At 50.0% G+C, this 57,671-nt stretch carries 52 protein-coding genes and 1 riboswitch (1 of these 53 cut by a window edge); of the genes, 32 read left to right on the top strand and 20 right to left on the bottom strand.

Annotated features, from left to right (window positions below; genetic code table 11):
- The 4 genes from BTA35_RS07725 to BTA35_RS07710 all read right to left on the bottom strand — a co-directional run.
- On the bottom strand, positions 1-447 hold the beginning of the coding sequence (locus tag BTA35_RS07725; protein WP_202931209.1) for an Abi family protein. 567 nt of this gene lie to the left of the window's left edge; only the first 447 of its 1,014 coding nucleotides appear in the window; its start codon is at positions 445-447; its stop codon lies off the left edge, out of view.
- 190 nt (positions 448-637) lie between these two features.
- Positions 638-3,658: a GAF domain-containing hybrid sensor histidine kinase/response regulator gene (locus BTA35_RS07720; protein WP_139363637.1), complete on the bottom strand. Its 3,021-nt coding sequence runs from the start codon at positions 3,656-3,658 to the stop codon at positions 638-640.
- Positions 3,659-3,715: 57 nt separating this feature from the next.
- Positions 3,716-7,258, bottom strand: a complete 3,543-nt coding sequence (locus tag BTA35_RS07715; protein ID WP_078319226.1) for an ATP-binding protein — start codon at positions 7,256-7,258, stop codon at positions 3,716-3,718.
- 3 nt (positions 7,259-7,261) lie between these two features.
- Positions 7,262-8,014 (bottom strand): response regulator, encoded by a 753-nt coding sequence (locus BTA35_RS07710; protein WP_078319225.1) that lies wholly within the window; start codon positions 8,012-8,014, stop codon positions 7,262-7,264.
- 318 nt (positions 8,015-8,332) lie between these two features.
- Between BTA35_RS07710 and peaA the strand changes: the two genes are divergently transcribed.
- From peaA to qhpG, 8 genes are all read left to right on the top strand, one after another.
- Positions 8,333-9,922 carry a quinohemoprotein amine dehydrogenase subunit alpha gene (gene peaA, locus BTA35_RS07705; protein ID WP_238377520.1) on the top strand — a complete coding sequence of 530 codons (1,590 nt, stop codon included), beginning with the start codon at positions 8,333-8,335 and terminating at the stop codon, positions 9,920-9,922.
- An 83-nt stretch (positions 9,923-10,005) separates the two neighbouring features.
- Positions 10,006-11,439 carry a quinohemoprotein amine dehydrogenase maturation protein gene (gene peaB / locus BTA35_RS07700; RefSeq protein WP_078319223.1) on the top strand — a complete coding sequence of 478 codons (1,434 nt, stop codon included), beginning with the start codon at positions 10,006-10,008 and terminating at the stop codon, positions 11,437-11,439.
- On the top strand, positions 11,436-11,756 hold the full coding sequence (qhpC, locus tag BTA35_RS07695; RefSeq protein ID WP_078319222.1) for a quinohemoprotein amine dehydrogenase subunit gamma: 321 nt from the start codon (positions 11,436-11,438) through the stop codon (positions 11,754-11,756). Before peaB ends, qhpC begins: the two co-directional genes overlap by 4 nt.
- Positions 11,757-11,804: 48 nt before the next feature.
- Complete coding sequence (gene peaD, locus BTA35_RS07690; RefSeq protein WP_078319221.1) at positions 11,805-12,974, top strand: quinohemoprotein amine dehydrogenase subunit beta; 1,170 nt, start codon at positions 11,805-11,807, stop codon at positions 12,972-12,974.
- Between the two features lie 329 nt (positions 12,975-13,303).
- Positions 13,304-14,629, top strand: coding sequence for an alginate export family protein (locus tag BTA35_RS07685; protein ID WP_078319220.1), 1,326 nt, complete (start codon positions 13,304-13,306; stop codon positions 14,627-14,629).
- Between the two features lie 366 nt (positions 14,630-14,995).
- Positions 14,996-16,633 (top strand): ABC transporter ATP-binding protein, encoded by a 1,638-nt coding sequence (locus BTA35_RS07680; protein WP_238377519.1) that lies wholly within the window; start codon positions 14,996-14,998, stop codon positions 16,631-16,633.
- A gap of 2 nt (positions 16,634-16,635) precedes the next feature.
- On the top strand, positions 16,636-17,358 hold the full coding sequence (gene qhpE / locus BTA35_RS07675; RefSeq protein WP_078319218.1) for a subtilisin-like serine protease QhpE: 723 nt from the start codon (positions 16,636-16,638) through the stop codon (positions 17,356-17,358).
- A gap of 2 nt (positions 17,359-17,360) precedes the next feature.
- Complete coding sequence (gene qhpG / locus BTA35_RS07670) at positions 17,361-18,734, top strand: flavin-dependent monooxygenase QhpG (protein ID WP_078319217.1); 1,374 nt, start codon at positions 17,361-17,363, stop codon at positions 18,732-18,734.
- 93 nt (positions 18,735-18,827) lie between these two features.
- On the opposite strand, the gene BTA35_RS07665 is transcribed toward qhpG, so the two are convergent.
- From BTA35_RS07665 to BTA35_RS07655, 3 genes are all read right to left on the bottom strand, one after another.
- Positions 18,828-19,550 (bottom strand): hypothetical protein, encoded by a 723-nt coding sequence (locus BTA35_RS07665; protein ID WP_078319216.1) that lies wholly within the window; start codon positions 19,548-19,550, stop codon positions 18,828-18,830.
- Between the two features lie 281 nt (positions 19,551-19,831).
- On the bottom strand, positions 19,832-20,947 hold the full coding sequence (locus tag BTA35_RS07660; protein ID WP_202931208.1) for a polyamine ABC transporter substrate-binding protein: 1,116 nt from the start codon (positions 20,945-20,947) through the stop codon (positions 19,832-19,834).
- Positions 20,948-21,255: 308 nt separating this feature from the next.
- The gene (locus BTA35_RS07655) at positions 21,256-22,602 is read right to left on the bottom strand and encodes a glutamine synthetase family protein (RefSeq protein WP_078319215.1); all 1,347 of its coding nucleotides are present in this window, start codon (positions 22,600-22,602) and stop codon (positions 21,256-21,258) included.
- Positions 22,603-23,127: 525 nt separating this feature from the next.
- On the opposite strand from BTA35_RS07655, the gene BTA35_RS07650 reads away from it, so the two are divergent.
- The 7 genes from BTA35_RS07650 (at position 23,128) to BTA35_RS07620 (ending at position 28,208) form a co-directional block, all read left to right on the top strand.
- Complete coding sequence (locus tag BTA35_RS07650) at positions 23,128-24,423, top strand: NAD(P)/FAD-dependent oxidoreductase (protein WP_078319214.1); 1,296 nt, start codon at positions 23,128-23,130, stop codon at positions 24,421-24,423.
- A 258-nt stretch (positions 24,424-24,681) separates the two neighbouring features.
- Positions 24,682-25,374: a TetR/AcrR family transcriptional regulator gene (locus tag BTA35_RS07645; protein ID WP_078319213.1), complete on the top strand. Its 693-nt coding sequence runs from the start codon at positions 24,682-24,684 to the stop codon at positions 25,372-25,374.
- Positions 25,375-25,529: 155 nt separating this feature from the next.
- Positions 25,530-25,904, top strand: coding sequence for a cupin domain-containing protein (locus tag BTA35_RS07640; protein WP_078319212.1), 375 nt, complete (start codon positions 25,530-25,532; stop codon positions 25,902-25,904).
- 234 nt (positions 25,905-26,138) lie between these two features.
- The gene (locus BTA35_RS07635) at positions 26,139-26,555 is read left to right on the top strand and encodes a DUF6463 family protein (protein ID WP_078319211.1); all 417 of its coding nucleotides are present in this window, start codon (positions 26,139-26,141) and stop codon (positions 26,553-26,555) included.
- A complete protein-coding gene (locus tag BTA35_RS07630; protein WP_078319210.1) occupies positions 26,536-27,087 on the top strand; it encodes a TetR/AcrR family transcriptional regulator in 552 nt (183 codons plus the stop codon). The genes BTA35_RS07635 and BTA35_RS07630 overlap by 20 nt, the downstream gene beginning before the upstream one ends.
- A 55-nt stretch (positions 27,088-27,142) precedes the next feature.
- Positions 27,143-27,694 carry a DUF2867 domain-containing protein gene (locus BTA35_RS07625; protein ID WP_078319209.1) on the top strand — a complete coding sequence of 184 codons (552 nt, stop codon included), beginning with the start codon at positions 27,143-27,145 and terminating at the stop codon, positions 27,692-27,694.
- A 259-nt stretch (positions 27,695-27,953) separates the two neighbouring features.
- Positions 27,954-28,208: an FmdB family zinc ribbon protein gene (locus BTA35_RS07620; protein ID WP_078319208.1), complete on the top strand. Its 255-nt coding sequence runs from the start codon at positions 27,954-27,956 to the stop codon at positions 28,206-28,208.
- Positions 28,209-28,317: 109 nt separating this feature from the next.
- On the opposite strand, the gene BTA35_RS07615 is transcribed toward BTA35_RS07620, so the two are convergent.
- Positions 28,318-29,823: an aldehyde dehydrogenase gene (locus BTA35_RS07615; protein ID WP_078319207.1), complete on the bottom strand. Its 1,506-nt coding sequence runs from the start codon at positions 29,821-29,823 to the stop codon at positions 28,318-28,320.
- Between the two features lie 407 nt (positions 29,824-30,230).
- On the opposite strand from BTA35_RS07615, the gene BTA35_RS07610 reads away from it, so the two are divergent.
- Positions 30,231-32,174 carry a methyl-accepting chemotaxis protein gene (locus tag BTA35_RS07610; protein WP_078319206.1) on the top strand — a complete coding sequence of 648 codons (1,944 nt, stop codon included), beginning with the start codon at positions 30,231-30,233 and terminating at the stop codon, positions 32,172-32,174.
- A 75-nt stretch (positions 32,175-32,249) separates the two neighbouring features.
- Here the strand turns inward: BTA35_RS07610 and BTA35_RS07605 are convergent, their stop codons facing one another.
- The gene (locus tag BTA35_RS07605) at positions 32,250-33,179 is read right to left on the bottom strand and encodes a LysR family transcriptional regulator (RefSeq protein WP_078319205.1); all 930 of its coding nucleotides are present in this window, start codon (positions 33,177-33,179) and stop codon (positions 32,250-32,252) included.
- Positions 33,180-33,406: 227 nt separating this feature from the next.
- Here BTA35_RS07605 and aptA point away from each other — a divergent pair, with 227 nt between their 5' ends.
- The gene (gene aptA / locus BTA35_RS07600) at positions 33,407-34,771 is read left to right on the top strand and encodes an omega-aminotransferase AptA (protein ID WP_430522260.1); all 1,365 of its coding nucleotides are present in this window, start codon (positions 33,407-33,409) and stop codon (positions 34,769-34,771) included.
- A 45-nt stretch (positions 34,772-34,816) separates the two neighbouring features.
- On the top strand, positions 34,817-36,322 hold the full coding sequence (locus tag BTA35_RS07595) for a CoA-acylating methylmalonate-semialdehyde dehydrogenase (protein WP_078319204.1): 1,506 nt from the start codon (positions 34,817-34,819) through the stop codon (positions 36,320-36,322).
- Positions 36,323-36,533: 211 nt separating this feature from the next.
- Here the strand turns inward: BTA35_RS07595 and BTA35_RS07590 are convergent, their stop codons facing one another.
- Positions 36,534-36,713, bottom strand: coding sequence for a DUF6435 family protein (locus BTA35_RS07590; RefSeq protein WP_078319203.1), 180 nt, complete (start codon positions 36,711-36,713; stop codon positions 36,534-36,536).
- Between the two features lie 325 nt (positions 36,714-37,038).
- Here BTA35_RS07590 and BTA35_RS07585 point away from each other — a divergent pair, with 325 nt between their 5' ends.
- Genes BTA35_RS07585 through BTA35_RS07570 form a run of 4 tightly spaced genes read left to right on the top strand, consistent with a single transcriptional unit; the run spans position 37,039 to position 41,398 of the window.
- A complete protein-coding gene (locus BTA35_RS07585) occupies positions 37,039-38,127 on the top strand; it encodes a nucleotidyltransferase domain-containing protein (RefSeq protein ID WP_078319202.1) in 1,089 nt (362 codons plus the stop codon).
- On the top strand, positions 38,120-38,995 hold the full coding sequence (locus tag BTA35_RS07580; RefSeq protein WP_078319201.1) for a hypothetical protein: 876 nt from the start codon (positions 38,120-38,122) through the stop codon (positions 38,993-38,995). The genes BTA35_RS07585 and BTA35_RS07580 overlap by 8 nt, the downstream gene beginning before the upstream one ends.
- 49 nt (positions 38,996-39,044) lie before the next feature.
- Positions 39,045-40,340, top strand: coding sequence for a ThiF family adenylyltransferase (locus tag BTA35_RS07575; RefSeq protein ID WP_078319200.1), 1,296 nt, complete (start codon positions 39,045-39,047; stop codon positions 40,338-40,340).
- Positions 40,340-41,398: an SAVED domain-containing protein gene (locus tag BTA35_RS07570; protein ID WP_078319199.1), complete on the top strand. Its 1,059-nt coding sequence runs from the start codon at positions 40,340-40,342 to the stop codon at positions 41,396-41,398. The genes BTA35_RS07575 and BTA35_RS07570 overlap by 1 nt, the downstream gene beginning before the upstream one ends.
- Positions 41,399-41,608: 210 nt before the next feature.
- On the opposite strand, the gene brnA is transcribed toward BTA35_RS07570, so the two are convergent.
- The gene (brnA, locus tag BTA35_RS07565) at positions 41,609-41,851 is read right to left on the bottom strand and encodes a type II toxin-antitoxin system BrnA family antitoxin (protein ID WP_078319198.1); all 243 of its coding nucleotides are present in this window, start codon (positions 41,849-41,851) and stop codon (positions 41,609-41,611) included.
- Positions 41,838-42,104, bottom strand: a complete 267-nt coding sequence (locus BTA35_RS07560; protein WP_078319197.1) for a BrnT family toxin — start codon at positions 42,102-42,104, stop codon at positions 41,838-41,840. Before BTA35_RS07560 ends, brnA begins: the two co-directional genes overlap by 14 nt.
- A 255-nt stretch (positions 42,105-42,359) precedes the next feature.
- On the opposite strand from BTA35_RS07560, the gene BTA35_RS07555 reads away from it, so the two are divergent.
- The 5 genes from BTA35_RS07555 (at position 42,360) to BTA35_RS07530 (ending at position 44,427) form a co-directional block, all read left to right on the top strand.
- Positions 42,360-42,785: a GNAT family N-acetyltransferase gene (locus BTA35_RS07555; protein WP_078319196.1), complete on the top strand. Its 426-nt coding sequence runs from the start codon at positions 42,360-42,362 to the stop codon at positions 42,783-42,785.
- A gap of 210 nt (positions 42,786-42,995) precedes the next feature.
- Positions 42,996-43,265 (top strand): type II toxin-antitoxin system Phd/YefM family antitoxin, encoded by a 270-nt coding sequence (locus tag BTA35_RS07550; RefSeq protein ID WP_078319195.1) that lies wholly within the window; start codon positions 42,996-42,998, stop codon positions 43,263-43,265.
- Positions 43,266-43,565 carry a type II toxin-antitoxin system RelE/ParE family toxin gene (locus BTA35_RS07545; RefSeq protein WP_078319194.1) on the top strand — a complete coding sequence of 100 codons (300 nt, stop codon included), beginning with the start codon at positions 43,266-43,268 and terminating at the stop codon, positions 43,563-43,565. It begins immediately after the preceding gene.
- Between the two features lie 261 nt (positions 43,566-43,826).
- The gene (locus tag BTA35_RS07535; RefSeq protein WP_078319193.1) at positions 43,827-44,105 is read left to right on the top strand and encodes a type II toxin-antitoxin system RelE/ParE family toxin; all 279 of its coding nucleotides are present in this window, start codon (positions 43,827-43,829) and stop codon (positions 44,103-44,105) included.
- A gap of 10 nt (positions 44,106-44,115) precedes the next feature.
- Positions 44,116-44,427, top strand: a complete 312-nt coding sequence (locus BTA35_RS07530) for a HigA family addiction module antitoxin (RefSeq protein ID WP_078319192.1) — start codon at positions 44,116-44,118, stop codon at positions 44,425-44,427.
- Between the two features lie 151 nt (positions 44,428-44,578).
- Here the strand turns inward: BTA35_RS07530 and BTA35_RS07525 are convergent, their stop codons facing one another.
- Positions 44,579-45,121, bottom strand: coding sequence for a carboxymuconolactone decarboxylase family protein (locus BTA35_RS07525; RefSeq protein ID WP_078319191.1), 543 nt, complete (start codon positions 45,119-45,121; stop codon positions 44,579-44,581).
- Positions 45,122-45,233: 112 nt separating this feature from the next.
- Between BTA35_RS07525 and BTA35_RS07520 the strand changes: the two genes are divergently transcribed.
- Positions 45,234-45,821, top strand: coding sequence for a TetR/AcrR family transcriptional regulator (locus tag BTA35_RS07520; protein ID WP_078319304.1), 588 nt, complete (start codon positions 45,234-45,236; stop codon positions 45,819-45,821).
- Positions 45,822-45,989: 168 nt separating this feature from the next.
- On the opposite strand, the gene BTA35_RS07515 is transcribed toward BTA35_RS07520, so the two are convergent.
- The 3 genes from BTA35_RS07515 to BTA35_RS07505 form a co-directional block, all read right to left on the bottom strand.
- On the bottom strand, positions 45,990-46,646 hold the full coding sequence (locus tag BTA35_RS07515; protein WP_078319190.1) for a nitroreductase family protein: 657 nt from the start codon (positions 46,644-46,646) through the stop codon (positions 45,990-45,992).
- Positions 46,647-46,777: 131 nt separating this feature from the next.
- The gene (locus BTA35_RS07510; protein WP_078319189.1) at positions 46,778-47,068 is read right to left on the bottom strand and encodes a putative quinol monooxygenase; all 291 of its coding nucleotides are present in this window, start codon (positions 47,066-47,068) and stop codon (positions 46,778-46,780) included.
- 209 nt (positions 47,069-47,277) lie between these two features.
- Complete coding sequence (locus BTA35_RS07505) at positions 47,278-47,907, bottom strand: 3'-5' exonuclease (RefSeq protein ID WP_078319188.1); 630 nt, start codon at positions 47,905-47,907, stop codon at positions 47,278-47,280.
- Between the two features lie 287 nt (positions 47,908-48,194).
- On the opposite strand from BTA35_RS07505, the gene BTA35_RS07500 reads away from it, so the two are divergent.
- Positions 48,195-49,547 carry a class II 3-deoxy-7-phosphoheptulonate synthase gene (locus BTA35_RS07500; protein ID WP_078319187.1) on the top strand — a complete coding sequence of 451 codons (1,353 nt, stop codon included), beginning with the start codon at positions 48,195-48,197 and terminating at the stop codon, positions 49,545-49,547.
- A gap of 139 nt (positions 49,548-49,686) precedes the next feature.
- On the opposite strand, the gene cobO is transcribed toward BTA35_RS07500, so the two are convergent.
- Both cobO and BTA35_RS07490 read right to left on the bottom strand, forming a co-directional pair.
- On the bottom strand, positions 49,687-50,286 hold the full coding sequence (gene cobO / locus BTA35_RS07495) for a cob(I)yrinic acid a,c-diamide adenosyltransferase (RefSeq protein WP_078319186.1): 600 nt from the start codon (positions 50,284-50,286) through the stop codon (positions 49,687-49,689).
- A 37-nt stretch (positions 50,287-50,323) separates the two neighbouring features.
- Positions 50,324-52,165: a TonB-dependent receptor domain-containing protein gene (locus tag BTA35_RS07490; RefSeq protein ID WP_078319185.1), complete on the bottom strand. Its 1,842-nt coding sequence runs from the start codon at positions 52,163-52,165 to the stop codon at positions 50,324-50,326.
- A gap of 138 nt (positions 52,166-52,303) precedes the next feature.
- A riboswitch (cobalamin riboswitch) is annotated at positions 52,304-52,426 on the bottom strand.
- Between the two features lie 166 nt (positions 52,427-52,592).
- Between BTA35_RS07490 and BTA35_RS07485 the strand changes: the two genes are divergently transcribed.
- Entirely contained in the window at positions 52,593-53,426 is an 834-nt protein-coding gene (locus tag BTA35_RS07485; protein ID WP_078319184.1) for a 23S rRNA (adenine(2030)-N(6))-methyltransferase RlmJ, read from the top strand.
- An 80-nt stretch (positions 53,427-53,506) separates the two neighbouring features.
- Positions 53,507-54,223 (top strand): hypothetical protein, encoded by a 717-nt coding sequence (locus BTA35_RS07480; protein WP_078319183.1) that lies wholly within the window; start codon positions 53,507-53,509, stop codon positions 54,221-54,223.
- Positions 54,224-54,428: 205 nt separating this feature from the next.
- On the opposite strand, the gene BTA35_RS07475 is transcribed toward BTA35_RS07480, so the two are convergent.
- A complete protein-coding gene (locus BTA35_RS07475) occupies positions 54,429-56,666 on the bottom strand; it encodes an NADP-dependent isocitrate dehydrogenase (protein WP_078319182.1) in 2,238 nt (745 codons plus the stop codon).
- 52 nt (positions 56,667-56,718) lie between these two features.
- On the opposite strand from BTA35_RS07475, the gene BTA35_RS07470 reads away from it, so the two are divergent.
- Positions 56,719-56,937: a hypothetical protein gene (locus BTA35_RS07470; RefSeq protein WP_078319181.1), complete on the top strand. Its 219-nt coding sequence runs from the start codon at positions 56,719-56,721 to the stop codon at positions 56,935-56,937.
- A 27-nt stretch (positions 56,938-56,964) separates the two neighbouring features.
- On the opposite strand, the gene BTA35_RS07465 is transcribed toward BTA35_RS07470, so the two are convergent.
- Complete coding sequence (locus BTA35_RS07465) at positions 56,965-57,534, bottom strand: hypothetical protein (RefSeq protein WP_078319180.1); 570 nt, start codon at positions 57,532-57,534, stop codon at positions 56,965-56,967.
- Positions 57,535-57,671: the final 137 nt, after the last annotated feature.

The following is a 57,671-nucleotide window of genomic DNA, read 5'->3' as shown; positions in this document are numbered from 1 at the left end:
TCTGATTCTTCCGCGCTTATCTTTGAAAGAGTTTACATACTTGGGTGTAAGCAGGCTCGAATCGCTATAGGCAAGAACGTTTTGCTTTCCAGTTTCGTGGGCAATAACTGTTTTAAGATGGATTTCGATCCGCTCAAGAGCATCCAGCATAAGTAGGCGTAATTTTTTGTCGAAAAGGTAAAGATCCAGCACATCACTGAATCCCGTGCCAGTAATGAATGAATTAAGGCGTTTTGGTTTTCCGTGAGATTTAATTACTTTGCCATCTGAATCTCTGGCAATTTCACGGCAGGGATAGGAAAAGCCGCTTAAGCGGTAGTAGCCGATCTGAGATATCTTGCGTTCTGCTCTGGCTTTGTCATCGGGTGTAGAGCCAACATCCATGCCCCTATCTTCGAGAAGCGCCACAAGATCTGCGTATTCTGTAAAAGGTTTTGCGTCCTGCAATTTTCCATTCTCCAGAAACAAGAAGGCCCATACTTGACGGACTAAGCTCAGAAGAGCAAAGAGGCCAGAGGTATGGGCGCTGTTGTCACCAATACTAGACTTACTGGTCGTTTTGTCAATAAATCTGTTAGCTATAGTTCATTATTGATAATTATGAGCTGCTTTTACCTTTAAGGATATCTGGGCTGATTCATAAGCTCTTTACAGGATTTTCAACCCAAGCCTGCATCTGCTCCGAACTCTGCTGATACAGCTGCCTTAACTGCTCGATCTCTGGCTGCCAGTCAGGACTCCTTTCATGAATCTGCTGTTCCAAGGCCTTAAATTCTATTTGCAGGCGTTTTAAGCCGAAGTTGGCGCAGGAGCCTGCCAGCCGATGGCAAAGGCTTGCGGCGGTGGCGCTGTCACCATTGGTGAGGCTTGCGGTCAGTTCCGCAAATAACTGCGCGTACTGATCGTGAAAGCCTGTGACCAGCTCCCGGAAGGGTTCAGCCCCCAGCATACTGATATGCTGTTCAATCACCTCAAGAGCCAGCAGGTCTGATTCAGTTTGATGGCCGTCAGGCTGATCCGGTTTTGAATGCTCAGCATTTGGCACAGATCGCTCCCCAGATAAGTCTTCAAACTCTGAAGCCGAGTCCTCCTGATAGTCGTTATCGGCAGATTGCCCAAATCGATCCATCATTAGCCTGACCAGCTGGTCATACTGCAGAGGTTTGCCCAGTACACCATCCAGCTCACCTTGCTGATAGCGTTGCTGCTCGCCCGTGGTCAGCGCTGCGGTCAGCGCAATAATGGGTACGTTGGCCTTGACGGGATTGCGGTGCTGGCGCATTCGGGCGGCGGTTTCCATGCCATCCATATCCGGCAGATGAATATCCATCAGCACCAGATCGTAATCATGGTCGTGGTGCAGTGAGAGGGCGGTAAAGCCATCATCTGCCACATCGACATGGTGACCGTCACTTTCCAGAAGACCTGCGGCCACACGCTGATTGATCTCGGTATCTTCCACCAGAAGGATCGACAGCGGAGTTAGCTTGGGTTGTTGGCTCTGTAGCGCTGGGCGCTCAACAGATGAACCTGTAAGAGACAAAACCGAAGACGCGAAATCACTCTCCACCAAACATGGTTCAACCGGAGGGTAGGCCAGTTCCACCCAGAAGGTTGAGCCTTTGCGCGGCTCGCTTTCAAAACCGATGCGCCCGCCCTGCAGTTCCGTCAGCTGTTTACAGATCGAAAGCCCAAGTCCTGTACCGCCATAGCGGCGGGTTACGCTGTTATCCGCCTGACTGAAGTGCTGGAAGATACGTCCGTGAAAATCCGGTGCGATGCCGATCCCTGTATCCTGAACCTCAAAGCGTAGACTGGATATCGAACTATCCGGTGCTGTGACCCGAAGGGTAATGCCACCGCGCCCGGTAAATTTGATCGCGTTGCTGCAGAGGTTAAGCAGAATCTGACAAAGGGCCCGTTTATCGCCCATCAGGGGCTGATCGGAAGCCGTCATTGACACAGTTGCTCCAACCAGTTGCAGATCAAAGATGAGTTCTTTCTCATCTGCCATTGGTTGGACCACGGCGGCCACTTCATCGAGCGCTTCCTGCAGTCGGAATGGATGTGGGTCAAGTGCTAGCTGACCGGCCTCAGCTTTGGTGAAGTCGAGTACATCATTCAGAATCGCCAGTAGGGACTGGCCTGAGGTGTAGATAGTTTGCAGTTGTGCCTGTTGATCTGCGGTCAATTCCCCACGCATCAGCAGTTGAGTCATACCCAGAATACCGTTCATCGGTGTGCGGATCTCATGGCTCATGGTGGCCATAAACTGTGATTTGGCTTCGCTGGCGGCCTCCGCTTTCTTGCGAGCTAGGGTGGCCTCAAGCCGCGCCTGCTCAGCCTGTTCACGGTGTTTTCGCTCACTGATGTCGGTGACGGAACCTTCGTAATAGAGAATCCCTCCGTCGTCACTGGCTACCCGTCGTGCAGAGATAGCCACATCCACCAAGCTGTGATCCCGCTTCAGCCAGACCGCCTCCAGACTATGAATTCGGTTATCCCGCTGTAAAAGGGCGGTGAAGTGCTTCAGCTGTTTCTGTTCCTGAAAGCAGTCATCGCGTACATTGCTGCGCTCCGCCAGAAAATCAGCCGGAGAACTAAAACCCAGCAGCGTACTGAAAGCGGGGTTCACTGAGAGGAATGCCCCTCGGGAAGTGGTGCGGAAGATACCCTCGACAGCGTTTTCAAACAGTGAGCGGAACTCCTGTTCCGACTCTTTCAGGCTCTGGTATAACTTAGCATTTTCGATGGAGATCGCTGACTGTGCCGCCAGAATGCGCAGGGTTTCCAGGTTCTCCTTGGTGAATACATCGGTACTTTCACGGTTCTCCAGATAGAGAATGGCAGTCAGGTCACCGTGATAGAGAATTGGCATACAGAGCAGAGAACGAGGCTGGTTTTCTCTTAGGTAGGGATCGTACATGAACATCTCATGCTCCAGAGCGTTACTGAGTACCACCGTCTCTTTGGTGCGGTAAACGTAATGCACAATATTCACCGGTAGTTTGCTCTGTTCCTCTTCAAGGCGCAGGCCAGAGAAGAAGCTGGGTGTTTCATGCAGATCTGCTTCCGCCTCGATAAAGAGTTCATCCTCGTGGCGCAGTGCCAGAATTGCCCTCTGGCCACCGGCGTTCTCCATCGCCAGTGAGATCAGGCGACCGAGCAAGCTGGCCAGTTCTATCTCATCAGCGATGGCATGGGAGGCCTGAATCACCGAGGAGATATCCAGAATCTGGTTTTGTCGGTCACCGCTTACCGGCTTTACTGGTTGCACCGGCACTTCTGACAGGCGTTCCGGGTTGGCTAACTGATGCTGTTGGCTTAAGTGGTCGGCCTTAGCGTGCGCTCCTAAACGTTGGTAAAGCTTGAGGGCGTGGTGCAGATAGGTCTCTGCGATTACTGGTTTCTGCCAGCTTTTGTAGAGTCGCGCGGCCAGCTCATAACTGAGGGCGGTATCCAATGGCACGCCAGAGTTTTCGGCGGCGACTATCGCCTGCTCGTAGAGATCCATCGCCCGCTTATAACGCTTTTGTACCCGCGCCAGCTCTGCTTTGACCAGCAGTTGGCGGTGCCTGTGGTTTTCCGGACAATGCTTCGCCCAGAAACTGACTTTTTTCAGATACCCCATAACCCGGCTGAAGCGTCGTTGTTGCACCAGAACGCCAGAACTGGGCACCAAGGCCAGCTGGGTCAGCGCGGCAATAAAGTAGAGTCATGAAGAGGTGTAGGTGGCACTGATGGAGGCTATATCCTCTTCACAGGCTTTGCAGTGATACTCCGCCTGTTCAAGTTGGTCGAACAGATAGCAGACCAGAGCTTTGTAGAAGTGGTGCAGGCAGACCGCCGTTCGGTGGTGGTTGCGGGTGTGCAACTCCAGCATAGTGGTTTCCTGATTGTATCGTCCGTTCAGCTCGGTGGGGTTGCGACTGACACCCCTCAGGTTGTCCAACGTCTGCAGGGCATAGCGGGAGTAGTATTCCGACTGTTTCTGGCCGTTGGCGATGATCTGCTGCAGGTAACGATCCAGCTTAGGGTGTACCTGATCCAGATTCTCCGCCAGTGCGAATTGGTACTGGATAAAGCTGGCGATGCAGTAGGTGCTCCATTCTACGTCTCCACACTCAAGGCCGCTCTGATAAGCCCGCTCTAATGATGGCAGGGTGTTGATCAGAGGCTCCTTCCAGTGACGGACATAGGTATCAAACAGGGAGAGTGTTTTGTGATGGGTTAGTCGTGAGGAGCGCTTCCTGTCGATCTCAAGGGCAACCTTGCCTAGCTCATAGCCCTGATGAATCCGGTTGTACTGACCGCATAACACGCCGCCGTAGCCTGCAAGAGCCTGAGCGGATGCATTGCTGAGCCCGTGACTCAGGGTGAGCTGCACCTGACGGGCCATCACAATAGGACGCAGGCCAGAGCTGGAAAACTTAATGGCACCGAACATACTCGCCATGATTGGCAGTGCAGCCTGAATATTGGCATCTTCCAGCTCGGTAAGCTCGGGAATACTGCTGAAAGGCTGCTTACGAAGCTGAAGCTGGGACTGAATATCAGCCAGCCAGAGGGTTCTGCGATCCGGGTTGCGGGGCAGGGTTACCCCTAAAAGGGCCAGTACTTCGTAGGCGGTATCCAGCGCCTGATCAAACTGGTTTAGGGAGATATGCGCCTGAATCTGTAGTTCGTAGGCCCTGATCTTATCCTGCAGAGGCAGATCAGATCCCATTACCTGTCGGATATGATGCTGCATGCTGACGAAGTCCGACAGGATATAAGCCGCTTCTGCAGCATGGTTGCTCAGGGTGAGTCTGAGAGCCTGGCTGTAGTCATCATGGGATGAGAGCTGATCCAGAAGGGAAAGCCCCTGACGGAAATACTCGGCGGCAGAACCAAAAGCGGCAGCGCTACGGGATTGCTCCCCTGCCCTGAGGTTCATCTCGACCAGCTTCCGCTGACGGGTTGGGGAGAGATGCTCATGTGCCTGATTGAGGTGGTTGGTGATCTCAAATAAGCGGCTGTATTGTTCTTTTTCCGATAGCCCCTGCTGCAGCAATTCTCCTACTTCCAGGTGCAGTTCCCCTCGCTCCTGAGTCTGAATCAGGCTATAGGCAGCCTGCTGAACGCGGTCGTGAACAAAGCGGTACTGAATCCCCTCCGCGTTAATATCACTGCCGATACGGTAGTTGTCATTCAAGGGGATGATCAGGCGCTCGGCTAGCGCCGGCCAGAGGTCTGACGCCGTATCGCTGTGGGTGGCGCGATTTACGATAGCCAGCGTTCTCAGACTAAAAGGGTTGCCGATACAGGACGCCCGTTTCAGAATTTTTTGGGTGGCAGGGTCCAGCTGCTGAATCTTGTTTACCATCAGCCCGACCACATCGTCGGACATCTCCTGCGCTTTAAGTGCCGCCTTATCCCAGTGCCAGCCGTTCTTATCCGAATGAATAAGCCCTTCATCCTGCAAGGTGGTGAGAAACTGCCCAAGGAAGAAGGGATTGCCCTGGGTTTTCAGCAGACAGATGGTCGCGAGTTCATGACAGCGTTCCACCGGATAACTTAGGGTATCCGACAGAAAGGCTTTAATCTGCGCCAGATTCAGTGGCTTCAGATGCAGTTCGGTTATGCGCTGTTTTTCAGATAGATCCGGGTGTTGGCGCAGCTTATTCAACAGCTGCTGTAGGGGCTGATTGGAGCTCAGCTCCTCATCCCGATAGCTGCCGATTAACAGCAGATAGCTCAGGCCGGAATATTTGCCGGTTTGTGCTTTTGTTAAGGCTTCCAGCAATTCAATGGAGGAGGGATCGGCCCAGTGCAGGTCATCCAGAAACATCACCAGTGGGCTTTCTTCGCAGGCAAAGGCGCGGAGTAAACGCATAAACATACGTGAGAAGCGGTTTTTCTCCTCCGCCGGTGCCAGTCTTGGGGCTTCCGGTTGTGGGCCGATAATCAGCTCCAGTTCCGGAATCAGGTGGATCAGCACCTGTGCGCTGTGGCCGAGGGCTTCAGTAATCAGAGAGCGGGAGTGGTTGACCCGGGATTTGGGTTCCGTCAGCAGCTGACGAATAAAACTCTGCAATGCCTGCACAATGGCGGCATAGGGCCGGTTATGGCCGAACTGACCAAACTTACCGCTGATAAAGTGTCCTTTCTGTTCATGAACCGTCTGACGGATCTCATACACCAGGCTGGATTTTCCGACACCGGCATAACCTGAGATCAGCACGATTCCGCCCTGACCCTGTGTGGTTTCAGTGTAACGCTCGTTCAGCTGGCGAATACAATCATGGCGGCCATACAGTTTTTGCGGTAGTACAAAGCGCTCCGGCAGGTCATGACTGGCCAGCATAAAGTCCTCAACCTGCTGGTTTTCCCGCCACTGTTGCAAACAGGTTTGCAGGTCAAAGCTGATGCCGTGGCTGGACTGGTAGCGCTGGTCGGCATCTTTCGCCAGTAGCTTGAGTACGATCTGTGCCAGCGCCTCAGGTAGCCGTGGATTGATCTCCAGCGGTGACGGTGGCTGCTTGGCGATATGGCGGTGAATCAGTTCCAACGGGTCCTGGGCCGACAGCTTGCCCTGAAACGGTTGGCGGCCGGTAAAGAGTTCATAAAGAGTGACGCCAAGACTGTAGAAGTCGGTACGGTAGTCGATACTGCGGTTGATACGGCCGGTTTGCTCTGGTGCGATATAGGGCAGCATGGCCGGTTTGATTCGACTGTGTTGCCAGCTGACCTGTTCTCGCTGCAGGCGGCTGGCACGGGTAAAATCGATCAGCTCAATCCGGTTGATCATGGGGTTGAGTAGAATATTGTCCGGACTGATCTGCTTATGGATTACTTGCTGCTGGTGTAGGCGTCCAAGGGCTTCTGTGATCTGAATCGCGATCGGCAGCCACTGGTGCCACTCCATTTTGCGGCTTTGTTGCAGTATGCGCAGGGCAAGCCCGCCATGATCGGCGAAGAGACCAAAATTATCCGGAGATGACCGATTATGGCTTTGCGAATCCTGGCTGCCTGAATCCACAGAATGCTGTTCATCACGATAGAAGCCCAGGGGGCGGGTGATACCGTCAAGTGTGAGGTTTCGCAGGATTTCCTGCTCGTGGATCAGCAGCTGTTCCGCTTCCTGCCGCTCGCTGCCGGAAAGCCCCGATGCGATACATTTCAGAATGACCGGCTGCTGATCCTGATGACGAATCCCCCGGCTGATGGTGAAGTTTTGTCCCTGATGTAGGGTGCTGATCAGTTGAAAGTCCTTCAAGAGTTAACCCATCTTTCCGGCAAACATATAACCTGCGCCGTGGGCGGTGAGAATAAAGTGCGGGTCTGAGGGGTTATCCCTAAGCTTGCGCCGCAGTCGGCCGATCATTACATCCACGGACCTATCGTTAGGTGTCCATTCCCGACCGTGCACGGTATCGATCAGCTGGTCGCGGGACAGCACTTGTCCTGAGTTTTTCAGCAGGGCGTGCAAGAGTCGGTATTCTCCTTCTGGCAGGCGTTCTTTTTGGCCTTCAGGGCTTTGCAGTTGGCGCTTGTTGCCGTCCATTACCCAGCCTTCAAACTGGATCAGAATACGCTCTTTCGGGGTATTGCTATCCTGTTCCGGTGCTTTTAATCGCCAGAGCAGATTCTTAACCCGAACGATCAGTTCCCGGGCGTTAAAGGGTTTAGCGACATAGTCATCGGCTCCCATCTCAAGACCGACGATACGGTCGATATCATCGGCTTTGCTGGACACCAGAATAATACCAACCCGGGAGGTGGCGCGCAGCTCGCGGGTGAGGGTCAGGCCGTCTTTACCGGGCAGATTGATATCCAGCAGTACCAGGTCAATCTTTTGCTCAATAACACGGTCGGTGAGATCATCGGCCTGCTCCGTTTCACTAACCTGATAGCCTTCGTTACGGAAATAGCTGACCAGTAATGAGCGTGAGGCCAGGTCATCTTCAACCACAAGAATATGGTATTGACTCTGAGGCTTTTTCGCCAAGCAGTTTTGGGGCTTTATTGTCATTTTAGTAGCTTCGTTATTCTTCTTTTGAGTCTGAGTCTAGCAAACATCCCTAAGGGACACCAAACTATCAGGTTTGGCGGTTTTTTATTTTTATTCTTTTAAATCAGTTGGTTATAAATATTTATTTTAAATATAGGGTATTTGTTACATCTGGCTACAACTTCATACATTTGATGAAAACTCTGTTTACACCTGGGGGGTAACTTACCTAAAGCAGAGAATTCGCCCCGGCTGTTTTGCTTTCAGTCTTATGCCCTTCTGAGCTGGGAAGAGAATCTGATGAGCTTGAGTAGATAATAATAAGTAGGAGACTTGCCCTTGAATAAGAATAAGATAACCCGTGCGCTTCTGGGTGCCGGTGCCTTGACTCTGATGAGTCTGTCACCGGCACAGGCTCAAGATGCCGACGGCACATCTATTATTCGTGAGCGCTGTACCGTCTGTCACATCGATTCCGGTGATGCCGACAAGCCGTTCTCACGGATCAGCGAACAACGTAAAACCCCGGAAGGCTGGATGATGACCATCAGCCGGATGCAGAAGCTGCGTGGTGCGGTAATTCCCGCCAATGAGAAGCGCGCGCTGGTGAAGTATCTGGCGGATAATCAGGGTTTGGCTCCGACTGAAACTGATGGGCTGCGTTACGTGCTGGAGAAAGAGCCGAACGTGCTGGAGTCCTTCGATCCTCTGATTCAGGAAACCTGTGTTCGTTGTCACTCGGGTGCGCGTATCGCCCTGCAGCGCCGTACTGAAGACGAGTGGAAGTGGCTGGTGCATTTCCACATGGGGCAGCAGCCAACTGCTGAACTCCATGCCGGTGCCCGTGACCGCGACTGGTTCGGTATCGCGCTGAATCAGGTGGCTCCTAAGCTGGGGCAGGATTACGCGCTGGATACCAAAGCATGGAGCCAGTGGCAGGCCGCTGTCAAGCAGCCATTGAACGGCACCTGGGCGATGTCCGGTTTTCTGCCTCAGAGGGGGAACTTCAACGCTGATGTGGTCGTCACCAAAACCGATAACGATCACTACGAGCTGACCCTTAACGGTCAGTATGAGGATGGCTCGAAGCTGTCCGGGAGTGGTAAAGCTGTAGTGTACACAGGCTACGAATGGCGCGCTTCTGTCACTCTTGACGGTGTGAAGATGCGTCAGGTACTGGCAGCCTCTGCCGATGGCAAAACCCTCGCCGGTCGTATGTTTGAGCGCGATGCGGATGTGATGGGGGGGCCGGTAACGGCGGTTAAAGCCAATGCCATCACCAAAATCTCTCCTTCCTATATCCGGCAGGGGGAACGCAAACTGATCACCGTATCAGGTAGCCAGCTGAAAGGTACGGTTGCACTGGGTTCCGGTGTGAAAGTGATCCGAGTGCAATCCCGCGATAACAATCATCTGACTGTACTGGCAGAAGCCAGCCACTCCGCCGCTGTGGGCAGCCGCAATGTGCAGGTGGGTAAAACCTCCTCCAAAGGTGCTTTGACGGTTTACGACCAGCTGGCCCGTGTTGAGATCACACCGGTTGATTCAATCGCCCGTGTAGGGGGGGCTGGAGGCCTGATTCCGAAGCAGAAGTCCTGGTATCGTGCGGTGGGTTATGCTGCAGGTCAGGATGGCAAGCCGGGTACGGCGGATGATCTGCGTCTGGGCTATATGCCTGCCAGTTGGTCGCTGAAGCCGTTTAACGAGATCGCGGTTCACGATGAAGATATCAAGTACGCAGGTACCATCGACAGCCGTGGCATCTTCACCCCCGGTGATGCGGGACCGAATCCGGCTCGCAAAATGTCCACCAATAACGTGGGTAATCTGGCGGTTGTCGGCACGGTAGAAGATGGTCAGCAGACTGTTTCTGCCGAGACTCATCTGCTGGTGACGGTACAGAAATTTGTTCAGGCCCTGATCGACTAATCCGATCTGGACACTGAACCACCTCAGAACAGAAGCACCTCCGGCAACTGGCCGGAGGTGGGATAACAATAAGTGAGGTCAACATGGGTTCCTTATCCCTGGTTAAACCCAATATGCATCTGGTGGATGTGGAAACGCGCAAAATGCTGTTTCATATTCCCACCAGCAGCCTGTTTGAACTGGAAGGCCTGAGCCGCGAGCTTATTGAGCTGTTCGCGGATCAGGAGGATGTCACTGCAGGCATGATCCGTGATCGCTTTCAGGGCCGTTATGCCGCCGATGATGTGATGGAAACCATCGAAGAACTGAAGGCGCTGAAAGTGCTTTCCGATGGTGGTGTGGTGCAGATTAATCATGAGCCGCAGCAGGTGAATCAGTTCCCGCTGACAACCATCGTATTGAACACCAATACCGGTTGTAACTTGAGCTGCACGTACTGCTACAAGGAAGATCTGACCACGCCATCCAAGGGCGACAAGATGTCGGTGGAAACGGCGATCAAATCAGTTGAGATGCTGCTGGAGGAATCCCCGGATCAGCGTCAGTACAATGTGGTCTTCTTCGGCGGCGAGCCGCTGACCAATATGCCCCTGATCCGTGAGGTGGTGGCCTATTGCGAAGCGCGTTTTGCAGAGTTGGAAGCTGAGGTGAGTTTCACCATGACCACCAACGCCACCCTGCTGACGGATGATCTGGTGGAGTGGTTTAACGACCATAACTTTGGGCTGACCATCTCCATGGATGGCCCTAAGGCGATGCACGATAAAAACCGTATCACCGTGGGCGGGCAGGGAACCTATGACGTGGTGAAGAAGAAGGTAGGCCAGCTGCTGGCCCGCTATGATTCCCGTCCGGTGGGTTGCAGGGTCACCCTGACCCACGGCATTACCGACGTGGAAGCGATCTTCGATCACCTGCATCATGATCTGGGCTTTGCCGAGGTGGGCTTTGGTCCAGTGACCTCCGGCGATATCAGTGCCTTTAACCTGAATGCTGATGAGATGAAAGCCGTGTTTGAGGGCATGAAGCATCTGGGACGTAAGTACCTGAAAGCGGCACTGAATCATCAGAATTTCGGTTTCGGTAATATGCATCAGCTGATGACGGACCTGCACGAAGGCAACAAGAAACAGCTGCCCTGTGGAGCAGGTGTCGCCCTGTTAGCGGTGGATACCAAAGGTGGTATTAATCTGTGTCACCGCTTCACCGGCTCAGAACTACCTACCTTTGGTGATGTGGATGCCGGTATCAACAAGCCTCAGTTATCCGCTTTTGTAGAGCAGCGTCTCGACCGTACCGATACCGGTTGTGAGACCTGCCGTATCCGCAATATCTGTTCCGGTGGTTGTTATCACGAAAGTTATGCTAAGTACGGCGATGCGAGCACCCCATCCTATCACTACTGTGATCTGTTGCGTGACTGGGTGGATTTCGGTGTGGATGTCTACACCCGCATCATGCTGGAGAACCCGGCGTTCTTTGATACATATGTATCTCCAAGAAGGAATTCCCGATGAAACATCTCAAATCATTTAACAAGAAAGCAAAAATGCTCGACCGCACGGTTTCTCCTGATCAGGTGGAAGATGTAGTGGCGATGCAATCCATTGTCGGCTGTACCTCGGTTAACGATCCGGGCTGGGAAGTGGATCCGTTCGGGGGGCTGGGCTCTTTGTGTCAGCCGATGGAAGCGGATCTGTACGGTTGTGCCGATGCCTGCTGGTGGCCGGCTCAGGTGCCCGACACCATGAGTTCGCACCCTAACTGGTCGCAGGATGTGGTTAAGGCCGATGAAGACTGGCGTAAACTGGACAGTATTTTCCCGGAAGAATAAGCGATCCCCTCGGGGGAGAGACCGAAGTGGATTGTGGAGAATAACAAGATGATAAAACCCGTATTTTCAAGACTGACAGGTGCAGTACGCACCGCAGCACTGGGCTCTCTTCTGGGTGCCGGTGCGGTTTTAACCGGCTGTGCCGGAATGCCTGGTGCCGATAACGGCGGAATGACAGAGATGAAGGCTGGTGGTCATGAGTACATGCTGACGGTAACCCGTCCGAACAAGCTGCATGTGGTCGATACCGAAACTGACAAGCTGCTGCACAGCTGTGATGTGCCGGGTACCTTTGGTAACGGCTCTATCGCCATCTCGCCGGATGGCCGTACCGCTTATGTGCTATCGAACATGATGGAAGATGTTTACGGCATCGATATCACCAACTGTGAGGTCACCTTCTCGGCGAAACAGTCTTACGCCAATGTGCAGGTAAAGACTTTTATCTCGCTGGCGGTGAGCGCGGATGGTAAAGAGTTGTACACAGTCCAGAACCCGGTACGTAAACACATCGACCGCTTTGAAACCATGCCGCCGCGCCTTGCGGTATACAACACCGATGCGGGTCTTAATGTTCTGCCGGATCGTACCTTCCCGGTGGATCGTCGTATCACCAAGATCGCGGCGATGGAAAATGGCGAAGTGATTCTGGGTGGTGGCGATATCAAAGCGATCAACCCGGATAACGGTAAAACCCGTCTGATTACACCGCTGCAGAACTGGGAGCGAGCACCGGACAAGTGGGTTCCACCGGATGCTTTTGCCATGCACAGCATGGGTGAGCACGTGGGTGAATTTATCATGCCGTACTTCACCATTCGCTGGAACGGCGAGCCGGGTGATGAGTCCAAGGCGGATTTCCTCTGGGGGCATGTGCGCATCGACCTGAAAAATGGCGATGTGGAATCCATCGAGACGGTGCCGTTCGAGTTTATCGTCTTTAACTGGGTAACCGACCCGAACAACAAGGATGTGATGTTTGGCTCTTTCAATCAGTTGTCCAAACACAACCTGAAAACGGGTAAAACCCTGGGTGTTCACGGTATGGAGCACACCTACTACAACATCAACATGACCCAGGATGGTCAGAAGATCTACGTGGGAGGCGCCGGAAACACCATCTCGGTTCATGAACCAGATAACCTGGAGCGCATTGGCTACATACAAATGCCCGGCGATATGTCCACTTCTGATTTACGCCTGTCAGTGCTGGAATAGGGGTTGTTTCATCTTCACTCCGACCTAAAGGGCGCTCTTCCCTTTAGGTCACTTTTACAGAGCCCCGATAGTTTTAGCTTCGGGATGCTGGAATCAAGTCATTTCCTAATAGCCTGAACAGTTTTGGCTGCTATTCGCTGAAGAGTTCAGTATGACCTGAAAAGCATTCTTAATGCCATTTTATGGCAAAGATGTGTGAAATATACGCAAGCAAGTGCAGGAAAGTATTGACAATAAATGCCAAGAGCCTTTTAGGCAGGATGAGCAATATAGCCTTAGACCCAATGCATCAATATTAAAGAAATAATAACAACGAGCAGGACTGAAAAATGTTAAAAGCCATCAGAAAACCTCTATGCAATGCTATTTTTCTGGCAAGTTTGCCGGCCTATGTTCAGGCGGCAGTAATCTCTGAGAGTGATCGTGGAAGTATTGAATTTAATGTGGAGGCTGCCGCTTCAGTGATGTCTGCCGGTGAAAATTATACCGGTACTCCGGGTGATAAACATTGGCAGGAAGCTTATATCAAAGGCGACCTGGCAGCGACGCGTCAGATAAATATCGATCACTCCATTTATGGTTCGCTTGGAGTTATCGCGCTGGGGACTTTTGGTGATGGCGACGCCGGTGGCTTTACCACGGGCGATGAGAGTAAAGCTCATCTGGAAAATGCGTTTGTCGGTTGGCGCTACAAAGACGGTTTACTTGATCTGTCCGCAGGGCGTCAGAATTTTGTTTTGGGTGATGGTTTTTTGATTGCCGGCGATGCCTTGAGTCCGGGTGAAGGTTTCGATCAGTTCTCGAACGGCAGTCTGGATCGTGGCGGTGCATACTATTTGGCCGGTCGTAAAAGTTTTGATAATACCCTGATTCTGAAAGTAGACCCTGACGGTCCGGTTCGTGGCGACCTGTTCTGGTTAAAATCTGACAATAATTTCCAACAGAGACCGGAACTGACCGGTGTTAACCTGGAATACGTTGATGGGAGTTTGGGAACTATCGGTGTCAGCTATATGAGGGTGACTGATCTGGATGTAGGCAAAGGCTTAGGTCTGTACGACAACCGTGATGGTATGAATACCTTCAGTGTACGTGCTCAGGGTACTGCGGGTGTTGAAGAGTTATTTCTGAATTTTGAATACGCGATAGAAAGTGGTGGTGATCAGGCAAAAAAAGATGCTACAGCCTGGACTGCAGAGGCAGGTTGGATGTTCTCAGGCCTACCTTGGACGCCGATTGTTAATTACCGCTATGCCATTTTTTCTGGTGATAAAGCAGGTACAGCAGATGATGAGAGCTTTGATCCTTTATTTTTCGGTGTAACCCGTGGTTTTGGTACTTGGTTTCAGGGTGAGGTCGCAGCTAATTATGCCGGCCCATTTAACTCGGGTAATAATGTTAACCGCTTGGATATCACCTTGTTACCGCAGGAAAATATCGCACTGGGTGTCCAATACTGGAAATTTGGTAAAGAAGAGAATAATGATTTCGAAGCTAAAGAGCTGGATCTGTACGCCTTCTGGGGTATTAATGATAATTTCAGTGTGATTCCTCTAATCGGCGTCTATGAACCTGAAGGAACTGTTAATACAGGTTTGCAGGGTAACGATGATAAGAATATCTATATGCAGGCGATGGTGATGTTTAACTATTGATCGGCTCGTTATAGTTAAGCTCTGTAAGTAAACGGAACGTTCAAAGCTCCATGTACTTCTCTGCTGAAGATCATCATGTAGCCAAGTCTGCCCGTCTGCTGTGAGTATTACTGCTTGAGTAATGGAGATGAGACCTTTGGATCCCAAGGATGGAAATGAGAGCAAGGCTATTGCCAGGGGCAATACAACATCATAAAGACAGCAAGACATACTCAATCGGAGCTTTTAATGGTCAGATGGTTAACCCGGATTATTGATAATTCAAATAGAGCCGGGGAGGGCGCGAATCAATCTTTTCAATATAATCATGAGATGAGTTTAAGCTGGCTGTTCAGTTTTATAAAACCACAAAAGAAAGCCATTCTTATGGTTCTGGGGCTGTCTTTGCTGGTCTCTATGATGGTGTTACTGCAGCCCTGGTTAACCAAGATGTTGATCGACGATGGTTTACTGGCTAAAGACTATTCCGTGCTGCTACAGATCGCAGGTGCGATGGTGGCTGTAGGTATCCTTAATACAGTACTTTCTGGTTTTAACCGTTATTGTCATACCCGTCTGTCTGGACGGGTTCTGTTTGCTCTGCGGGAAGATCTGTACGGCCATCTGCAGAAACTATCACCTGCCTTTTATTCCCGTCGCCGGATCGGTGATCTTATGTCCCGGTTGGATGGCGACGTAGCCCAGATTCAGCGTTTCGCCGTGGATGCGCTGTTTGCGTCTGTTTCCGGCATTCTGGGGCTGATCGGTGCGTTGGCGATGATGCTGATGCTCTCCTGGGAGTTAACCCTGATCGTTCTGGTGTTGGTGCCTCTTGAGATACTTTGGTTGCGTTGGATGCGGCGTAAAGTGGAGCGCCATACCCGACGATTGCGGGAGCGCTCGGCGGATCTGTCGGCTTTTTTGGTGGAGACCCTGCCGGTTATGAAGTTTATTCAATCCGTTGGGCAGGAAAGCTCTGAAGCCCGTAAGCTGAAAGGGCTGGGGCATGGCTACCTGGATCAGCTGCTGAGACTTCAGGTGGTGGAGTTTTTCACCCAAGCGATTCCGACCACATTGGTTTCCATCTCCCGTGCCGGTGTTTTTCTGTTGGGCGGCTATTGGGTTATTCAGGGAGACTGGCAGCTGGGTGCGCTAATCGCATTCTCGACTTATCTTGGCATGGCGATCGGGCCGGTTCAGAGCCTGTTGGGTTTGTATGTTTCCCTGCAGCGTATGGTGGTGAGCCTTGATCGTGTAATGGAATTGCGTTCGGAACCAGTTTCAGTTGCTAACGGCAATGAGGTTGAAAGTATGCCTGAGCACGTTGGAGCGTTACGTTTCGAGAATGTTAGCTTCAGCCATCAGGGGCGTACACAGAAGATACTGGATGGTGTGACCTTTAGCCTCTTAGGTGGTAAAAAGGCGGCGATCATGGGAGCATCCGGTTCCGGTAAATCAACACTGATTGACCTCCTGCATCGCCACTACGATCCGGACCAGGGGGCAATTTTCTATAACGGGGTTGATCTGCACGACTGCGACCTGTCGGAGCTGAGGCGGCGTATCGCCGTGGTGAGCCAGGATATTGTGCTTTTTCGTGGCAGTCTGACCGACAACATTCGCTATGCGAACCCTTCCGCTTCGGATGAGCAGGTCAAAGCCGCTGCGATTCAAGCTCAGTTGGGTGCGCTGATCGCTCAATTGCCGGAAGGACTGGATACGCCATTGGGCGAGCGCGGACAACAGCTTTCCGGTGGCCAGAAACAGCGCATTGCCATCGCCCGTGCCCTGTTGCAACAGCCGGATATTCTGGTGCTGGATGAGGCAACATCTGCTGTAGATGCGGAAACTGAACGGGAGATTATTCAGCAGGTGGATCGGTTGTTTACCGGTCGTACCCGTATTCTGATCAGTCACAGAGCCAGCACATTGCAGGAGGCCGATGTGTACCTTCACTTAAAGGATGGCCGTATTCGGGTATCAGGTAATAATGACGGATTGGCTTGTAGCCCCGGAGATTTCTGATCATGGCTAGACCTTCCATCAAGCCAGGGGTTAAGAGAGGTATTAGGGTCGGTATTATTGATAGCGGCTTTCTTATGCATCAGGCTGCTCATGTGGCTGAGAGTGCTGCCTTTGTGATTCGGGATCAGGCGCTCTGGCGGGAAGAGACCATGCCGGATCAGTTGGGGCATGGCTCACGGGTGTTGGCGGTGATCCGGCATCAGGTACCGATGGCTTCTTTCTATTGCGCTCAGGTGTTTCAGCAGAGCTTTTCCACCACCACCTTGCAGCTATCCGCCGCCATTGACTGGCTGGTGGAGCAGGAGGTGGACCTGATCAATCTGAGCCTTGGTGTACGTCAGGATAAGTCAGAGCTGGAAAACTCTGTATTGAGCGCTCTGCGGAGCGGTGTGCTGCTGGCGGCGGCAAACCCGGCTCAGGGAGCTGCGGTCTATCCGGCAGCCTATCCCGGTGTGTTCCGTATGACAGGCGATGCCCGTTGCCAAAGGCATGAGTGGTCTTATCTGGAAACCGCCCAAGGGGATTTTGGCGGCCATGTGAAAAGCCTTGATGGTCAGCAGTCCGGTGCCAGTATGGGCACGGCATGGATGACCGGCCATATTGCTCATCTGATAGCGACGCGACCGGAAGATACATCCCGTCTGCGTCCCTCTCAGGTGCGTGAACTCCTTAGGGAAAGCGCGGCGTATAAGGGGCTGGAGCGTAAAACAGAGGAAGGGTTATAAGCATGACGCAGATTCTGATTCTGGGCGGTGGCCCGGCTGGCGGAGCGGTGGCTTTGGGTATGAAGGCGCTTGGATATGAGGTCACTCTGGTCACAGAAGCCCGACCCTTTGATGCGGTCGAGGGTATCTCAGACCGGGTGATTCAGGGGCTGCGTCATGCGGGTTTTCGCAAGGGGCTGAGTTGTCTGCCGCAACCTTCTGCCCGTTCTGCGCATTGGAATGGTGAAGCGAACAGTGCCAATACTGAATCCCTGATTGAAAGGAAAAAGCTGGATGCGGGGATTCTTCAGGATCTGGAGGCGGCGGGTGTTCATGTAATCCGCCAACGGGTGCGTCAGGTTCAGGGACTGGTTGCACTGAACGATAAATCTAGCGTTTCTGTGCAGGTGATGCTGGATAACGGGGAAAGCCTTTCAGCGGACTTTATGGTGGAAGCCCGTGGTAGGGCAGCGCCTCAGGCGGACTTTGCCCGCAGTCGGGGGCCACAGACACTGTCTCTGTTGCAGTATTGGCACAGTGATAACGGGGCTGAATCTGTTAGCCAGCGCCGTTCCATGGCGATCAGTCTGCCGGATGGTTGGGCGTGGATGGCGATGCTGGAAGATGGTCGCCGCTATCTGCAGCTGACGGTGGATGTCTCTGCAGCTGAACTTCCCGTCAAGCAACAGCTGGCGAAGTATTGCCAGCAGCGTTTTCTTGCCATTCCTGAAGCTAAGGCGTTTACAGGAAATGCCAAACCTGTGGGCGTGCCCCATGGCCGTATCAGCACACCTGTGCTGGTGGAGGAGAATATCGGCAGCAACTGGATTCGTGTCGGTGATGCCGCCATGGCGGTTGATCCGCTATCCGGTAACGGTATTTTTCAGGCGTTGTCATCAGCGCTACAGGCACCTGCGGTGATCAATACCCTGATTCGTCAGCCTGCAGATGCTGAACTTGCGGCACGCTTTTATCGGGATAGGGTCGAAGGGCTGTTTTATCGCTTTGCCCGTATAGGAAGGGACTTTTATCAGCTGGAAGAACGCTGGCAGGGTGCGCCATTCTGGCAGAATCGCTGCCAGTGGCCGGATGCGGAACCCGTGCATAAGACAGTGCGTTTTGATCAGCTGAGTGTTGAGATGATGCCGGTGGTGGCCGATGGCCTGATTGCAGAACAGGAAGTGGTGATTACACCGGATCAGCCGTTAGGTATCTGGCATCTGGCGGGAATTCCGCTGGCACCTGTGGTGAACCAAGCCAAACAGCTGGCAAATCGGCAAGCCTTTGATGCCTGGTTTGCCGATCAGCAAAATTGCCATTCCGTCGGGATTCAGAATCCCGCCCAGCTTAATGCCATTCGAGGGTGGCTGACATCCGTTGGCTTTGGGGAATCTTAGCTCCCGTTAGATGAGTGCATAAACCGAAAACGCCAGCTTCTGTTTTAACAGTTAGCTGGCGTTTTTGTTTAAAGCTGAGGGCTAAAGTAAAGATTAACTACCCGCTCCACTTAGCTGAAACGGTGAGCTGCCGGGAACCAAACGTTTGCCCGTAAGGCCTTTGTACTCAGCCTGTGCCGCGGCGATACAGAATTCATCCAGGGCACGATAGTACTGCTGCTTGGCCGTTGACAGGCGGCGCAGGAGTTGCTCGTACTTGCGTTTGGCTTCATCGCTTGTGCGACTGGCCATAAGCTGTTGGTGTAGCTCGCTCAGATAACTCAGGGATTCCTGAACCTCAGTGAACGCCGCTTCGTTATCCTGGAGTACCTCTTCATAGCGACGGCTTTCTTCCCGGACAAGATCCCGGATATCTGCTGAACGGGTATTCAGAGGGCTGTCTTTTGTCAGGGAGATCTGCATGGCGGGGTACTGTTCCGGTTTGATGCCATGCTTGGATGGAATACCTATTCTGAAGCGGGCCGGATTAAGGATCTCATCTGTGGTCTGTTCTGCCGTTGTCAGTTTGTACAGGTGATAGTGAAAGGCTTCTCGGGTGCTGACCTGGTTTTTTAATAGCTGCTGATGCAGCTGAAGTGCCTTGGTTGTTTGCTCTTCCAGTCGTCTGGTTTCTTCGACCAGAGCCTCAGCGCTTTGTGCATAAAACTGGGTTGCACTCATTACGGCTGCGTTTGCGCTGTTTGCCAGCATTACCATACCGGTTGTCATCAGAGCGATCAGTAGCAGAGTGCGTATTAAAGAAAACAGTGTGGTCATGGGGGCCTCGTTGTACTTTCCCTTTCAGAGCCGTGCAGAGCGGCATCCTGCCGATGCTGCAGCTTCATTATTCGCTGCAATACGGATCCGTTATTATTGGCTTTTGAAGGCTTTTATTTAAGCACAGTGCAAATATGCCCGTGTTAGCCTTTTGTAAAAGCTATGTAGGGAAGTGCAACCAGAACAGGTTTCATGGCGGGAGACAAAAAAAGCCCCTGCTGCCGTAAGGTCAGCAAGGGCCTGTTTTTGCGTTATTGAGCGAACCTCAGGTCAGCGTCTGATCAGCGACCTGTTTTGATATCACTCCACAGACGGTTACGCACTTTCAGCACAGACATTGACGGTTTGTCTGTCATATAGAGCTTGGCTTTGGTGGCATCGTCCGGGTAGATAGCACCGTCGCTGACAATTTCAGTATCGACCAGTTTGGTAGCGTCTTTATTCGGATTGGCGTACCAGACATAGTCCGTGATCTCGGCGATAATCTCAGGGCGCAGCAGGAAGTTAATAAATTTGTGCGCGTTTTCTGCGTTCTTGGCATCAGCCGGAATCAGCAGCATATCAAACCAGATCTCGGTGCCTTCTTTCGGGATGGTGTACATCACTTCCACGCCGTTACCGGCTTCTTCAGCACGGGCCGCAGCCTGGAAGACATCACCGGAGTAACCCACGGCAACACAGCTGTCACCATTTGCCAGGTCGTTAACATACTGTGACGAGGTGAACTGTTTCACGTAAGGGCGAACAGAGGTCAGCAACTTCGCGGCCGGAGCACTCATCTTGTAGTCGGAGCGTTTATTGCTGGTTGGCTCTTCCCCTAAGTAGTTCAGGGCGAACGGGATCATTTCATCCGCTGAATCCAGGAAAGTAACGCCACATTCCTGCAGTTTTTTGATGTTCTCGGGCTTAAAGACCAGATCCCAGCTATCCACCGGTGCGTCTTCACCCAGAACTTTTTTTACCATCTCCGGGTTATAACCTATGCCGGTTGTACCCCAAAGATAGGGGACGCCATACTGGTTTCCGGGGTCTTTTTTGCTCAGGGTCGCCATCAGATCCTGATCAAGGTGTTTAATGTTGCTCAGCTGATCTTTATTCAGCTTCATAAAAATACCGGCCTTGATCTGCAGCTCCATAAAGTGCGAGCTGGGTACCACAAGGTCGTAGCCAGAGTTGCCGGCCAGCAATTTCGCTTCCAGAATTTCGTTACTGTCGTAAACGTCGTAGTTCACCTTAATGCCGGTTTCTTTTTCGAATTTGGCAATGGTGTCTTCGGCGATATAGTCCGACCAATTGTAGAAGTTCAGTACCTCTTCTGCCTGTGCCGTGGCGGCAGTGAAGGCCAGAGTCAGTGCTGAGAGGGTCAGCTTGAGACGGGGCATTATCATTTTTTTCATCAGCTTTCCTTTCCTGTTTTTCTAATGTTTCGCGTTAGGGCGTTTCCTTCCGGAGGTATATCCCTGCGGAAATAAACGCAGGGGCCGCATTTCACCTAAAGGAGGAAGGATCTCGGGATAAGGCCCGTCAGAGGGCGGATTTTTTCAGTTTTTTCCGGCTCTGAAAAGACTTAATGCCTGTGATCTTTTGTTTTTATTGATCGGGTGTTGAAAAAGCCGGTGCTCAGAGCTTTTCCCGTAGCACCGGTGACTTTTTCAGCACGTTTTTTCTGTAGAAAATTTTGTGGAAAAAGTTCTGTGGAAAAGTATTAAACCGTCAGTAGCAGATATTCCCGCTCCCAGGAGCTGATCACCTTATTGAAGGTTTCAAACTCCGCACGTTTAACGCCTATGTAGGCATCCACAAACTGGTTACCGAAGATCTCTTTTAGCTCCGGGCAATCTTCCAGCAGGCGCAGGCCTTCTTCCAGAGTACGGGCAACCTCGACCTGATCACCTTCTTCTGCGGCGGCATCTGTGGTGGGCTTGGTCGGTTGAATCTTACCTTTCAGACCCAGATAGCCACAGGCAAGGCTTGCGGCAATAGCAAGGTAAGGGTTGCAGTCAGCGCCGGGAAAGCGGTTTTCGATACGGGTCGCGACAGGTGGTGCCTCCGGGGCCCGCAGACCTGTTGTGCGGTTGTCGATACCCCATTTAGTGTTAACAGGGGCTGACATATCCGGTGTAAAACGGCGGTATGAGTTCACGTTAGGTGCATAGAAACTGATCGCATTTGGCGTGTACTTTTGCAGGCCGCCCAGGTAGTGATAGAACTCAGGGCTGAATTTCTCACCATCTTTACCGGCAAAAATATTTTCACCCGTTTTAATGTCGATCAGGCTCTGGTGGATATGCATGGAACTGCCGGGTTCTTCCTCCATCGGCTTAGCCATAAAGGTGGCGTAGGCTCCGTGCTTCATGGCGGCTTCACGCAGGGTACGCTTAAAGATAAAGACCTGATCGGCCAGCTTCAGCGGGTCACCATGCAGGAAGTTAATCTCCATCTGGGCCGCGCCGGTTTCATGAATCAGGGTGTCGACATCCAGACCCTGGGCTTCACAGTAGTCATAAAGTGTATCCACCAGAGGATCAAATTCGTTAACCGCATCGATGCTGTAGGACTGGCGGGCCGTTTCCCGTCGACCGGAGCGACCAATGGCGGGTTTCAGGTGATAGTCCGGATCGATGTTCTTCTGTACCAGATAGAATTCAACTTCCGGTGCGATAACAGGCTTCAGTCCCTCTTTTTCAAACAGAGACAACACATAACGCAGAATAGAACGACAGGAGAGAGGGTGCAGTTTGCCATCTGTGGTATAGCAGTCGTTAATGACCTGAGCTGTTGGCTCGTTGGCCCAGGGCACAATCCGCAAGGTGTCCGGGTCCGGATGCAGAATCATATCCTTGTCAGCGGCATCGACAATATCAAAGTGGTTGGCTGCCCAATCCCCGGTAACGGTCTGTACCAGTAAGGTCTCCGGGATGCGGCCACCTTTTTCATCAAGGAATTTCTTAGGTGGATAAAATTTTCCACGGGCATTACCGGTCATATCCGGCAGGGTGGATTCAACTTCTGAGATTGCGTTCTCTTTGAGAAACCTGGCTACGGCTTCCATAACTCACCTTCACATAATTTTAGTATCAGCAGCAGGCATGCTTTTTGATTTGTCGGCGTCTTATAACCGAGGATTAGGGCGTTGTCTGCAGCTTTTATTGACCAGTTGTCTGGGTTGTTCGTGATTAACGGTTTGCGGTTCGGATCTTTTCCTTGCAGAAACAGAATTTTTTGTTGTGTGATTTATTGCTGAATGCAAACCGTTAAACCGAATTATGTTTCGGTTTCAAGGCTAGGTCAAAAGAAATACTAAAGCAATAGTAAATTTCTTATGAAATATCAAAAAGTGGTTATTTTTTCTTTTAAGCCCCTGTAAACCAAGCTTGTTTCATAAAATTATTAGAAGTATTATTCGGTTTGTTGCGGGGTTTTACCCTCTGGCGGCTACCTTTATCAAATATGCTTTATGACCTTAAATGCGTCATAAAGCGGTTTTATAAGCTTTATGTGCACATTAAGAGTGCGCATCGCAAAGACCACATGATGAACATGCAGAGCCCCAGAATGGTTTTTTGGAGATTTTGATATGACACAGGGCTATACACCCTCTTATTACGCCGACAGTGCAAACCCCAAGCCGGACTATCCTGCCCTTGAGGGTGAGGTGCAGGCTGATATCTGTATCGTAGGTGCTGGCTTTACTGGCTTGTCAGCGGCGCTGCACCTGGCGGAGCAGGGTTATCAGGTGGCGGTTCTGGAAGCGGAACGTATCGGCTGGGGAGCTTCCGGCCGCAATGGTGGCCAGGTTTGTCAGGGCCACAATATGAGCCATGAAGATCTGCAGAAGAAAGTGGGCCTGGCCGGTGCGGATATGCTCTGGCAGATGTCACTGGAGTCGGTCGATCTGGTGAAAGACCTGGTGTCCCGGCACGGAATCCATTGTGATCTGAAAAAAGGTGTGCTGCACGTTGCCGCTAAACCATCCCATAACGCAGATATCAAAGAGACGGTTGAGTATAAAAACAGAGTACTGAACTACGACGCCCTCAGGTATGTAGAGCCTGACGAGGTTTCTGACATGCTGGGCTGCGAGCGCTTTGGCGCCGGAGAGTACTGGACAGAAGGTGCGCATCTGCATCCACTGAACTATGCGTTAGGCCTTGCAGCAGCAGCAGAAAAAGCCGGTGTTCAGTTTTTTGAAAACAGTCGTGTCAGTCATTACGAACGCTGCCATAGCACCGCGGGCAAAGGGGTTGAGGTGTTTGGTGAGCAGGGCGCGGTAAAAGCCAAATACCTGCTACTGGCCTGTAACGGTTATCTGGGCAAGCTTGAACCCCGTATCGCGGGCAGAATTATGCCTATCAACAACTTTATTCTGGCGACGGAACCCTTGAGTGAGGCCACCTGTCGTCGCATTAACCGTGATGATGTTGCCGTAGCGGATTCCCGTTTTGTGATCAACTACTTCAAGCTGTCCGGTGATAACCGGCTGCTCTGGGGTGGCGGTGAAAACTACTCGTCAAAATTCCCGAAAGATATCGGCAGTTTTGTCCGCCCTTATATGCTGGAGTACTACCCGGAGCTGAAGGATGTGAAGATCGATTACGGCTGGGGCGGCACATTGGCGATCACAATGAATCGTATGCCGCACTTTGAGCGTATCGATGATGTCATCTTTGTGGCTCAGGGGTATTCCGGCCACGGTGTCGCACTGGCAACCCTGGGTGGCAAACTGATGGCGGAGGCGATAAGCGGTAGTGCCGAGCGCTTTGATCTGTTTTCAAGGGTGCCGACACCCACCTTTCCCGGAGGGACTCTGCTGCGCTGGCCGGGACTGGTGGCTGGCATGCTGTTTTATTCGCTACGGGATAAATTTTCCTGAGCGCAGAAGCTTCTGTACCTGTGGTTAACGCTGAATCTGGCGACCCACTGAAAGCTAAAAAATAATTAGGATCTGATATAAGGAGAGCAGGTTAATTATCAGAGATAAGGTCTTTGCCGGGCCTGATGGTCAGGCTGCAGTACCCGGTGATCATGGGGGATGTCCGACAGAGAAGTTCTGGGCAAACCCTATAGCATCCGTATAATGCGCCCTCATCAGAAGCAGCAGAATGACACGGCATACAGGTAAAGTGATTCTATGAATGATGCAAAGGCAGGCTCGAAGGCTCAGGCTGTATCCAGTGCGGTGCGCCGTAAAAAGCAGACCCAGAGTCTTGAGCCCCGTAATGCACCGGTTCAGGACCGATCCAAACAGCGTTCCCGGCAGATTATTGATGTCACCGGTGAGTTACTGGAAGAGGTGGGTCTGGATGATCTGAATACGATTCTAATTGCTAAAGCGGTGGGGATTTCAGTGGGTTCACTGTATCACTATTTTCCCAACAAACAGGCGATTTTGCATGCCATGGGCACCCGTTGGCTGGAGCAGGTTGAATCGGCTTTGGATGAAATCGCCAGCTGGCCAATAGAAACGCTGCCGCTGCCGGACCTATTGTCGAAAATGCTTAAAATCAAGCTGGGTGTTTACCGTCGTCAGAAAGCGATTCTGACCCTGGTTCAGGCGATGTTTTCTGTACCGGAACTGCGGGAGCTGGATGAGCGCCATGATGAGCTGGAGATCAGCCGTATGGCAGAGGTTTTTCGCCGTATGGGTATCAGGCGACATATTCGTGAGCGTGAGCGTCTCGGGCGTCTCTATCTGGAAGTCACCCATAGTGTTTTTCTGGTTGTGGTCAATCAGAAGGGAGACCGCGCTAAGCGCACACTAACGGATCTTGAATTTATGCTGAACGCCCTGCTGGCGGAATATTTGTCTGATTCTGACAGCTAAACCGGGCTTAAAACCACCTTCTCGGGCTTAAAGTGTCATCGCCTCGATTCAGGTCCGGTATTTTCTGTTCTGAGCAACGCTGTTATCTCTGAGTAAAACCTGCTCTCACGGTCAGGTCGTTTTAATGCACAACGACAACTAAAAGTGAGATCAAAATGACACAGGTAAAAAAGCTACAGCGGATACGTAGTGAATATAAAGCAGCTGATGGTGCAGATGAACCCATCAGTCTTGATCGGGTGATCTCGGGTAAGCCGATGGAGAGCGTGGAAAACCTCTTCACCAATAGCAAAGAAAATTTCTTTTGTGGTGTCTGGTCGTCAACCGAAGGCAAATGGAACCTGAATTACACCGAAGATGAGTTCTGCTACCTGATCTCAGGCCGCGCCATTCTTACGGATGCGGAAGGTCATCAGGAGATCCTGAGTGCCGGAGATGCTTTTGTGATTCCGGCGGGCTATAAAGGCAGTTGGGAAACCATCGGCCACGCGAAAAAATTCTACGCGATTTATGAAGAGAGCGAAGGCTGATGATCCGCTGACGTTTTTCTGATCCGCTCAGTAATTGCGGATACCCGAAAGCCCGGACAGGCAGATGCCTGACTGGGCTTTTTTTTGTTCGTATAAGAAACTCTGGTGCAACGTTTACTGGCTGATCATTCAACAAATTCTGGTCAAAGGTCAAAACATACTATACCGTATGGTATGTTTTTGGTTTTATTCGATCATGGCCTAATAACAGGGATAGGCAAAAAGGAGTGTTTTATGTGGTATCGAAATTCAGGTTGGCTACTCATCATTATCGCAACCATTCATAACCTACTGGGTGTCGTGTTGGGATGGGAGGTACTGCGGGGCATGGCAGAAGCCGGTTTCTGGAACACCGTCGAGCAGAATGGCCAGATCGACTTTGCCCGTAGCTCCATACTCTGGTTTTTAATGCTGGGGATTTTCTGGTGGGTGCTGGGTGTACTGATGCAGCAGTGGTTGAATCGAATCGGAACATTACCTCAATGGTTAGGATATGCGCTTTTGGCTGCAGGTTGTGTTGTCGCTTTTGTACTGCCTCAATCCGGAGCCTGGTTCTTTATGCCCCTTGGGTTGCTGGTGGCTTATGGTGGCAAGACAGCTGAATTAAAGCTGAACAAGAGACTTCAATACTATGAAAATGCTGAAAGATGACTGGCTGGCGCTGGGGTTGGAACTGCTGGTAGAAGCCGGTGTGGCGCAGGTGAAGATTGATCCCCTGTGTCAGCGGGCGGGGGCAACTAAAGGCTCTTTTTACCATCATTTTAAGAATCGTGACGTCTTTCTGACTGAGCTTTTAAGCTACTGGCGCGAGCATTACAGTCAGCAGCTGATCGATAAGGTGCAGAACCTTCCGGAATGGCAGCAGCGTCGAAATAGCCTACTGGATCTGATTGATGATAAAGCGTTGTCGGTTGAAAGCGCGGTGCGTCACTGGGCGTGGCAGGATGAGCTGGCGAAGCTGGCCGTGCAGGAAGCAGATCAGATTCGGTTGGATTATCTGACCGGACAGTGTTTCTCAATGCTGCCGGAGGCTAAACAGGATAAAGCGGAGCTACTGGCGGGCATTCTCTACTGGAAGTTTGTCGGCTGTGTGCAGGCGGGGGATCAGGTAAGCCGCGAGCAGTGGCGGCAGATGGATGATCTGATGGCAGAGATGATTGAAGGTTGGAGTGGCTTGGCCTGAGCCGTTTTAGCCTGAGCCATTCTTAGTCTGAAGAAAATTATAGGGAGAACTAACCATGGAAAATACGACCAAAGATGCGATAAACCGTCAGCCTATACCGCAAGGTAAAGCAGTGGTTTGTCCGCTGCCGGAAAACAGCAGTCTGCACGGAATGGCGAAAGGAAAAGGCTATCAGGATGCTTTTGCCTTTCAGCTGAAGGATCAGACTCAGGATGCCCGTCGTGTGTATCTGGCGATCTTCGGGCAGCTGCCGAAGCCGGTGCGTTTTATGATTAGCCTGCGCAATAAACTGGTGGGGTTGTTCGGATTCGAAACCAGTCCGGAAGGCATGGCCACTACCGCCAATAAAATAAAAGAGGGCGCTAAAGCCGGTGCAATGACCATCCTCAAAGCCACAGCAGATGAGGTGATTGTTGGCTCTGAAGAGCGGCATATGGCGGTCTGGTTATCGCTGCAGAACCATGAAGATGGTCTGTACACCCTGAGTACCCGTGTGAATCTGTATACCGGTATAGGGCGCGCTTATATGCAGGTGATTAAACCCTTTCATAAGGTGATCGCGGCTTACAGTATCGAGTCGGCCTTTAAGGCAGACCGACTCTCCTAAGCTCATCTCATTGCCGAAGTAATTCAAACGCGATGACTAAAGCTGATGGTCGGCCACAAACGCCAACGCCATCTGCCGAGAATCGTGAAAATTATCGAGTAGCTGGAACGGTTTCTGGGTGAGGTCTGGCCGGAAAATGAGGCATAGAGATTAAAAGCCCGCGCTTGAAAGTGGCTTTAAAGCCCCCTATCTAAGGACATTAAATAACCTTTTAATTTGTATTGATAAGCCGGTTTGCTAGAGAAGGATTGAATAAACCATGCCCACCTACGATTACCGTTGTGAAGCCAATGGCGAAGTGTATGAAGTGCGTCACCCGATGGCGCAAACCGTCGAGACCTGGGAACAGCTGTGCGAAGTAGGTGGTCTTGAGTTGGGTAATCTTGATCCGCAAACCCCAGTGACCAAGTTGCTGACTGCTGCGGGGGTGGTGAAGAGCTCTGCGCTGAGGAACCCGACTCCGCCGCCTTGTATGACGGGTGGTGGCTGTTCCGGCGGTGGTTGTGGCGTTTGACCGGTATTAACCGCTTAGAAAAAACAAAGCCCCGTTATTCGCACTGAATAACGGGGCTTTTGCTTAGAGGCTCTGCTTAGAGGCTGTGACGGGGTTCTCCGGCTACCGTTTACTCAAACTCAATCCAGGTGGTTTTCAGTTCGGTGTAGTCGTCCATGGCGTGCAGGGACTTGTCGCGGCCATTACCGGACTCTTTAAAGCCGCCGAACGGAACCGTGATATCACCACCAAAGTAGTTGTTTATGCCCATGGTGCCGGTACGAACTGCTGCGGCAACCTTATGTGCGGTGTTGATGTTCAGGCTCCATACGGCACCGGCCAGGCCGTAGGGTGAGTCGTTGGCGATGCGTATCGCGTCTGCGGCATCTTTAAAGCGGATCACAGACATGACAGGGCCGAAGATCTCTTCCTGGGCGATCGTCATGCTGTTATCGACCTCCGCGAAGATGGTCGGCTCATGGAAGAAACCACCCAGGGGATGCTCCATCACCTTGCCGCCGTAAACCAGCTTGGCACCTTCATCTAAGCCTTTCTGCACATAACCCTGAATGGTATCCAGCTGGCGCTGATCCACCACCGGGCCCATGTTGGTTGATGGGTTCAATGGGTTATCCGGGCACCAGTTTTTCGCCCGCTCCAGCACCATGGCCAGAAATGCATCGTAGATCTCATCCTGAATCAGCAGACGTGTGCCAGCGGTACAGGTCTGGCCTGAGTTAAAGAATCCGGCCAGTACTGCAGCATCCGCCGCTTTTTCTAAGTTGGCATCGGCAAATACAATATTGGCACTTTTGCCACCCAGCTCCAGGAAGGTTCGTTTCAGATTGGACTGGCCGGAATACTGCATCAGCAGTTTGCCCACGCCGGTGGAGCCGGTAAAGGTTTGACCGTCAATATCCGGGTGTAAAGACAGATGCTTGCCCAGGCTGATGCCATCACCGGGCAGCACCTGCAACACACCGGCAGGTAGTCCGGCCTGATGCGCCAGTTCAGCGATTTTAAGTGCTGTGAAAGGCGTTTTCGGGTCAGGTTTCAGGATCACTGAATTGCCGGTTGCCAGTGCCGGGGCCAGTTTCCAGGCGGTGGTCGACAGGGGGAAGTTCCAGGGCACAATAGCCGCGATAACACCCAGTGGCAGGCGTTTCACCAGCGCCAGTGTATCGGCGGCGGTGGGCGCGATCTCGTCATAGACCTTATCGGTGGCTTCCGCTGTCCAGCGCAGGGTGTTCAGGCAGCTGGGCACATCAACGTAGAAGCAATCACTGATCGGCTTACCGGCGCTCAGGCTTTCCAGCAGGGCGATCTCCGCATGGTTTTTCTCGATCAGGTCAGCCCAGCGCAGCAGTACGCGCTTACGGTCACCGGGAGCCATTGCTGACCAAACACCGGATTCAAAGGTGTCGCGGGCAACCTTAACCGCAATATCTGCATCTTCCGGGCCACAGTCGGCGACTTCAGTGAGGGATTCAGCCGTTGCCGGGTTAACGACCGGTTGGGTTCTACCGGAGCGGGCACTGACATTGTCGCCATTGATGATGGCGTGGTTAGGCATGGCGATGGTGTCAGCCATCTCCTGCCAGTTGAAATCAGTTACGGCAGCTTGCTGGGTGGTCATATTTTTATCCTGCTATGCTTTTTCTCGGGGTGCGAGTGTTCTTATTTGTTGAAAGCTTTTGCGAACGCAGATGGATTAATGCGAATCATTGTTCGGATTTTGCGTTGTGTTTTGTCCTGCCGTCAAGTGTGCGCTGAAGAAAGGTGACCAGCTATATCACCGGATAGGTATAAGTCGGGCAATGGGGAAAGCAGGTCTTTGGTTATAGCTTCGATGGTGACAGTAATATGTAAATTCTTTATATACTAATTGTAACAATCATGAGATAACTAAAAAGTACAAGGGATAAATACAGTAGCAGTCTACTGTGATCAGGGAAGAGTATTTAATTGGTTTGCGGCTTGCAAACCCTACCGTCATAAGGCGATTGAATATGATGACCCTCCTAAGTGTAAGTGAGGTTAACTATGGTTAATCCTCAGAATCTCAAGTTAAAAACCCTTCTTCTCGGCTCTATGGTTCTCGCCCTTTTATTGATTATCAGCATTATCAGTTACATCAATATCACAGGCTTCTCTTCGACGTTCAACACTCTGACTGAAAAAGAACTACTCCCCAGTATTGTGGATAAGGGCAAACTGCAGATCGAGTATCAGCTGAGTGAGCCTATTATTCTGTCGCGCAGCATTGCAGAGAATACGTTTATCAAACAATGGGCAGAAGGTGGTGAACCCAGTGAGGTGACGGCATCTGTGGAAAATTATTTGCAGAGCTTTGTAAGTAATAATGGCGCAGCGATGTCATTCTTTGTTTCTGGTTTGTCCAACAATTACTACACCAATAAAGGGTTCTTTAAACAGGTGTCACGGAGTGAGCCAAGGGATAGCTGGTTTTACAACTCGCTGGCATCAGGCAAAGACGTTGCCCTGAATATGCAAGTTGACGAAACAACCAAGAATCTTACGGTATATGTCAACGTGTTAGTGAAAGGGGAAGATGGTAAGGCGATAGGCGTTGCGGGCCTTGGTTATGATGTTTCTTCTATCATCAGCATTGTTGAAAGTGCCAAGGTGGGTGAGGCGGGTTTTATGTTTCTGCTGAATGCTGATAATCAGGTCGTTGCCCACCCGGATAATAGCCTGATTGGTAAACCCATTGACCAGTTAGGCTTTGACAGTTCACTGGTCACCGGTATGAAAAACAGTACTGAAGAGGTCAGTATCGGTAAAGGCAAATTAGAACGGCAGCAGATGTACGTCGCTTCCACCACGCTGACGAGTATTGGCTGGCGTCTGGTGACGGTATTGCCTCAGTCTGAGCTAACCGATCAGGTGAATAGCGTTGTCAGTAACTCTATTTTCTCCGGTATTGTATTGGCGGTGATATTCATACTGGTCTTTTATTATATTGCCCACAGTGTTAGTAAAAGCATCACCGGGGTCGGCGATAAGCTGAACAGTATGGCGGCATCGGGTGGTGATTTAACCCTGAAACTGGATGACCAGGCCCGAAATGAACTGGGTTATCTGGCCAGTGGTTTTAATGCCATTCTCAGTAAATTTGCCGAGCTGGTGCGAGAGATTACTCAGGCAGAACAGGCGATCAGTACCGGTGTCGGGCAACTAAAAAATATCGCAGAAGAATCGGTACAGTTATCCGATAGTCAGCAGCAACAAACTGAAATGGTTGCCACGGCTATTACTGAAATAGGGCAAACCATCAGTGAGGTCTCATCGATTGCCCAGACCACTGCAAATGATACCTCCAGTGCGGTAAAGGATACGCACAGCACCAATGATGTGATCGTTCAGCTTTCCGCAACGATGACGGACTTGGCTGAGTCGATGACCGGCAGTGAAAAGTCGATCTTAGAACTGGCCAATCAGGCTGATTCAATTAACTCTGTGGTTGATGTTATCAGTGGTATCTCAGAGCAAACAAATTTACTGGCACTTAACGCCGCTATTGAAGCAGCCCGAGCCGGTGAGCAGGGGCGTGGTTTTGCCGTGGTTGCCGATGAAGTGCGTACTCTGGCGAGTCGGACACAGGATTCCACCGAAAAGATTCGCACTCAGATTGAACAGCTACAGGAGGCTGCTGCGGCATCACTTGCGGTTACAGAAGAGGGGGCCAAAAGTAGCTCTGCATTAGCAGAACAGGCTGTTGAAGCCTCTTCATCACTGACTTCAATCCGTAATCGTTTCGATGTGATCAGTGAAGGGAATATTCAGGTTGCAGCCGCGACGGAAGAGCAGGCTGCTGTTGTGAACAGTATTAATGAATCAGCCCAATCAATTTCGGATATGGCAAGTACGATACACAACAGTTCGCAGAGTCAGATTCGTGAAGTTGAAACCTTAAATCAGCGTGCAGAGCATATGCGACGCATCATCTCTCAGTTTAAAGTTTAAAACGCCCGAATACATGATCCATTGATAGGGACATCATCACTGGCCGTTACTTGTCAAAGTAAACGGCCAGTTTTTTTATTCCTCATCTGCCGTTTTCGCCAGCTCTTCCAGATACGCAGAAAGAATCTGATTTGGCCGTGCGCCTTTTCGGGTAATGGCGCTGTAGTGAGTATGGAAAAAGCGCTTCTCCGGTTGCAGTGGCCGTAACCGGCCTTCAGTAACCCAGCGTTGGGCGTAGTGGGTGGGCAGAAAACCGATATAACGACCACTCAAAATCAAAAAGGCGATGCCCTCCCGGTCAGTGGAGCTGGCACTGGCCTTTAAAATCATCTGCTGCTTTTTAATCTGAGCCGCCTGGGCGTAAGCCGGCAGCACCGCATCATAATCCGCCAGCTTTTTATCACTCAGGCGACGATCATCCTGCGGATACAAAGGGTGCTGGTAGCTGCAATAGAGCAGGGACTGCTCCTGATACAGAGGTTGATAATCGATGCCGGGCAGCGTGCGCAGATCCGGTACTACGCCAATATGCAGGCTGCCATCCAGAACGGCGCTTTCAATATCATTGGGCGGGATCATGCGGATATTGATCACCACTTCCGGCCCCCGGTCTTTTAAAGCGGCCAGGGCACGAGTAATTCTCATTTGTGGCACCGTCACCATATTGTCGGTAATGCCGATATTCAGTTCGCCTTTCAGGTCCCGGTTAATGGCATTGATCTGGCTGCGAAAATCCTCAAGGCCTGCCAACAGCTGCAGGGTAGCCTGATAGACGATCTCGCCCTCCTCAGTGACAGAAAAACCGGAGCGTCCCCGATGGCACAGGCGGGCATTAATCAGGCCTTCCAGTTCTGTGACTGCCTGACTGATCGCTGGTCGGCTGATATTCAGTTGTACTTCGGCGGCGGCAAAGCCACCGGATTCCACAACAACCTTAAAAATACGTAACAGGCGAATATGGGCATCCCCCAGCTGGCGGGGCAGAAAATTATCTTTAGGCTTCATTGCGATTTTCCGGGGAGTGGCTGATAGCTTTTAGTTAACCAAATAGTTACATCAGAGTAAATATGTTGGGATTTAATAAACTAAGAAACTGCTGATAATGGAAAGTCGATCAAGGTGTTACGCGTTATCACCTGTCTGTTTACAGGGTTTAGCCGAACCGGTGGTTAGTGAATAACCCAGCCCTATACAGACAGAGGAACCCAATAACTATTTTACCGAGGTGTGATATGCCTTCTAACGATAGCCTGAAGCAAAAAGAGCAGCGCATGGCGAACTGTGATTTAACCCAGTCACAACTGGATGCCCACTGGATGCCTTTCTCCAGTAACCGAGAATTCAAAAAAGATCCGCGTTTACTGGTTTCAGCTGAAGGCCATTATTACACCGACGCAGATGGTCGTAAGATTTTTGACGGCCTTTCGGGTCTTTGGAACTGTGGTGCCGGTCACGCTCGCCCTGAGATCGTTGAAGCGGTTAGCCAGCAGGTCAAACAGTTAGATTATATCCCTGCTTTTCAGTACGGCCACCCTAAATCTTTCCAGCTTGCCGAACGCATAACAGATCTTATGCCGGATGATCTGAATCGTGTTTTCTTTACCGGCTCAGGCTCTGAAGCGGTTGAAACAGCATTGAAAATGGCCCGGGCCTATTGGCGTAAAAAAGGCCAGGGCACTAAGACCCGTTTTATTGGCCGTGCAAAGGGTTATCACGGGGTGAATTTTGGCGGTATCAGTGTTGGTGGCATCGGCCCGAACCGTGTGCTTTATGGTCAGGGTATTGATGCGGTGCATCTGCCCCATACGATGTTGCCTGATAATAAGTTTGTGCAAGGTATGCCGGATGATGGCGCGCACCTGGCGGACTATCTGGAAGAGCTGCTTGCGGTAAGTGACGCCTCTAATGTGGCCGGTGTTATTGTGGAGCCGATGGCCGGTTCTATTGGTGTGATTCCACCACCAAAAGGCTATCTGAAGCGCCTGCGTGAGCTATGCGATAAGCACAACTTACTGCTGATTTTTGATGAAGTGATCACCGGCTTTGGCCGTATGGGTTCTTACTCCGGCGCAGAAGAGTTTGGTGTAACGCCAGACCTTATGGTTGTCGCGAAGCAGATCACCAACGGTGTTGTTCCTATGGGTGGCGTGATCGCCAAACAGGAGATCTACGATACCTTTATGGATAACGGTGGCAAGGATTACATGATCGAACTGCCCCACGGTTATACCTACTCGGCACACCCGCTGGCCTGTGCTGCAGGTTTAGCCTCTTTGGATATTCTGGAAAAAGACCAGCTGATTCCCCGTGTTAAGCAGATCTCGCCTAAGTTTGAAGAGATATTGCACAGCCTTAAAGGTTCGCGCCATGTGACGGATATCCGTAACTATGGTTTAGCGGGTGGTATCACGCTGGAATCTGCACCGGGTGAACCGGCTTTGCGCCCTTATCAGGTGGCGATGAAGTGTTGGGAAAAAGGTTTTTATGTGCGTTACGGCGGCGACACCCTGCAGCTGGGTATGCCCTTTACCGTTGAGACCGATGAGATTGATAGCGTGATTAACGCAATCGGTGAATCTCTGAACGAAGTTGATTAAGACCGCGGAACCTTTACCCAATTCAAGCACCAGGAGCGAATCAATATGACAACGACATCAGATACAACCATCGGCCATCTGATCAACGGCAAGATCGTACAGGACGCCGAGCGCAGCCAGCCGGTTTACAACCCTTCAACGGGTGAAATCAGCAAGCAGGTGGGTCTGGCATCCAAAGCCACTGTTGAAGAGGCGATTGCCACAGCACAGGCGGCTTATCCTGCATGGCGTCAGACGCCACCGCTGAAACGTGCCCGTGTGATGTTCCGCTTTAAGCAACTGCTGGAAGAGAACGCGGACAAAATTTGCGCCATGATCGGCGAAGAACACGGCAAGATCGCCCACGATGCCATGGGTGAACTGCAACGGGGTATCGAAAACGTTGAGTTTGCCTGCGGTATTCCAGAGTTATTAAAAGGTGAATACAGCAAAAACGTTGGCCCGAATATCGACTCCTGGAGCGAGTTCCAACCCTTAGGTGTGGTTGCCGGTATTACCCCGTTTAACTTCCCCGCCATGGTGCCGATGTGGATGTTCCCGTTAGCTATCGCCTGCGGTAACACCTTTGTGCTGAAACCCTCTGAGCGTGATCCATCCTCAACACTGTATATCGCACAGCTTTTACAGGAAGCGGGTCTACCGGAAGGTGTGTTGAATGTTGTTAATGGTGATAAAACAGCGGTTGATACCCTGCTGACGGATAAGCGCATCAAGGCGGTTAGTTTTGTGGGTTCCACACCGATTGCGGAATATATCTACGCTACCGCCAATGCCAACGGTAAACGTTGTCAGGCTTTAGGCGGTGCGAAAAACCACGCCATTGTGATGCCGGATGCGGATATGGATAACGCCGTTAACCAGCTGCTGGGGGCGGCCTTTGGCTCCTCCGGTGAGCGCTGCATGGCCTTGTCCGTGGCTGTTGCTGTAGGCGACCAGGCCGCTGATGCCTTGGTCAGTAAACTGCAGGAAGCGATGAAACCGCTGAAAGTTGGCGCGTTTTCAGATCAAAGTAATGATTTTGGCCCAGTGATTACCGCCCAGCATCGGGATAAAGTCGTGGGTTATATCTCAAGTTCTGAAAAAGATGGCGCAACCGTCGTCGTTGATGGCCGCGAACCTCAGGTAGCCGGTTACGACAACGGCTTCTTTGTCGGCGCAACCCTGATCGACCGCGTCACACCGGAGATGGTTAGCTACAAAGAAGAGATCTTCGGCCCCGTGCTGCAGGTGGTGCGCGTTAACACCATGGAAGAAGCGATGCAGCTGATCAACGATCACGAATACGGCAACGGCACCTGCATCTTCACCCGCGACGGTGAAGCCGCCCGTTACTTCTCCGATATGATCGAAGTGGGCATGGTGGGTATCAACGTACCGCTGCCGGTGCCGGTTGCATACCACAGCTTCGGCGGCTGGAAACGCTCCCTGTTTGGAGACCTGCACGCCTACGGCCCGGATGGTGTTCGTTTCTACACCAAACGTAAAACCATCACCCAACGCTGGCCCTCCAGCGGCGTACGTGAAGGCGTCAGCTTCGCCTTCCCGAGCTGATCGACAGTCCTTACCTCTCTACGCACCGTAAAAAGTGCACCTTTTGATGCTTGTTGCCCCGGTTGACCGATCGGGGCTTTTTTTGTGGGTCGGCCTTCGACTCGTACTCCCGCTCCGCGTGGTAATGCATACGGGTCTTACACTGTATTGCGCGGCATCCAGCACTGGAATGACTCATTCATCATGTTCTACGTGGTAATGCATCCCCGTCTTACTTGGATTGCTCCGCCTCCAGCGCCGTAATCTGCTTGTAGATCGCCTCCGCCTCCTCCGTCAGAAACGAATAGCTTTTAATATCGCCATTACGCTGAGCCAGCATCGCCTGCTCCAGCTTAGCCGCGTATTCCTTTTTCAGTTTCTTGCTCGGGTCAGACTTAAAGAGAGAAAACATAGATGTACCGCCTACAGTTAAAAAGAATGTCAGGCTTGTACGAGGAAAACCGATAAGTCGATGTTGGGGGAGGAGAGGAATACTCAGAACACAACTCGTTCCTCACGTTCTACGTGGGAATGCATATCGGTCTAACCTGCAAGCATTTTCAACGTGCTGAAAGCATACTCTACTAAAGCGGCCCACAACTTGCGCTTTATCTGTCTATTCGTACCAGATAGGTATCAGCAGATTACTGGAACTTGTAAGAAAGTTTTAATTTAGCTCTTGAATTGGATGGTTCCATCACAATCTATAAGGATATCTTGCCTTCGGAGTCTACAGCATGCCAATCCAGACCCACTTCAATAATTTTGATAAAGCGATTTACTTAACAGGTCAGTCGCCAGGTTATAAAAAAGCTAAAGAGAAAGACGATAGTATTCTTAATGACTTAAAAAATCGCTTTATTGAGGAGGGGTATCCAGTAGTTGAGACCTTCTTACAGGGGTCTTTTTCAGTTAACACTGCAATCAATAGCCTCGAGGGCGACTATGACATTGATAGGGCACTAGTCATTGATGCAGACTCTGCGCCTGAAGATCCGGTCAAACCGAAAGATGTTGCGCTCGACGTTCTGAAGAAGAGAAGTTTTAAAAATCCAAAAGTCAAAAAGCCATGTGTAACCGCGGACTACTTAAGCATCAATCTGCACATTGACTACACAATTTACACTCGTGACTCCAGTGGGAACTATAAGCTAGCAGTGGGTAAGCTTGGCTCGTTAGCTGAAAATAAGGAGTGGTCACCTTCAGACCCTAAAGGCCTGATTGATTGGATCAACGAAGCCTCTGGTTATGGTGAAAGCTCTGTGAGTAAGAGAAAGCAGTTCAAGCGACTGGTTCGCTATATGAAACGCTGGAGGGACGTCAATTTCAATGAACAGTCGCGGAAAAAGCTTTTCTCTATCGGTCTGACTATCATGATTAAAGAGCAGTACCAGCCCGGTTACTGTTCAGATGTGAAGGATGATTTAACTGCGCTTGAACAGGTTGTCAGAAATATGCTGAATGCCGGATATATTCGACAATTGTATTCATACGACCAAGCCCTATATCGGCTATCCGTAAATTTGCCTAAATCTCCACATCGAGATGTTTTTCAACATAAAGTTGGAACTCTGTCAGAGCCAGGCAGTGATACCAACATTGGTACATTGTTTAGAAACAAGCTGACAAGTCTGCTGAGTAAGCTGGAGGAAGCCAGTAGCGAAACAGATGAGATCAAGCAATGCGGAATTTTGAATAAAGTCTTTGGTGATGACTTCAAAATTCCCAATTCTTCTGGCTCTAAAGGATGTGAATCAGTAGTAGGTGCAACAGCCGCATCATACTTCCCGACAGCTGGTGCTTCAGGGACTTCTCAAGGTGCATAAGCTCGATTACTCCAAGATATACGAGTACTTTCTGGACTCAGAATTTGATGTTGAGCCGTGGGAGTTTATGGGAGAGGATTACCTTCGCGTGTCCTTCGACGTTGAAGGGACGGTAGTCAGTCTTTTGCATCGCTATGTGGCAGAGATTACATCTCTGCCACATTTTTATTTGGATAATAATGAAAAATATGGGCAGCTAGCCCATGTGTTACTTTCTAGCGACCCTGCTATGAAAGGCTTGGGGTCGATATGTGTCAATAACTTGGATTCCGTTTCTGTTAATTATGAATGCCCTGAATTAGCTTTTGAAGAGTCAATTCGGCGGCATAAGGATCTTTTGACACGACTTATGATAGATCCTGAATTCAACAAAAGTGAACTTTTGAGGGAGTTTACAGCTAATTGGCAATGTACTTGGCTAAAGGAACAGTCCAAAAAAGTCGAATCTTTGATATGTGTTCGTGAGTTGAAAGACTTCCAGATTTTGGAAATCTTCAGACCGATATCGGGTTCTCATGTTAACCCCCTGGGTCAGTCCTATGTGGCGGTGTCGGAGCAATATTTGAAATCGAGTATTTCAAATTATTTGTCGTTGTCGATTCGTTCCAATGCTTCGGAGTATATTTCTGCATTTTATGCCTCAGTTGGGCAGGTCGGATTAGATTTTCCATCCGATGAGGCGGAATTAAAGAGGTGGGTATTACAATTTCTTGAACTGCTTAGTAGCGATGTTCGATCAGGGATCGAAAAATCTCTAAAGTCCCGGCGTGTAAAAGAGTTCTGGGGGGGTATTTGGTGTCGATACTCTTTCAGGTGTTTCATATTTTGGAGTTCGATTTTTTTGCAAATCCAAAAAGTCATTTCCTGATAGTTTTGAGAAACTGGCGAACTGGAGAGTTGAACCAGTTTCACTAATAATGATGAATAAGGAAGAACTTTTATTTCGAGGTGGAGCAGAGGATGCTCTTTCAGGTAAGAAAGTCTTACTTATAGGTTGTGGATCTGTTGGTAGTGAGATTGCAGATAAGTTAGGTGCTGCTGGGGTTGGTTCGTTATCTATAGTCGACCCTGATGAATATTCCCCATCTAATATATACAGACATTTACTGGATTCTCGGTGGCTGTTTGAGCCTAAGTCCTTAGCTGTTTCTTATCAGCTAATGTCTAAATACCCATGGCTTGAGGCGAACGGCATCATATATTCTCTTCTGAACCTTAGATATCAAGATATCTTGAGAGAGTTTGATCTCGTTATCGTGGCAATCGGTTCTCCTACACAAGAACGAATTTTCCAAGACTTCGTCGCTCAAAATAGCATTAACACCCCTGTTATTTATACCTGGCTTGAAGGCTATGGTATTGGTGGTCATGCGGTGCTTGATGTCCCGAAAAGTGAGGGGTGTCTGAAGTGTGCTTATGTTGATCCAGAGAATGGCCGTAGGGGACTGGCATCAAACCTGAATTTTCTGGAACCTGACCAAGAGGTAGTTAAAAATTTTGCTGGTTGTGGAGAGATGTTTATTCCGTATGGGCACCTTAGCTCAAGTCAGACAGCATTAATTTCTACGGATCTTGCTCTAAAATACTTGAGAGGAAAACAAACTGAATCCGCGAAGGTGAGTTGGAAAGGAGATGACGATGATGTCATAGATCAGGGCTTGAAGCTGAGCCGTCGTTATTCCTCATTTGATAAAAACCTGAAAGTTCAATCACTATGTCACCCAATGTGTGACGTTTGTTCAGATCAAAAATTTATCACATATGCAGGTCATGGCCTTAAGCTTCGAATTCCTGTTTCAGTAGCTGAAGAGCTAAAATCATATCGGCAAGAAGGTTCTAGTGATGTTGAATCGGCAGGCTTGTTGATTGGCTATGGAAAGGACAGCACTTACACTCTGTATCGAATTACCTCTCCTCAAAAATCGGATATCCAGAGTCGGGCATATTTTAAGCTAGATCCTGCTCCTCACCAGAAAATTGTTGATGAATACTTTTCTAGTTCTGATGGTTTGTTGGGATATATAGGGACTTGGCATACACATCCTCAATCCATTCCATCGCCATCTAATCTGGACTTGAATGATTGGCTGGTTCATGAATCTGAAAATCAAGACCGGCAGTTGTTTTTTATTATTATTGGGACTGATGAGTTGAAAATTTTTGGAATCATAGATGGAGAATCGGTGGAATTTGCTTTGGAGGATGACTGCTAATGTGGGAGAAGTTTAAGTGGCTTTGGGTTACGGCGTGGCGTCTCAAAAAATCCCCTTACCCTAAAATTTCTATTGGGGCCAAACTTTGTTTGTGGCCTTTTTCATTGTCGATACTATATTCCGCTATTGATGTGACTATAAGATTCAACTCTGAATCACCTGTTGAGTCTATTAGTGCTAGCCTTTCAGATGCATCGCAACCACTTTGGTTTTCTATATTCTTGATGGTTATTGGAGGCTATTTAATTTATTCGGATTTGAAGTCTAATGTTAGGCATACTTCTAGAGTTCTAATTTCTTCAATGCCTGGGATGTCGAGAGAATTTCCAGATGGGGTTCTAGATCGGGCAGAGAAAGAATTTTGCCGAGAGGCTGTGACGTTAGGCCAAGCTATAGTGGGGAGTGATGAGGATTTCAAACGACAGATCCAGCTTTATAATTCTGAGCTGTTGGTGGATATATTAAATCGTTTCATTGTTCATGATGACTGCAAGAGACTGTACTTTGGTGGTTTGGCTAGAATTCCACTTTTAGTCGCATACGGGTATATGCTGCGAAACTTGAGATGCTCAGTTATTTACTTCGATAAATTTCATCGAGATGGGGCTTGGAAACTGTTGGATGATGAGGATATGAAAATTGGTTTGTCTCCGCATCAAACAGCGGATATTAACCCAAATCAATCTGGGGATGTGGGGCTGGCTATAGGTTTCACTTCACCGATAAGCCAAGATCAGTTGCCAGAAGAATTGAGTAAAAATACTTTAATAGTCTCTTCGAATCAAAATTCTGAAAGGAATTTAGTTAATAATCAGGGAAATCTTAATAGAGTTTCAGATGAGATTTGTAAGGTCATTGATGAACTCTCAAGAAAAAGTGGATGTAAAAAAATCCATCTTTTTCTGTCAGTACAGTCCACGTTAGCGATTGATATTGGTAGGCGATATCAAGAGGGGATTCATAAGAATTGGGTTATCCATAATTATTCCCCTGATACAAGCTCGTACACATGGTCTTTGGAACTTTCAAAATCAGGTGTGAATTATATTCCTTCTTAGCAGGGTGGGGTATGTTCTGGTCAACAAAATCGGACACATTAATTTGCTAATTTGCCGCAGAACAGCGAGCTGAAAATTGCCATACTGCGGGAGCAGCTGGAATCCTCTCAGATTGAAATACCAAAGCCTTCAGACACTGATAGATAGAGGGGAAAGGCGCCACTCCCACGGAAATGCGGGAATGGCGATAGAGGGCAACTATCTTGAAAACTACCGGGACTTATGATGATGGGCGACGGCTTCCAGCCGTTCAGCCAGCCAGATTTTAATAATCGACTGACGGGTAACACCGACCCGACTGGCTTCTTTATCCAGTGATTCCAGCATCCAAGCCGGGAAATCAACATTCACCCGTTTTTGCTTCTGCATAGGGCGCTTGGCCTGTGACAGATCCAGGTCACCCAGAATGTCGTCGTCACTTTCAAATTTGGCATCAAATTCATGCGCTTTCATAGAGGTTTACCTCCGCTTTGCGGGAACGCCTGACCGAGATGATGCGGATGTGATCACCTCGATAGGTAATAATGCCAGACCAGTGTTTGCCGTTAAGCATTGCTATCACTAGAAACCTTGGCTCGTCACTGGTGTTGGCTGGAATTTCGAGCAAATCTGAGTCGTTCCATAAACCCTGCGCGGTATGGAAATCAATCCCGTGTTTTTCGAGATTGGACTGGCTTTTTTTCTCGTCAAACTCAAATGTCACCATGAGTAAAATTTATACCCTTTTTACTCATTCAGCAATGAGAGTTTTGCCGTGATCTGCTTATAGATCATCTCCGCTAGGGCGCTCATAATTTAGCTAACCCAAAACGAGCTTGTTTCTAAAAAGGCCGGAAATATAGAATAAACAAACGATGGCCGATAAAAACCGGCAATTGACAATTAACAACAGAGAGTGAGCTGTGGGCGGGAAAAGCAGGTTAGAAACAGGTTTTCCTACAGGCTCGTTAGGAAGTCTCGAATGAATCTCACATTCCGGCAAGCGAAAAACAAGGGTTTTGTTGAGCAACTGACTCTTCGGAACATGGAGCCGTACTACAAAGAACTTGGAATTCGCTGGGATCATGCGCTATTCGATGCGAACTGGAAGGAATTTGAGAACTACGAGATAGCTATAGATAAGTGTGCGATTGGATGCTTGCGATTGAGTCATGATAGTTGCGCCTATTACATTCGCGACCTTCAAATCAATCCGGATTGGCACAATAAGGGAGTGGGGACGCAGGCAATCAATTTCGCTATTGGTGTCGCCCGGAAAGAAGGCTTTCAATTGCTTCGGCTTCGTGTTTTTTGTGCAAACCCAGCAGCGGCTCTATATGAACGAAAAGGATTCAGGATCTGCAAAACTGAAGACGGGACTCACTATATGGAGCGGGAGCTTTCCTAACCAGTGCATCAAATTTGTTCCGGCTCGATGGGCCTCCACTGGATGCTCTAGTCGAGCGCCTATTACGCGAGCCTTCAGACTGTAGAAAAACCTCCCGATTGCGCCTCCGGCTTCATTTCGCAGGTGCGCATGATGCAAGCGTTATGTTTCTTGACCGCATCTGTTAACTGGTGCTAATAATGGCACCAAATCGTTGACCAGGTAATCAGTATGCACGTGAAATTTTCCGAGGATGTCATTCCTCTATCAGACCTGAAGGTCAACCCCGGAAAGGTGGTTGGTCGGGCGCAAGAGACGCATCGTCCCATCTTGCTCACCAGCCGTGGCCGCGGCATAGCTGTTGTTCAGGGGTTGGAGGATTATGAGAGAACCGCAGAGGAATTGCGGTTTGTAACGGCGGTGGCGCAGGGGCTTATGGATGTTCGCGAGGGCAACACCGTATCGTTGGAGGACGCTAGAAAAACGTTAGGTATCAAGTAAATGGAATTACGCATCGCACAGTCCGCTCTTGAGGACTTACAGGCTCTTCAGGCGTATTACAAAGAGCAGGGTGTGCCACATATCGGTGATGATTTCGTGGTTGCTATCCTGGAGCACTGTGAAATGCTTCAAGTCCACCCTGATGCTGGGCGAGTTGTTCCTGAATTCAACGTGGATCATCTTCGCGAGTTGATTCACGCGCCGTTTCGGGTTGTCTATCTCCGACAGGCTAAAGAGGTCGTGCTCATACGAGTCTGGCGGAGTGAGAGGCAGCTAGAATTACCAGAAAACCAAACATAATATCGACTGACGGGTAACACCGACCCGACTGGCTTCTTTATCCAGTGACTCCAGCATCCAGGCTGGGAAATCAACATTCACCCGTTTTTCTTCTGCATAGGGCGCTTGGCCTGCGTCAGATCCAGATCACCCAGAATGTCGTCGTCACTTTCAAACTTGGCATCAAACTCATGCGCTTTCATAGAGGTTTACCTTTACATCGCCTGCTGCAAATTAATAGTAACGCTTGGCGTTATTAACGCGCTGCGCTATTATCAGGTCATGATAGCATCGTTCAAATGTAAGGACACAGAAAAACTGGCCGGTGGTCACCGCGTAAGGCGGTTTATCAATTTCGAGCGTGTTGCTTTGCGAAAGCTCCGCCAGCTTGAAGTTGCCGGTCAGTTGAATGATCTCAAAGTGCCCCCCGGTAATATGCTGGAGCCGCTGTATGGAAACCGTTCCGGTCAGTACAGTATCCGAATTAATAAGCAGTTTCGGATATGCTTCCGCTGGACGAAGGCAGGGGCTGAAGATGTTGAAATTGTCGATTATCACTAGGAGGTCGTTTATGCGTGATCTCGATCCTGTAACGCCGGGCGAGTTGCTAAAAGAAGAGTTTCTTGAGCCGATGGGTATTTCTCAGTACCGATTGGCGAAGGAGATTGGCGTGCCTGCTCAGCGGATCGGTCAGATTATCGCCGGTAAGCGGTCGATAACCGCAGATACTGACCTTAGATTGTGCCGGTTTTTTGGCCTGTCTAACGGTTACTGGCTGCGTTTGCAGGTGGCCTATGATACTGAGATTGCAGAAGAAGCTTTGACTGATCAGTTAAAAAACATCCGCCCGTGGCAGGGTAGTTCCGGTGCTCATCTGATATAAGCTCTGGTTCAGTGATGGGCTCTGTGTATTGATGTACCCTCTTCAAAAACACAGTCCGCCATGCTGGCCGTTGTTTTCCGAGCTACCTGTTTACATAAAAAAGGCAGCCCAGGCTGCCTTTTTTTATATATCAGTATTTAAAAGCCGTAAGTTATTTTACAAACTTTTTAAATGCCTCATCTACCGGTGTATCTGCAAGATGGTTCGTGTAATTACTCATTACTTTTTGAGATAAACCAAGAATGATCTCAAGCAATTGCTGGTTGCCGTAACCTGCTGCAAAGAACTTTTCGATCTGCTCATTGCTGATCACACCACGCTCACGTGTCATGGCCAGTGTCGTTTCGCGAAGCGTTTCCAGCTTAGGGTTTTCAAGTGGTGTTTTGTTTACAAGTGCATCAACAATACTTTGGTCAATCTTCATTGCCGCTGCAATACCGCTGTGAGCAGGAACACAGTAATGGCAGTCGTGCTCTACGTTAATTGATTGCCACACTACTGTTAGCTCTTCTGCATTGAATGATGTTTTTTGAAACAGCTCATGCAGTACTTGGTAACCTTTAAGTAATGTTGGCGCTTCGGCCATGACGGCATGCAGGTTAGGAAGCATACCAAACCCTGCTACGGAATCAGCGAGTAGCGGTTTTGCGGCTTCAGGTGCGTTTTCTTGAGTGTATAAGGTAAATTCGGCCATGGTTGGCTCCTAATGATTCATCGTTTTAAGTTGCTTCGGGACACAGAGTATTTGATTTTGAGCGACTGCTCAAGTTAAAATTGAGCGAATGTTCAAATTGATTGAGAGCGCCATGGCTAATAAGGTTAAGTTTGAACGGGAGAATGTAGTTCGCGTTGCCAGTCAGCTATTTTGGCAGAAAGGTTTCCATGCAACGTCAACGCGTGACTTACAGGAAGCCGTTAATATGCGCCCGGGTAGTATTTACTCGGCCTTTGGCTCTAAAGAAGGGCTATATTGCGAATCGCTGAAAGATTACACCGTACAAATGAAAACCCAAATAGAGGGTTTCTTATCAAGTGCCGATACGGTGCTTGGTGGGTTACGTGCATTTGTAGAGAATGTGATAATTAAAACAAAGGGTTGCAGTCCAAGCGCTATTTGTATGCTGGTTAAAGCAAACAGTGAGTTCGCTGAGAAAGACTCAAAATTATATGAGTTGAGCTTAGATTTAATGGCCCAGTTTGAAGCCTATTTAACGCAAATTTTTGAGCAAGCAATAAATAAAGGTGAATTAAGTAATACGTTAACTGCTGTTGAATATGCGCGCTTTTTTCAGGTGCAATTTACAGGTTTGCGTGGTTATTTTAATCGTCCTGATGTAGAGCAATTTGCTGAACCCATGATCAACCAAATGTTCATGTTGATGAGAAAATTATAAATATCAGCCAGGGTGCATTCTCTTCTAATAATCAATAGATAAGGAACACCCATAGTTCAACCGGATCAACACCAGGCACTTGATCTGTGCTCTGAGCAGGGGTGGAATTATGGGTGTCTCAGATTTTCTCTCAAATGTTCTTCCTGAATTTTCCTGCCTCTGAGAGAGCTACAGAACCTTCAGTACGGAATCTGAATCAAGGCGGGATTTCGGCAATTTCGCGTTGTAGTCTTCACTGGGGTCATGGTAACCCATGGCCAGAGCAACATCACAACGGTAGCCCCCCAGCTCTTCTTTAAACTCTTCACTAATCAGCTGGGAATCAACGCCTTCCATAGGGGTTGAGTCTATGCCTAACCGTGCAAGCACATGCAGGGTGTTGCCAAGGGCCAGATAAGTCTGAGCCTTTGTCCAGGCTGAGGTATCGCCGGATTCATCGGTGTTCGATTCAGCAAATGCAAAGGCACCGAATGCCTGTTCGCGATTCTCTGGTGCGGTTCGGCCCACTGTAATGTCTTTATCGATAACCTGTGCGTAGTCTTCACGGGTATAGCGGGGGTTATAGGCGAATAAAATGATATGTGACGCCGCTTTAACGTGGGGCTGGTTAAACTGGTACATATTTTTAAATGTGCTGTGCATCCGCTCTTTAGCCGCATCGCTTTCGATCACAATAAACTTCCAGGGTTGTGAGTTGATCGATGATGCGGAAAGGCGGATCGCCTCATAAATTACCTCAAGTTCCTGTTGGGGTATACGCTTTGTGCGGTCGTAACGTTTAACGGTATAGCGTTGTTTCAGATCTTTGATAATAGGGTGTGTCATTGCGATTATCCTAAATAAAAGTGAAAAGCTACCGCTCTCTCTGAACCTGCAAATATAGGCTGTGGCTGAGTTTATTCAGAGAGACAAAAAAGCGGCTTTTGATTGTCTGCCGGGAAAGCTCTTTTGGATGATCAGGAAATGTTTGTCATCTCATTAAGAGTGAAGCTTGCAACTTTTCCTTCTGTGGCTGCCATATAATCAGCTAAGAGCGGGTTCGCCATATGGGCTTGCCATAGCTCACGGTTTTCCCAGTTCTCATAAAACAGAAAGTGCGCTGGGTTTTCGTTATCCTGGTGCAGGTCATAGTTGATGCAGCCCTTTTCTGTCCGGGTAGCATCGATCAGCTTCAGCAGCTCTGTTTTTACCAGCTCAATGCTGTCTTCGCTGGCAATGATATTGGCTACAATCGTAAGTTTTGTCATAAGTCATTCCTACTGGATCTTGTCAGGGTAGATAGCGGGACACCTTATGGGGGCGCCGTTCGTTCTTTTCGCTATGTAGTTTCTAGTCGGTATGGGGCTTATAGTAGGCTGATCTATTTTATTGATAAACAGTGTACTGTTTGATTCATTATCAAAAAAAATTTGATAATAAGATCTTTCTTATCTTTGAAAACATAAGGCGGGATACCTCAGCCGGTTACGGCATGTTTCAGTAAAAATTGATGGCTGCTGTGTTTAGCCGTTTTGCCCAGTTTCTGCATCAGAGCAAAATCCGCCTGATCGATACCGTAGCGGGTGCTTATATCTTCCAGCATGGCCAGCCAAAGGTGTGTTGTCATTTCGGCATCGGCCAGGGCTCGGTGAAAAGTACCATCTGTGGGAAGGCTCTTAAAGCGCACCAGAGTGCCCAGCTTATGATTAGGGGCATCCTGATAAAGGCGGCGGGCGATCAGCATGGAGCAGGCGAACAGATATGCACTGTTATGATCCGTACGGGCAAGCTCGCTGATCAAAAACTTACTGTCAAAAGACGCGTTGTGGGCCACAAGGTTGAAGTCTTCGATAAAATCGGCAAATTCAGCCATCACTTTGCTGGCGGGTTCCGCATCGCTGAGCATCTGATTGCTAATGCCCGTATAGCTCTCAATAAAACCACTGATGCGTCGGCCCGGATACATTAAGCGTTGAAAGCGATCTTTGATCTGGCCATCTTCAAGCCGAACCGCTCCGATCTCTATCGCCCTGTCTCCCTGATTGGGTGATAAGCCTGTGGTTTCGAAATCCAATACGATAACGGTGTTAGCTGGCCGGTGTTTCATTGCGTGTTCTGCCTGATGCGTTAACGGTATGATCCTGAGGGCTGATCGGGGGCCGTAGGGTACGAAGGTCAAAGGGAAAAGGCAAATGACAGCGGCGACAAATGAATCTGATATTTATTTTTTGCTTTTAAGGCTCTGTATTGCGGTCTTCGGGGTTCCCCTTGGGGCGGTGACATAGTAATGTCAAAGGGATTCATCAGAATAATCAGACTGTTACACATTACCCTAAGGTTGGCCTGTTTTGTCTGAGAGCAGGTCGCTATATGCAGAGAATAAATGGAATCGTTATGAGTAATACCATCTGGACACCGGCATCCTGGAGAGAGAAAACCGCGCGACAAATGCCGAATTATCCGGATCAGGGCGCACTACACAATGTTGAGCAGGAGCTGGCTGGCTTGCCACCTTTGGTTTTTGCCGGAGAAGCCCGTCAGCTTCAGGCTGAATTGGCGGATGTTGCCGCCGGCCGCGCCTTTCTGTTGCAGGGCGGTGATTGTGCGGAGAGCTTTGATGAGTTTTCCGCTAACCATATCCGCGATACCTTTATGGTGCTGTTGCAGATGGCAGTGGTACTGACCTTTGGCGGTCAGAGCCCTGTGGTTAAAGTGGGTCGTATGGCCGGTCAGTTTGCGAAACCCCGCTCTTCGGATACGGAGACGTTGGATGGCGTTACTCTGCCATCTTACCGTGGCGATATTATTAATGATAATGCCTTCACTGAGACTGCCCGTGTACCTGATCCTGCCCGTATGGTGAAGGCGTATAATCAGGCGGCTTCTACACTGAATCTGCTGCGTGCGTTTTCCCGGGGCGGTATGGCGGACCTGCATAAGGTGCATCAGTGGAATCGGGATTTTGTCAGCAAAAGCCCGGCATCGGAGCGTTACCATGATCTGGCTGAGCGTATTGATGAGACGCTGGCCTTTATGCAGGCTTGTGGTATTAGCCCGCAAAACACCCCCAGTATTAATGAAACGCGCTTTTATACCGCCCATGAGGCTCTGCTCCTGCCTTATGAGCAGGCCCTGACGCGTCAGGATAGCCTGACCGGTGGTTGGTATGGTTGCTCGGCTCACATGCTTTGGATTGGTGATCGTACCCGTCAACTGGATGGTGCCCATGTGGAATATTGCCGGGGCGTGAGAAATCCTATTGGGGTTAAAGCGGGCCCGACGACAGACCCTGATGACTTTATCCGTCTGCTGGATGCGATCAACCCTGATAATGAAGCCGGTCGTATGAATGTGATTGTTCGTATGGGGGCAGACAAGATTGGCGATCACCTGCCGGCACTGATCCGTAAAGTTGAAGCGGAAGGCCGTAATGTGGTCTGGAGCAGTGATCCGATGCACGGTAATACGATCAAGGCATCCACGGGTTATAAGACCCGTGATGTGGATTCGGTTCTGGGCGAAGTGAGTGGTTTCTTCGCGATCCATAAAGCCGAGGGAACCCATGCCGGTGGTGTGCATTTGGAAATGACAGGCCGGAATGTAACGGAATGCATTGGCGGGCGCTTTAAGATCAGTGAAGATGATCTGGGGGACCGTTACCATACCTTCTGCGATCCGCGTTTGAATGCGGATCAGTCCCTTGAGCTGGCATTTCTGATTGCGGATAGTTTAAAAGCAGCCCGATAATTGACAGGGTATCGGTTTCCCTTATGGGTTCCGGTGACCGGGCTATAGACCGTAACGTGACAGAAACAAAAAGCCCGCAGGCCGCTGATTTTTCAGCGGCCTGCGGGCTTTTATCTGTCGGGTGAGGAGATTACCCTTCTTACCAATCAATGCCTTTCTGAGCTTTGATACCGGCATTAAAGGCATGTTTTTCATCACGCACTTCCGATACGGTATCGGCATATTCGATCAGATCCCGGTGGGCGGCCCGACCGGTCAGAATAACGGATTGCTGCTCCGGGCGATTTTTCAGTGCCTCCAGCACCTCTTCAATCTCCAGATAGCCGTACTTCAGCATGTAGGTGATCTCGTCCAGTACCACCAGGTGTACTGCGTCATCCTGCAGGTGTGGCAGCGTTTGCTCCCAGGCGGCACGGCAGGCTTTTTTATCCAGCTCACGGTCCTGGGTTTCCCAGGTAAAGCCGGTGCCCATCACGTGAACGCTGAGGTTTGGGTTACCTTCAAAGATATCCCGCTCACCACAGTCCCAGGTGCCTTTAATAAACTGGGTCACCGCTACTTTGTAGCCGTAACCCAGGCTGCGGGCTACCGTGCCCCATGCGGAGGTCGTTTTACCTTTGCCGTTGCCGGTAATGACAATGACGATGCCACGCTCTTCCGTTGCCTTGGCAACTTTAGCATCGACTATCTCTTTACGTTTCTGCATCGCCTTTTTATGGCGGGTATCACGATCAGTCATGGGATCTCCGGTGGGTCTTGTTTAAAGCTTCAGTGAATTAAAAGCGGTAGCGGAATGTGCCGAATACCGTGCGACCTGCGGTTGCATAACCTTTTGTGCTGACATAATCCTTGTCCGTAAGGTTTTTGATGCTGGCAGACAGGTCCAACTGAGGGCTGAACAGGTATCGTGCGTCCAGATTATACAGTGTAAAGCCGCCCAGTTTATCGGTGTTTTGTGCATCGGTGTACCGTTCGCCGGTAAACTGAGCATCAAAGCCTAATGTCAGCTGGTTGAGGGTATGATTTACACGCAGATTCGCTGTTTGCTTGGCCCGATAAATCAGCTGTTTTTTCTCTTGTTTATCTTCTGTATCCAACAGGTTGGCATTAAACGTCAGTTGCGTATTGCCCAGGTCTGCACTGGCAATCAGTTCGGCACCTGTGATCCTGACGCTATCAACATTACTTGGCTTCCAGTTACCGTCTGCATCCGGTGCCCAGGCAATCATATCGTCCAGCTGAGTTTGGTAGAGGTTAATGTCAAAACTCAGATGACTCTCAGGTTGAAAGTTCAGACCCAGAGTTGCGGTGTCTGACGTTTCCGGATCAAGGTCAGGGTTACCCTGGTTAGGCCAGTACATGTCGTTGAAGGTAGGCACAAGAAACGCCGTGGCGAAGCCTGCGGTGATTTTTACTTTGGGCGCTACCTGGTAGTTGGCATCGATACCATAGGTGCTGAAGCTACCAAAGGCTTCGTTGTCATCAATACGCGCGGACAGAGCAGCCTGGTATTTTTCACCGCTCTTTTCCAGAAGCGCGAACAGCGCTTTGTTGTCCCGGGTCTCTTCGTCGTAACTCTGTGTGGAGTCAGAAACATCATCTTTTTTATAGTCAAAACCGGCCACCAGAAGTAGCTCATTATCGAAATAACGGGTTGCCTGCAGCTCAAGCTTTTCGGTATTGGTAATAAAACTGTTCTGATCTTCGCCTGCCAGAACGGTTTGGTTATCGTCTTTGTAGTGGCTGGCTTTTGCATTCAGCGTCAGATTATCAGATAGCGCGGATTCGATACCGGCGTAGAAGCTGGAGTAAACAAACTCATTGACCGCATCGTTGGTATAGATGGATTTACCCTGATCCGCATCATAACCAAGGTATGCGCGGTCATAGTCATTTTCACCGGTGGTGTACTGCATACCTGCCAGGAAGGTATGTTTGCCGACTTTGTGTTCTGCATCCAGCTTTACAGAGCTATTGGTATAGCCATCATCGTCAGCTCCTAGGTCTGCCTGGTCAGGCTTAATATCAAAGCCGTCAGTGGTGAAGTGACTGATATTAGCTCTGAGCTGGCTTTGACCATCGCTGTGGCTAATGCTGATAGCACCTTGTTGAGTATTGTTGCTGCCTCCGCTAAGGGCAATCTCGGCGTGACTGTGTTCCTGTTTCTGTTGTTTGGTGAAGATCTGAATCACACCACCAATGGCGTTGGCACCATACAGACTGGAGCGGGCACCGCGTACAACTTCGATACGCTCTATCTGATCAACCGGCAGGTGGTGAAGGCTGACCTCACCCAGTGTTGCACTGCCGATCTGAACGCCATCAACTAAAACAAGCATGCGATCCTGACTGATGCCGCGCAGGAAAAGGCTGCTTTCCTGTCCGTATCCACCATTAGAGCGAATCTGAATACCGGGAGTTGCCGCCAGTGCTTCGGTCACACTTTTCGGTTGCTGCTGTTTAAGATCTTCTTTCGTAATAACGGTAACGGATGACACGGTATCCGTCTGAGCCTGCTCGGTGCGGCTGGCAGTGATGACGATGGTCATAGGGTCTGCAGCAAAAGCAACAGGAGATAGGGCAGCAGAAACAGCGGTAGCCAGAATAATTTTCTTCATGGTAAAACACAATCCTCAGCGCAATAGATAAGCGTGAGGGAGGGCAGGCGCAACAGTGGCATTGTCCGTAAAAGGATAAGGCATGAGTCACACCGGTGTCGCCCTCCGCAACACCGTAAATACTCGGGAGTCAGAAAAAACTCCAAAGCGTTGTGAGCTGGTAACCGGGCTCAGATACGGCTTTTGCCGCGATCCTTTACCGTTGCGGGGGCAGCGCAGGACTTTCACCTGTCTTCCCCAGCTCAAAACGTAGGCGCATCATATAGTGATCTTTTTGTGAGTCAAGCCACTGATTTTCAGCATGCTATGAGTGACACTCATATCGGCGCTGTTGGGCATTGTTAGGTGCGCAAATAGAGCCAGTGCTACAATACGCCATTGTGCAGAGATATCTGCATCCCTCAACTTCCTGACCAAAGGTTTTTATATGCTCAGTTACCGTCACGCTTACCACGCGGGAAATCATGCCGATGTGATTAAGCATCTGACTATGGCACTTATTTTTCAGTCAATGCACAAAAAAGCGAAGCCATATTCTTATATTGATACCCATTCTGGTGGTGTTGATTATGACCTGTTGAGCGATGAAGCGGTAAAAACCGGTGAAGCAGCGGAGGGAATTCTGAAGGTTCTGGAGCACCCCTTGCTACCCGAGAGTTATCGTGAGCTGATCAAAGACTATAATCCATCTGGCATATTGGCACGCTACCCGGGTTCTCCGGCAATTGCTCACCACTTTCAGCGTGCCGGTGACAAGCTGCAACTGATGGAACTGCATAACAATGAAACCAGTGTCTTAAAGCGCAAGGCGTCACGCTGGCCGGATACGGCGATTCATCACCGTGATGGCTTTGAAGGGTTGCCGGGTATCGTACCGCCGGAACCTCGTCGTGGTGTGGTGCTGATGGACCCTTCCTATGAGATCAAGACCGATTATATGAAGGCCCTGAAAAGTATCAAAGCGGCTTATAAACGTTGGCCTACGGGGGTATATGCTCTTTGGTATCCGATGTTGATTGCAGATAAGAGTCAGATGATGCTGGACAGCTTTGAACGCAGTGGGATTCGCCGTATTTTGGTTGCAGAGATCAGCCGTGAGGCTGGACAGGATGAAACTTTCGGTATGATTGGTAGCGGTATGATGATTGTGAATCCTCCTTTTCAGCTGGATGAGCAGTTATCAGAATCACTGCCAGCGCTGGCTGAGGCGATGTTGGGTAAGACAGCGGTTGCAGATGTACGCTGGCTGGTGGGTGAATAATTCTGATTGCTCAGGTGCAACAGACTATATCAGGTGCAACAGGCTATATCAGGTGCAACAGGCTATAGAGGGATACTGTTATGGCAGCTATGGGGAAAGCAAACAAGGCTAAGGTCTCTCTGGGCAGGCGTTTGCTTCATCTGTGGCGACTCTGGCCTTTGGTACTTGTGTTGCTTGTGCTCGGGTCATTGATCGCGCCTTTTTATGTGTACTCCCGCTTTAACAGTGAGCAGCCCATTGCCCGTCTGGAGTTTGAGGCTCTGGGGGATGCCTGGTATCTGGCTTCGGTGACCCGCTTTCCTGAATGTTCATTGCAAAATTACCGCATTCGCGGTGATCAGTGGCAGCTGGATGCTGAGTTTCTGAAATGGAAAGGGGTTGCTGTTTTGCTGGGGGCGGAGTCCCGGGTTGCACTGGACCGGCTTTCCGGTCGTTTCAGCACCATTGATGCCGCTCAGCGTGCTAAGCCCAGTATGCATGATTTAAAACCCGAGACCTGGTTTGCTTTTGGTGTTTCTATTGCTGAGGGTGCCGACAGCTTTTTAGTGGATACCCATTTTGGTGCTTCTGCGTACATGACAATAGACCCCGCTAAAAGTTATTGGGTTTATAAAACAGAAGATGCTTTGATTGCCCGTAGCCACCCCCGCAATCAGACTGAGCTGGATGGGGGTACGATGACGTTGGTGATTGATCAGAGTTGCGCTGACTCACAGCCAGATCTTTTGGAAGGTTATGCCCGCCAGTGGAATCAGTGGTTATTAGCTTTAAAGCAGATGCTCCGGTCTCTGCTATAGAGATGATGGAGGCGCTGCAAATGATGCAGTCTCAGATTTTCCGGCTACAAGAGCGTTTGGCTGAGGCTATGAAAGCAGCGGGTATTGCTGACCCTTAGATACAGGCTAATCTCTCGTCACTTTCAGAATCAAGGTGTATAAAAAAACCCGGGCAAGCCCGGGTTTTTGTTGAGCGCTAGGCTCGATTCATTCCGATATCGGCGTCTTACAGGGAAGCCAGGATATCGTTCAGAGTTTTGCTTGGACGCATCACAGAGTCAACTTTAGCCATGTCCGGGTGGTAGTAACCGCCCAGATCAGCTGGTTTGCCCTGTGCGTCAGCCAGTTCCTTGATGATTTTCTCTTCATTTTCAGTCAGAGCTTTCGCCAGAGGAACAAAGCGTTTCGCAAGATCAGCATTTTCAGTCTGTTCAGCCAGGTACTGAGCCCAGTACATCGCCAGATAGAAATGAGAACCACGGTTGTCCAGCTCACCAACCTTACGGGAAGGAGACTTATTGTTCTCCAGCAATTTACCGGTTGCAGCATCCAGCGCTTTTGCCATCAGCTTGGCATCGGCGTTGTCATTTTTGATGCCCATCTCTTCCAGAGAAACGGCCAGTGCCAGGAATTCACCCAGTGAATCCCAACGTAGGTGGTTTTCTTCCTGAACCTGCTGTACGTGTTTAGGTGCAGAACCGCCTGCGCCAGTTTCGTACATGCCGCCACCATTCAGCATAGGAACGATAGACAGCATCTTCGCTGATGTACCCAGTTCCATAATTGGGAACAGGTCGGTCAGGTAGTCGCGCAGTACGTTGCCGGTTACAGAGATGGTGTCTTTACCACGAATCATGCGCTCCATAGAGATCCGGATCGCACTGTTATAATCCATGATGCTCAGGTCAAGACCGTCGGTATCATGATCCTGCAGGTATTTTTCAACTTTCAGGCGCAGTTGCTGATCGTGAGCACGCTCATCGTCCAGCCAGAAGATTGCAGGTGTGTCAGACTGACGTGAACGGGTCACAGCCAGTTTCACCCAGTCACGAACAGCAGGGTCTTTAGTCTGGCAGGCGCGCCAGATATCACCATTTTCTACTTCGTGCTGCATCAGTACGGTGCCGTCGGATTTAACGACGCGCATAGTCCCGTCCTGAGTCATCTCGAAGGTCTTGTCGTGAGAGCCGTACTCTTCAGCTTTCATCGCCATCAGACCTACGTTAGGCACTGTGCCCATCGTCGTTGGGTCAAATGCACCGTTGGTCTTACAGAAGTTGATCATCTCCTGGTAGATACGGGCGTAAGTAGACTCAGGCATTACCGCTTTAGTGTCTTTAGTCTTGCCGTCACGGCCCCACATTTTACCGGAGTTACGGATCATCGCAGGCATGGATGCATCAACGATAACATCGCTTGGGATGTGCAGGTTGGTGATACCTTTGACAGAGTCAACCATCGCCATTTCAGGGCGGTGCTCGTAGCAGGCGTGAATCGCTTCTTCGATCTCTTCCTGCTGAGACTGAGGCAGTGTTTTGATCTTGTCGTAAACACTGGCCATACCGTTGTTCGGGTTTACGCCAAGCTGTTCGAACAGATCACCGTATTTGTCGAACACTTCGCGATAGAAAACACGAACCGCGTGGCCGAATACAATAGGGTGGGATACCTTCATCATGGTCGCTTTAACGTGCAGAGACCACATAACACCATCTTCTTTACACTCCTGCAGAGTGCGTTCGAAGAAAGTGTCCAAGGCTTTGGCGCTCATAAACATGCTGTCGAAGACTTCACCGGCTTCCAGAGGAAGGGTCTTTTTAACTTCAACATTGCCGCTTTTATCAACGAACTCGATACGAACGTCATCAGCTGCATCCATGGTGATGGATTGCTCGCTGGAGAAGAAATCACCGTCGCGCATATAGTCAGCGTGGGACTGAGATGCTTTGCTCCATTTACCCATGGAGTGCGGGAATTTACGGGCAAACGCTTTAACAGCCGGAGGTGCACGGCGGTCAGAGTTACCCTGGCGAAGAACAGGGTTTACAGCACTACCCAAAACTTTTGCGTAACGGGACTGGATATCTTTTTCTTCGTCTGTGGTCGCTTCATCCGGATAATCCGGCAGGTCGTAACCCTGGGACTGCAGCTCGGTAATAGCGGCTTTCAGCTGAGGAATAGAGGCTGAAATATTAGGCAGTTTGATCAGGTTGCATGAAGGATCTTTCGTCAGCTCGCCCAGTTCAACCAGAGTATCGGTTGCTTCCTGTTTCTGCTCGTCAGTGAGACGGTCAGCAAAGCCAGCCAGGATACGGGATGCAACGGAGATGTTACTGGTTTCTACTTTAATACCCGCAGCAGCCGTGAAGGAGCGCACGATAGGCAGGAGTGAGCCAGTTGCCAGCATCGGTGCTTCATCAGTGAGGGTATAGACGATTTTTTGCTCTGAATTTGGAGTTGTCATTTTTATCCCTATTGTTATGGCGTGTAGCCAAAGACCTAACACTGGATGGCTTGTGGCCATCCCAGATCTGAAGGAGTTTTATTCTGTCTGTTGGCGCTGGATTGTACTAAAAAACATCACCTTTTTATATGGTGGAGAATTACAACTTATGGCTAGTAAGGGCCTGTTTTTAGCATCGACTGGAAAATTTTTTACAAAACAGCGCTTGATGGAACCTTTGCCGGGGATGGATAGCAGAAATAAATCAGCCCGCAAGTTGTATGCGGGCTGAAGACTAAAAAGCAGTTTTACTCTGGGTTTATTCGCAAATAAGGTCGATAACGTTTGCTGGCAGATCCTGGTCGATATAGGCCATCCCCAACAGATTGAGGTAATCCATACGATCTGCTTTCATCAGATCAATAGACGGTACCGGCTGTTTATTTGCCTGGTAAATAGCTGCCAGAAAGGCCATGTAGTTTTCACCTTCTTTTACCATCAGCAGACTGGCTGCACCCACATCGGGTTTTACTGCGCTGTTAATGTCATCAGGCAAGGTGACGGAAAGCACGACGGGCTGCTCGTCGCCTTCGATGCGAACATGGCGATTTCTGACGGTTTGCTGAGCCCAGTAGAAGGCCAGCTCTTTGCTTTGGGTCAGGAATACCGGTTCCGTGGTTTCGCTGTAATGGTCATCGCCAATGGTGGCCATGGTTTTCTTTGCGGCTTCTTTTAAGGCCTGGTCACCGGAACGTTTGAGACCTTGTTCCTGAATGGAATCGACCAGTGCAGTTGAGGTGCCGTGATACCAGATATTGCTTGTGGCAAACCCCTGTTCCGTTAATAAATCTTGTGCATCTTTTAGAAAAACGGGTGTATCTGTCGTCATAGTTAAACCACTTGTTCAGTTTGCAGTTAAAGCCGTATGCCATTCTAACGTAAAAAAAGCAGAGTAATAAAAAAGGCGGCTCCTTTTGCAAGGGCCGCCTTCTTAGGAGATCTCTGAACCAGGTTCAGATTACTTCC

Origin of the sequence: Oceanospirillum linum (assembly GCF_001995095.2) — a bacterium.
Taxonomy (GTDB): Bacteria; Pseudomonadota; Gammaproteobacteria; order Pseudomonadales; family Halomonadaceae; genus Oceanospirillum; species Oceanospirillum linum.
Note: the sequence above shows the minus strand (reverse complement) of the source record. Positions and strands in the feature narration are given on the sequence as shown.

Bases quoted from the DNA above. Each gene is read 5' to 3' on its own strand.
- BTA35_RS07710 (WP_078319225.1), bottom strand. From the start codon at position 8,014: ATGACAATAAAGCCCCAAAACTGCTTGGCGAAAAAGCCTCAGAGTCAA.
- peaB (WP_078319223.1), top strand. From the start codon at position 10,006: ATGGGTTCCTTATCCCTGGTTAAACCCAATATGCATCTGGTGGATGTG.
- qhpC (WP_078319222.1), top strand. From the start codon at position 11,436: ATGAAACATCTCAAATCATTTAACAAGAAAGCAAAAATGCTCGACCGC.
- peaD (WP_078319221.1), top strand. From the start codon at position 11,805: ATGATAAAACCCGTATTTTCAAGACTGACAGGTGCAGTACGCACCGCA.
- BTA35_RS07685 (WP_078319220.1), top strand. From the start codon at position 13,304: ATGTTAAAAGCCATCAGAAAACCTCTATGCAATGCTATTTTTCTGGCA.
- BTA35_RS07680 (WP_238377519.1), top strand. From the start codon at position 14,996: ATGGTTCTGGGGCTGTCTTTGCTGGTCTCTATGATGGTGTTACTGCAG.
- qhpE (WP_078319218.1), top strand. From the start codon at position 16,636: ATGGCTAGACCTTCCATCAAGCCAGGGGTTAAGAGAGGTATTAGGGTC.
- qhpG (WP_078319217.1), top strand. From the start codon at position 17,361: ATGACGCAGATTCTGATTCTGGGCGGTGGCCCGGCTGGCGGAGCGGTG.
- BTA35_RS07665 (WP_078319216.1), bottom strand. From the start codon at position 19,550: ATGACCACACTGTTTTCTTTAATACGCACTCTGCTACTGATCGCTCTG.
- BTA35_RS07660 (WP_202931208.1), bottom strand. From the start codon at position 20,947: ATGAAAAAAATGATAATGCCCCGTCTCAAGCTGACCCTCTCAGCACTG.
- BTA35_RS07655 (WP_078319215.1), bottom strand. From the start codon at position 22,602: ATGGAAGCCGTAGCCAGGTTTCTCAAAGAGAACGCAATCTCAGAAGTT.
- BTA35_RS07650 (WP_078319214.1), top strand. From the start codon at position 23,128: ATGACACAGGGCTATACACCCTCTTATTACGCCGACAGTGCAAACCCC.
- BTA35_RS07645 (WP_078319213.1), top strand. From the start codon at position 24,682: ATGAATGATGCAAAGGCAGGCTCGAAGGCTCAGGCTGTATCCAGTGCG.
- BTA35_RS07640 (WP_078319212.1), top strand. From the start codon at position 25,530: ATGACACAGGTAAAAAAGCTACAGCGGATACGTAGTGAATATAAAGCA.
- BTA35_RS07635 (WP_078319211.1), top strand. From the start codon at position 26,139: ATGTGGTATCGAAATTCAGGTTGGCTACTCATCATTATCGCAACCATT.
- BTA35_RS07630 (WP_078319210.1), top strand. From the start codon at position 26,536: ATGAAAATGCTGAAAGATGACTGGCTGGCGCTGGGGTTGGAACTGCTG.
- BTA35_RS07625 (WP_078319209.1), top strand. From the start codon at position 27,143: ATGGAAAATACGACCAAAGATGCGATAAACCGTCAGCCTATACCGCAA.
- BTA35_RS07620 (WP_078319208.1), top strand. From the start codon at position 27,954: ATGCCCACCTACGATTACCGTTGTGAAGCCAATGGCGAAGTGTATGAA.
- BTA35_RS07615 (WP_078319207.1), bottom strand. From the start codon at position 29,823: ATGACCACCCAGCAAGCTGCCGTAACTGATTTCAACTGGCAGGAGATG.
- BTA35_RS07610 (WP_078319206.1), top strand. From the start codon at position 30,231: ATGGTTAATCCTCAGAATCTCAAGTTAAAAACCCTTCTTCTCGGCTCT.
- BTA35_RS07605 (WP_078319205.1), bottom strand. From the start codon at position 33,179: ATGAAGCCTAAAGATAATTTTCTGCCCCGCCAGCTGGGGGATGCCCAT.
- aptA (WP_430522260.1), top strand. From the start codon at position 33,407: ATGCCTTCTAACGATAGCCTGAAGCAAAAAGAGCAGCGCATGGCGAAC.
- BTA35_RS07595 (WP_078319204.1), top strand. From the start codon at position 34,817: ATGACAACGACATCAGATACAACCATCGGCCATCTGATCAACGGCAAG.
- BTA35_RS07590 (WP_078319203.1), bottom strand. From the start codon at position 36,713: ATGTTTTCTCTCTTTAAGTCTGACCCGAGCAAGAAACTGAAAAAGGAA.
- BTA35_RS07585 (WP_078319202.1), top strand. From the start codon at position 37,039: ATGCCAATCCAGACCCACTTCAATAATTTTGATAAAGCGATTTACTTA.
- BTA35_RS07575 (WP_078319200.1), top strand. From the start codon at position 39,045: ATGATGAATAAGGAAGAACTTTTATTTCGAGGTGGAGCAGAGGATGCT.
- BTA35_RS07570 (WP_078319199.1), top strand. From the start codon at position 40,340: ATGTGGGAGAAGTTTAAGTGGCTTTGGGTTACGGCGTGGCGTCTCAAA.
- brnA (WP_078319198.1), bottom strand. From the start codon at position 41,851: ATGAAAGCGCATGAATTTGATGCCAAATTTGAAAGTGACGACGACATT.
- BTA35_RS07560 (WP_078319197.1), bottom strand. From the start codon at position 42,104: ATGGTGACATTTGAGTTTGACGAGAAAAAAAGCCAGTCCAATCTCGAA.
- BTA35_RS07555 (WP_078319196.1), top strand. From the start codon at position 42,360: ATGAATCTCACATTCCGGCAAGCGAAAAACAAGGGTTTTGTTGAGCAA.
- BTA35_RS07550 (WP_078319195.1), top strand. From the start codon at position 42,996: ATGCACGTGAAATTTTCCGAGGATGTCATTCCTCTATCAGACCTGAAG.
- BTA35_RS07545 (WP_078319194.1), top strand. From the start codon at position 43,266: ATGGAATTACGCATCGCACAGTCCGCTCTTGAGGACTTACAGGCTCTT.
- BTA35_RS07535 (WP_078319193.1), top strand. From the start codon at position 43,827: ATGATAGCATCGTTCAAATGTAAGGACACAGAAAAACTGGCCGGTGGT.
- BTA35_RS07530 (WP_078319192.1), top strand. From the start codon at position 44,116: ATGCGTGATCTCGATCCTGTAACGCCGGGCGAGTTGCTAAAAGAAGAG.
- BTA35_RS07525 (WP_078319191.1), bottom strand. From the start codon at position 45,121: ATGGCCGAATTTACCTTATACACTCAAGAAAACGCACCTGAAGCCGCA.
- BTA35_RS07520 (WP_078319304.1), top strand. From the start codon at position 45,234: ATGGCTAATAAGGTTAAGTTTGAACGGGAGAATGTAGTTCGCGTTGCC.
- BTA35_RS07515 (WP_078319190.1), bottom strand. From the start codon at position 46,646: ATGACACACCCTATTATCAAAGATCTGAAACAACGCTATACCGTTAAA.
- BTA35_RS07510 (WP_078319189.1), bottom strand. From the start codon at position 47,068: ATGACAAAACTTACGATTGTAGCCAATATCATTGCCAGCGAAGACAGC.
- BTA35_RS07505 (WP_078319188.1), bottom strand. From the start codon at position 47,907: ATGAAACACCGGCCAGCTAACACCGTTATCGTATTGGATTTCGAAACC.
- BTA35_RS07500 (WP_078319187.1), top strand. From the start codon at position 48,195: ATGAGTAATACCATCTGGACACCGGCATCCTGGAGAGAGAAAACCGCG.
- cobO (WP_078319186.1), bottom strand. From the start codon at position 50,286: ATGACTGATCGTGATACCCGCCATAAAAAGGCGATGCAGAAACGTAAA.
- BTA35_RS07490 (WP_078319185.1), bottom strand. From the start codon at position 52,165: ATGAAGAAAATTATTCTGGCTACCGCTGTTTCTGCTGCCCTATCTCCT.
- BTA35_RS07485 (WP_078319184.1), top strand. From the start codon at position 52,593: ATGCTCAGTTACCGTCACGCTTACCACGCGGGAAATCATGCCGATGTG.
- BTA35_RS07480 (WP_078319183.1), top strand. From the start codon at position 53,507: ATGGCAGCTATGGGGAAAGCAAACAAGGCTAAGGTCTCTCTGGGCAGG.
- BTA35_RS07475 (WP_078319182.1), bottom strand. From the start codon at position 56,666: ATGACAACTCCAAATTCAGAGCAAAAAATCGTCTATACCCTCACTGAT.
- BTA35_RS07465 (WP_078319180.1), bottom strand. From the start codon at position 57,534: ATGACGACAGATACACCCGTTTTTCTAAAAGATGCACAAGATTTATTA.